This window comes from Flavobacterium sp. J372 (assembly GCF_024699965.1).
Lineage (GTDB): Bacteria > Bacteroidota > Bacteroidia > Flavobacteriales > Flavobacteriaceae > Flavobacterium.
Map to the genome: position 1 here is coordinate 3,163,701 of NZ_JAJOMZ010000004.1, position 57,671 is coordinate 3,221,371.

Annotated in this window: 48 protein-coding genes, 1 tRNA gene and 2 pseudogenes (1 of these 51 only partly in view); 27 read left to right on the plus strand and 24 right to left on the minus strand. The window is 43.2% G+C overall.

Going from position 1 to position 57,671, the window contains the following annotated elements; all coding sequences use genetic code 11:
- From LRS05_RS15590 to LRS05_RS15600, 3 genes are all read right to left on the minus strand, one after another.
- Positions 1-216 carry the beginning of an OmpA family protein gene (locus LRS05_RS15590; RefSeq protein WP_257866478.1) on the minus strand. It extends 1,656 nt beyond the left edge of the window, so the window shows 216 of its 1,872 coding nt (coding positions 1-216); the start codon lies at positions 214-216; its stop codon lies beyond the left edge, outside the window.
- Positions 217-236: 20 nt separating this feature from the next.
- Complete coding sequence (locus tag LRS05_RS15595; protein ID WP_257866479.1) at positions 237-1,172, minus strand: type IX secretion system membrane protein PorP/SprF; 936 nt, start codon at positions 1,170-1,172, stop codon at positions 237-239.
- A 208-nt stretch (positions 1,173-1,380) separates the two neighbouring features.
- Positions 1,381-9,210: a choice-of-anchor L domain-containing protein gene (locus LRS05_RS15600; RefSeq protein ID WP_257869155.1), complete on the minus strand. Its 7,830-nt coding sequence runs from the start codon at positions 9,208-9,210 to the stop codon at positions 1,381-1,383.
- Positions 9,211-9,421: 211 nt separating this feature from the next.
- Here LRS05_RS15600 and LRS05_RS15605 point away from each other — a divergent pair.
- Positions 9,422-10,185 (plus strand): annotated as a pseudogene (locus LRS05_RS15605) (UDP-2,3-diacylglucosamine diphosphatase).
- A 60-nt stretch (positions 10,186-10,245) separates the two neighbouring features.
- Here LRS05_RS15605 and recJ read toward each other — a convergent pair.
- The 5 genes from recJ to LRS05_RS15630 are packed head-to-tail and all read right to left on the minus strand — an operon-like array spanning position 10,246 to position 15,606.
- Positions 10,246-11,946 (minus strand): single-stranded-DNA-specific exonuclease RecJ, encoded by a 1,701-nt coding sequence (gene recJ, locus LRS05_RS15610; RefSeq protein WP_257869156.1) that lies wholly within the window; start codon positions 11,944-11,946, stop codon positions 10,246-10,248.
- A 17-nt stretch (positions 11,947-11,963) separates the two neighbouring features.
- Positions 11,964-13,037 (minus strand): DUF262 domain-containing protein, encoded by a 1,074-nt coding sequence (locus tag LRS05_RS15615; RefSeq protein ID WP_257869157.1) that lies wholly within the window; start codon positions 13,035-13,037, stop codon positions 11,964-11,966.
- Positions 13,024-13,614, minus strand: a complete 591-nt coding sequence (locus LRS05_RS15620; protein WP_257869158.1) for a hypothetical protein — start codon at positions 13,612-13,614, stop codon at positions 13,024-13,026. The genes LRS05_RS15615 and LRS05_RS15620 overlap by 14 nt, the downstream gene beginning before the upstream one ends.
- Positions 13,615-13,627: 13 nt before the next feature.
- On the minus strand, positions 13,628-14,335 hold the full coding sequence (gene rsmI / locus LRS05_RS15625) for a 16S rRNA (cytidine(1402)-2'-O)-methyltransferase (RefSeq protein ID WP_257869159.1): 708 nt from the start codon (positions 14,333-14,335) through the stop codon (positions 13,628-13,630).
- Complete coding sequence (locus LRS05_RS15630) at positions 14,335-15,606, minus strand: hypothetical protein (RefSeq protein ID WP_257869160.1); 1,272 nt, start codon at positions 15,604-15,606, stop codon at positions 14,335-14,337. The genes rsmI and LRS05_RS15630 overlap by 1 nt, the downstream gene beginning before the upstream one ends.
- Before the next feature lie 101 nt (positions 15,607-15,707).
- Here LRS05_RS15630 and LRS05_RS15635 point away from each other — a divergent pair, with 101 nt between their 5' ends.
- Positions 15,708-16,409, plus strand: coding sequence for a thymidine kinase (locus LRS05_RS15635; RefSeq protein ID WP_257869161.1), 702 nt, complete (start codon positions 15,708-15,710; stop codon positions 16,407-16,409).
- Here LRS05_RS15635 and LRS05_RS15640 read toward each other — a convergent pair.
- A complete protein-coding gene (locus LRS05_RS15640; RefSeq protein WP_257869162.1) occupies positions 16,344-16,673 on the minus strand; it encodes a hypothetical protein in 330 nt (109 codons plus the stop codon). The genes LRS05_RS15635 and LRS05_RS15640 overlap by 66 nt on opposite strands.
- An 84-nt stretch (positions 16,674-16,757) precedes the next feature.
- Between LRS05_RS15640 and LRS05_RS15645 the strand changes: the two genes are divergently transcribed.
- The 11 genes and pseudogenes from LRS05_RS15645 to LRS05_RS15690 all read left to right on the plus strand — a co-directional run bounded on the left by LRS05_RS15645 (position 16,758) and on the right by LRS05_RS15690 (position 28,201).
- The gene (locus LRS05_RS15645) at positions 16,758-17,003 is read left to right on the plus strand and encodes a hypothetical protein (RefSeq protein ID WP_257869163.1); all 246 of its coding nucleotides are present in this window, start codon (positions 16,758-16,760) and stop codon (positions 17,001-17,003) included.
- Positions 17,000-17,221, plus strand: a complete 222-nt coding sequence (locus LRS05_RS17710; RefSeq protein WP_374707778.1) for a type II toxin-antitoxin system RelE/ParE family toxin — start codon at positions 17,000-17,002, stop codon at positions 17,219-17,221. The genes LRS05_RS15645 and LRS05_RS17710 overlap by 4 nt, the downstream gene beginning before the upstream one ends.
- Before the next feature lie 64 nt (positions 17,222-17,285).
- The gene (locus LRS05_RS15650) at positions 17,286-19,727 is read left to right on the plus strand and encodes a bifunctional UDP-N-acetylmuramoyl-tripeptide:D-alanyl-D-alanine ligase/alanine racemase (RefSeq protein WP_257869164.1); all 2,442 of its coding nucleotides are present in this window, start codon (positions 17,286-17,288) and stop codon (positions 19,725-19,727) included.
- Positions 19,728-19,775: 48 nt separating this feature from the next.
- The gene (gene mscL, locus LRS05_RS15655; protein WP_257869165.1) at positions 19,776-20,168 is read left to right on the plus strand and encodes a large-conductance mechanosensitive channel protein MscL; all 393 of its coding nucleotides are present in this window, start codon (positions 19,776-19,778) and stop codon (positions 20,166-20,168) included.
- A 333-nt stretch (positions 20,169-20,501) separates the two neighbouring features.
- A pseudogene (locus LRS05_RS15660) lies at positions 20,502-21,492 on the plus strand (aspartate-semialdehyde dehydrogenase).
- A 75-nt stretch (positions 21,493-21,567) separates the two neighbouring features.
- Positions 21,568-21,993 (plus strand): hypothetical protein, encoded by a 426-nt coding sequence (locus LRS05_RS15665; RefSeq protein WP_257869166.1) that lies wholly within the window; start codon positions 21,568-21,570, stop codon positions 21,991-21,993.
- 69 nt (positions 21,994-22,062) lie between these two features.
- Positions 22,063-22,401: a hypothetical protein gene (locus LRS05_RS15670; RefSeq protein ID WP_257869167.1), complete on the plus strand. Its 339-nt coding sequence runs from the start codon at positions 22,063-22,065 to the stop codon at positions 22,399-22,401.
- Positions 22,402-22,516: 115 nt separating this feature from the next.
- Positions 22,517-24,892, plus strand: a complete 2,376-nt coding sequence (locus tag LRS05_RS15675) for a TonB-dependent receptor (RefSeq protein WP_257869168.1) — start codon at positions 22,517-22,519, stop codon at positions 24,890-24,892.
- A 17-nt stretch (positions 24,893-24,909) separates the two neighbouring features.
- A complete protein-coding gene (locus LRS05_RS15680; protein ID WP_257869169.1) occupies positions 24,910-25,488 on the plus strand; it encodes a type 1 periplasmic binding fold superfamily protein in 579 nt (192 codons plus the stop codon).
- Between the two features lie 169 nt (positions 25,489-25,657).
- Complete coding sequence (locus LRS05_RS15685; RefSeq protein ID WP_257869170.1) at positions 25,658-26,032, plus strand: DoxX family membrane protein; 375 nt, start codon at positions 25,658-25,660, stop codon at positions 26,030-26,032.
- Positions 26,033-26,074: 42 nt separating this feature from the next.
- Positions 26,075-28,201 carry a prolyl oligopeptidase family protein gene (locus LRS05_RS15690; protein WP_257869171.1) on the plus strand — a complete coding sequence of 709 codons (2,127 nt, stop codon included), beginning with the start codon at positions 26,075-26,077 and terminating at the stop codon, positions 28,199-28,201.
- Positions 28,202-28,350: 149 nt separating this feature from the next.
- Here LRS05_RS15690 and LRS05_RS15695 read toward each other — a convergent pair whose 3' ends face one another.
- Both LRS05_RS15695 and LRS05_RS15700 read right to left on the minus strand, forming a co-directional pair.
- On the minus strand, positions 28,351-29,778 hold the full coding sequence (locus LRS05_RS15695; protein WP_257869172.1) for a T9SS type A sorting domain-containing protein: 1,428 nt from the start codon (positions 29,776-29,778) through the stop codon (positions 28,351-28,353).
- Positions 29,747-31,912 (minus strand): VCBS repeat-containing protein, encoded by a 2,166-nt coding sequence (locus tag LRS05_RS15700; RefSeq protein ID WP_257869173.1) that lies wholly within the window; start codon positions 31,910-31,912, stop codon positions 29,747-29,749. Before LRS05_RS15700 ends, LRS05_RS15695 begins: the two co-directional genes overlap by 32 nt.
- Positions 31,913-32,396: 484 nt before the next feature.
- On the opposite strand from LRS05_RS15700, the gene LRS05_RS15705 reads away from it, so the two are divergent.
- Both LRS05_RS15705 and LRS05_RS15710 read left to right on the plus strand, forming a co-directional pair.
- Positions 32,397-34,166, plus strand: a complete 1,770-nt coding sequence (locus LRS05_RS15705) for a 1-deoxy-D-xylulose-5-phosphate synthase (protein ID WP_257866516.1) — start codon at positions 32,397-32,399, stop codon at positions 34,164-34,166.
- Positions 34,167-34,204: 38 nt separating this feature from the next.
- Positions 34,205-35,155, plus strand: a complete 951-nt coding sequence (locus LRS05_RS15710; RefSeq protein ID WP_257869174.1) for a DUF3078 domain-containing protein — start codon at positions 34,205-34,207, stop codon at positions 35,153-35,155.
- A gap of 163 nt (positions 35,156-35,318) precedes the next feature.
- Here LRS05_RS15710 and LRS05_RS15715 read toward each other — a convergent pair whose 3' ends face one another.
- The 6 genes from LRS05_RS15715 to LRS05_RS15740 all read right to left on the minus strand — a co-directional run bounded on the left by LRS05_RS15715 (position 35,319) and on the right by LRS05_RS15740 (position 41,832).
- Positions 35,319-36,659, minus strand: coding sequence for a deoxyguanosinetriphosphate triphosphohydrolase (locus tag LRS05_RS15715; protein ID WP_257866512.1), 1,341 nt, complete (start codon positions 36,657-36,659; stop codon positions 35,319-35,321).
- Between the two features lie 80 nt (positions 36,660-36,739).
- The gene (locus LRS05_RS15720; RefSeq protein ID WP_257866496.1) at positions 36,740-36,988 is read right to left on the minus strand and encodes a hypothetical protein; all 249 of its coding nucleotides are present in this window, start codon (positions 36,986-36,988) and stop codon (positions 36,740-36,742) included.
- A 3-nt stretch (positions 36,989-36,991) separates the two neighbouring features.
- Entirely contained in the window at positions 36,992-37,465 is a 474-nt protein-coding gene (locus tag LRS05_RS15725) for an RDD family protein (RefSeq protein ID WP_257866497.1), read from the minus strand.
- 67 nt (positions 37,466-37,532) lie between these two features.
- On the minus strand, positions 37,533-39,953 hold the full coding sequence (locus LRS05_RS15730) for a ribonucleoside-diphosphate reductase subunit alpha (RefSeq protein WP_257866518.1): 2,421 nt from the start codon (positions 39,951-39,953) through the stop codon (positions 37,533-37,535).
- Between the two features lie 63 nt (positions 39,954-40,016).
- Positions 40,017-40,997, minus strand: a complete 981-nt coding sequence (locus LRS05_RS15735; protein ID WP_257869175.1) for a ribonucleotide-diphosphate reductase subunit beta — start codon at positions 40,995-40,997, stop codon at positions 40,017-40,019.
- Positions 40,998-41,244: 247 nt separating this feature from the next.
- On the minus strand, positions 41,245-41,832 hold the full coding sequence (locus LRS05_RS15740) for a DUF3109 family protein (protein WP_257866501.1): 588 nt from the start codon (positions 41,830-41,832) through the stop codon (positions 41,245-41,247).
- A 128-nt stretch (positions 41,833-41,960) separates the two neighbouring features.
- On the opposite strand from LRS05_RS15740, the gene LRS05_RS15745 reads away from it, so the two are divergent.
- Genes LRS05_RS15745 through LRS05_RS15755 form a run of 3 tightly spaced genes read left to right on the plus strand, consistent with a single transcriptional unit; the run spans position 41,961 to position 43,401 of the window.
- A complete protein-coding gene (locus tag LRS05_RS15745; RefSeq protein WP_257866502.1) occupies positions 41,961-42,536 on the plus strand; it encodes a MarC family protein in 576 nt (191 codons plus the stop codon).
- Between the two features lie 45 nt (positions 42,537-42,581).
- A complete protein-coding gene (locus tag LRS05_RS15750) occupies positions 42,582-42,782 on the plus strand; it encodes a hypothetical protein (protein WP_257866503.1) in 201 nt (66 codons plus the stop codon).
- Between the two features lie 10 nt (positions 42,783-42,792).
- Entirely contained in the window at positions 42,793-43,401 is a 609-nt protein-coding gene (locus LRS05_RS15755) for an NAD(P)/FAD-dependent oxidoreductase (protein WP_257866519.1), read from the plus strand.
- A 27-nt stretch (positions 43,402-43,428) separates the two neighbouring features.
- On the opposite strand, the gene LRS05_RS15760 is transcribed toward LRS05_RS15755, so the two are convergent.
- On the minus strand, positions 43,429-43,908 hold the full coding sequence (locus tag LRS05_RS15760; protein WP_257866504.1) for a hypothetical protein: 480 nt from the start codon (positions 43,906-43,908) through the stop codon (positions 43,429-43,431).
- 84 nt (positions 43,909-43,992) lie between these two features.
- Positions 43,993-44,433: a retropepsin-like aspartic protease gene (locus LRS05_RS15765; RefSeq protein ID WP_257866505.1), complete on the minus strand. Its 441-nt coding sequence runs from the start codon at positions 44,431-44,433 to the stop codon at positions 43,993-43,995.
- A 93-nt stretch (positions 44,434-44,526) separates the two neighbouring features.
- Here LRS05_RS15765 and LRS05_RS15770 point away from each other — a divergent pair, with 93 nt between their 5' ends.
- The 5 genes from LRS05_RS15770 to LRS05_RS15790 all read left to right on the plus strand — a co-directional run bounded on the left by LRS05_RS15770 (position 44,527) and on the right by LRS05_RS15790 (position 49,235).
- A complete protein-coding gene (locus LRS05_RS15770; RefSeq protein WP_257869288.1) occupies positions 44,527-45,294 on the plus strand; it encodes a TatD family hydrolase in 768 nt (255 codons plus the stop codon).
- Positions 45,295-45,363: 69 nt separating this feature from the next.
- The gene (locus LRS05_RS15775; RefSeq protein WP_257869176.1) at positions 45,364-46,500 is read left to right on the plus strand and encodes a 1-acyl-sn-glycerol-3-phosphate acyltransferase; all 1,137 of its coding nucleotides are present in this window, start codon (positions 45,364-45,366) and stop codon (positions 46,498-46,500) included.
- The gene (locus LRS05_RS15780; RefSeq protein WP_257869177.1) at positions 46,490-47,518 is read left to right on the plus strand and encodes an asparaginase; all 1,029 of its coding nucleotides are present in this window, start codon (positions 46,490-46,492) and stop codon (positions 47,516-47,518) included. The genes LRS05_RS15775 and LRS05_RS15780 overlap by 11 nt, the downstream gene beginning before the upstream one ends.
- A 43-nt stretch (positions 47,519-47,561) precedes the next feature.
- Positions 47,562-47,649: transfer RNA gene (locus LRS05_RS15785), tRNA-Ser, on the plus strand.
- 272 nt (positions 47,650-47,921) lie between these two features.
- Positions 47,922-49,235: a site-specific integrase gene (locus LRS05_RS15790; protein WP_223053855.1), complete on the plus strand. Its 1,314-nt coding sequence runs from the start codon at positions 47,922-47,924 to the stop codon at positions 49,233-49,235.
- Between the two features lie 47 nt (positions 49,236-49,282).
- On the opposite strand, the gene LRS05_RS15795 is transcribed toward LRS05_RS15790, so the two are convergent.
- The 5 genes from LRS05_RS15795 to LRS05_RS15815 form a co-directional block, all read right to left on the minus strand.
- Positions 49,283-50,209 carry a UvrD-helicase domain-containing protein gene (locus tag LRS05_RS15795; protein ID WP_374707779.1) on the minus strand — a complete coding sequence of 309 codons (927 nt, stop codon included), beginning with the start codon at positions 50,207-50,209 and terminating at the stop codon, positions 49,283-49,285.
- Between the two features lie 236 nt (positions 50,210-50,445).
- Entirely contained in the window at positions 50,446-51,651 is a 1,206-nt protein-coding gene (locus LRS05_RS15800) for an ATP-dependent endonuclease (RefSeq protein ID WP_257869178.1), read from the minus strand.
- A gap of 65 nt (positions 51,652-51,716) precedes the next feature.
- Positions 51,717-52,070: an ATP-binding protein gene (locus LRS05_RS15805; RefSeq protein WP_257869179.1), complete on the minus strand. Its 354-nt coding sequence runs from the start codon at positions 52,068-52,070 to the stop codon at positions 51,717-51,719.
- Between the two features lie 464 nt (positions 52,071-52,534).
- Positions 52,535-52,822, minus strand: coding sequence for a hypothetical protein (locus tag LRS05_RS15810; protein WP_223053851.1), 288 nt, complete (start codon positions 52,820-52,822; stop codon positions 52,535-52,537).
- Positions 52,823-52,824: 2 nt separating this feature from the next.
- A complete protein-coding gene (locus LRS05_RS15815) occupies positions 52,825-53,094 on the minus strand; it encodes a helix-turn-helix domain-containing protein (RefSeq protein WP_223053850.1) in 270 nt (89 codons plus the stop codon).
- A 141-nt stretch (positions 53,095-53,235) separates the two neighbouring features.
- On the opposite strand from LRS05_RS15815, the gene LRS05_RS15820 reads away from it, so the two are divergent.
- The 4 genes from LRS05_RS15820 to LRS05_RS15835 all read left to right on the plus strand — a co-directional run bounded on the left by LRS05_RS15820 (position 53,236) and on the right by LRS05_RS15835 (position 57,074).
- Positions 53,236-53,406: a hypothetical protein gene (locus tag LRS05_RS15820; RefSeq protein ID WP_223053849.1), complete on the plus strand. Its 171-nt coding sequence runs from the start codon at positions 53,236-53,238 to the stop codon at positions 53,404-53,406.
- 480 nt (positions 53,407-53,886) lie between these two features.
- Positions 53,887-54,450, plus strand: coding sequence for an AraC family transcriptional regulator (locus LRS05_RS15825; protein ID WP_223053847.1), 564 nt, complete (start codon positions 53,887-53,889; stop codon positions 54,448-54,450).
- Positions 54,451-54,534: 84 nt separating this feature from the next.
- Positions 54,535-56,754, plus strand: coding sequence for a cation-translocating P-type ATPase (locus tag LRS05_RS15830; RefSeq protein WP_257869180.1), 2,220 nt, complete (start codon positions 54,535-54,537; stop codon positions 56,752-56,754).
- 98 nt (positions 56,755-56,852) lie between these two features.
- Positions 56,853-57,074: a heavy-metal-associated domain-containing protein gene (locus LRS05_RS15835; protein ID WP_223053845.1), complete on the plus strand. Its 222-nt coding sequence runs from the start codon at positions 56,853-56,855 to the stop codon at positions 57,072-57,074.
- Positions 57,075-57,671 lie beyond the last annotated feature (597 nt).

The window sequence follows — 57,671 nt, forward strand, 5'->3', positions numbered from 1 at the left end:
GGCTTCTTTTGAGTTGAATACGTTGTAGTAGCTGTCGGCAAGCCTTCTGTATACATACGGGTCTTCGCTCTTTTCGGCTAGCTTCAGGTAGGCGTCTGCAGCCTCTACATATTCCAGCCTCTCATATAGCTTGTCAGCTTGTTCGGTATCCTTGTTCTGGGCGCTTACTGCCATCACCGATAGCAGCATCCCAAGGCTTATATAGATATTTTTCATGTCTTTCTCTGGCGTTTAGGTTAGAAATAACGTGGTGAACGGGATACTTTCTTCGGGAAGTTCAGGTCGAACAGCAGCATCACCTCGTGTGACGATGGCGTGGTCACGTTCAGGTCTGACACAATGTGGTCATACGCATAACCTATCCTCAGGTTCGGGGTGATGGCGTAGTTTACCATCGCGCCGAAGCTGTCATCTATCCTGTAGGTGGCCCCTATCTCAAAACGCTCATAGAACAAAAAGTTGGCCGATACGTCAAAGCTCGGCGAAACGCCAAAGGCTGACTTGAGCAATCCTGATGGCTTGAACTTGATGTTGTCATTCAACTGGAATACATAACCCGCCGTTAAGAAGTAGTGCTGGGTCTCTGAGCCGAACTGCCTCTCCTGCCCGTTGTCGGTTATGTCAAGGTGCTTGCTCTTGAGCATGTTCGGCACCGAGAAGGCTACATAGTAATTCTCTGTATAATAGAAAAAGCCTGCCCCTACGTTGAAATAGGTATTGTTGGTGTTCTCGCTGAAAGCCGGGTCATTGGCATCGGGTACGTTGTTCTGCCCGATATCGGTATACAGGCCTACATCATGAAGCGTTAAGCCTGCCTTGATCCCCAGGGCCAGGCGGTGCTCACCTCCAAGGTTCAGCGTGTAGCTGAAATCGCCGTAAAAATTGGTCTCCTCCACCGGGCCTATCTTATCGTTTACTACCGATAAGCCTAAGCCTACATTCTTGCCTACCGGGCTGTGGCCCGAAAAGGTCATAGTGGTGGGTGAGTCTTCTATGTCTACCCACTGCTTGCGGTATAACAGGCCAAAGGCTAAATTCTCCTTCGAGCCCGCATAGGCCGGGTTGATGACGTTCATGTTGTACATGTACTGCGTGTAGTGCGGGTCCTGCTGCGAATATCCCTCAGCAAAAAAACCCAACGCAGCCAACGCTGCAAAATATAGTTTCTTCATGTGCATGTAATTTTCTTTGTATATAGTTTCAGTTTATTAATGCTATAATTGGCTGTTGTTTAACGGAGAATGAAATTACATCCAAAAAAAACAACAGGCGTCAAGTTTAACAAAACTTTCAAACAAATACTACAAAAACTGGATTTTATTTATGTTAGGCTTTTGTTATGTAAAAACACCCTGCCCGGGGGCAGGGTGCCTACTTATATTATTCTTCACGGTTGATGTAAACCCATCCTGTGGCTTTCTCTCCGTTGGCACGCTCAAAGCTGTAGAAATAAGTTCCCGTAGGAAGCTCATCACCACCTTTGCCCTGGCCATGCCACTGGTCTGTATACGCACCGTAACTAAACACTTCCTGGCCGTAGCGGTTAAAGATGCTTATCTTGGTAACATCAAGCGCTGAAAGGTTAAATGTGTCATTCTTACCGTCATTGTTTGGCGATATACCGCGCTGTACCATACAGGTTGTATTATCTACCTGTACAGGTACTGTTACAGCACAAGCGCCCGCAGCATTAGGGGTAACAATTACATTATAAGTGCCGGTTGCAGTAACAATAACCTCACGGCCTGTTTGGGTAAGCGGGTTGCCTGAAGGGTCAATCCAAGAGAAGGTTACCGTATCTTCATTATACACTTCATCATTGTCAAAGTTAACTTCAAGCACATAATTGTTACCGTCACAACCCTGCTCTACAAATACATTTGGCACTGCGCCAATTGTTACTGTAAATGTTTCAGAGAAAGATGCACATCCACCATTAGCTGCTACGGTATTCCTTATTTCATAAGTACCCGGTGTACTTTGCGCAATATTAATTTCTCCCGTAGTTGGGTTAATTACAAGTCCTGCTGTTGAAGAGAATGTACCACCAACACCGTCAAGCTGCGGAAGCGGATTAGTATCATCCTGGCAATAAGAAGTATTATAACTAAATGTACCTACAAGCGGTGTAGTTATGGTTACATTAAAGCTTTCTTCATCTGTACAGTTGTTTGGTGCATTACCTGTTTGCGCATAAATGTAAATTGTCTGGTCTGCAGTAATTACATCACCGGCATTAAGCATAGTGCCGCTGCCTCCGGGGCCTGTAAAGTAATCACCTACGGCAAGCGCCGGCAATGTGTATGGCCCGCATGAAGGAATGTTACCCGGGTTAACAACATTTGGCTGGATATTTATAGTTACAAGGAAATCCTGCTCTGCATCGCATATAGGGCTTCCTCCCGGCTCAAATACATAGATAGTCTGGGTTGTTGTAATCACGTCACCCGCATTTAGCATGGTACCTGTACCGTTAGGGCCTGTATAATAATTACCAATTGTAAGCGCCGGAAGGGTATATGAAGCACAACGCTCTACATCAGCCGGGTCAACAATAACAGGTGCCGATGTTAGCGTTACATTAAAGCTGTCTTCATCAGTACAATTTGGCGTGGTCCCTGTTTGTGCATAGATGTAGATGGTCTGGTCTGTACTTATAACATCTCCTGCATTAAGCATTGTACCCGTACCGGCAGGGCCTGTAAAGTAGTTACCTACTGTGATGGCAGGAAGCGTATAAGTATTACAAGCCTGGACATCATCCATATCTGCAACTTGCGGAACTGTATATATTGTAACAAGGAAATCCTGCTGTGCATCACATATAGGGGTGCTTCCCGGTTCAAATACATAAATTGTCTGCGTTGTGGTAATCACGTCACCTGCATTTAGCATTGTGCCTGTACCATTAGGGCCTGTGTAATAATTACCAATAGTTAGCGCCGGAAGCGTATATGATGTACAACTTTCTACATCTGCCGGGTCCGGAATTACTACTGCATTAGTAATTGTGAGATTAAAACTGTCTTCATCGGTACAGTTCGGCGTAGTGCCCGACTGTGCATAGATATAGATAGTCTGGTCTGTACTTAACACATCTCCGGCATTTAGCATAGTGCCTGTACCGGCAGGGCCTGTAAAGTAGTTACCTACTGTTATGGCAGGAAGCGTATAAGTATTACAAGCCTGCACATCATCCATATCTGCAACCTCAGGCTGCGGATTTATGGTCACAGTAAACATATGTTCATCAAAACACTGGTTGGCTGTACCTGCAGCAGCATACACATATATTGGCTGCGTTTGTGTGATAACTGTATTAGCCGCAAGCATAGTACCGCCACCGTTTGGCTCTGTATAATAGTTACCTGATGTAAGCGCAGGCAGTGTATAGCTTCCGCAGTAAGTACCATCAGCAGGTTCATCAACTACCGGTACGGTTACTTGCGTAACAGTAACAGTTTTTGTTTCAGAACAAACTCCATTTGTAACTTTTACAGTATAAACGCCGCCGGCAGAGACCGTGATTGAAGGCCCCGTTTCTGCAGGAATAACCGGCCCATTGAATGTCCACTCATAAGTTACCGGATCAGTTCCCCAGTTACCGCCAGTTACGTTAATAGTACCCGTACTGCCCACACATATATCAAAATCAGACTCTATGGTAAACTGTGGTTTAGGCTGTACAATAATCTTAAATGACTTAATTGCAGGCGGACATCCGGTAAGGATATTTGCCACCCTTACATATATTGTCTGCTCATTTTGCACTGTGTTAAGATATGATGTTGGCAGCGCATTTGCCACAACATTATTATCTGCATCCTCTTGTGTAGCATAGTACTTAACATCGTAGTTAGCCACTGTAAGCCCTGAAAGCATAGTTGCAGTGTTCAGCGAAAGATCAAACGTTGCAAACCCGCTGTTATCACACAACACAAGGTCATTAGGATTACCTACAGTTTCAGCAATATCAGGGTAGAATTCAACCAGGATTGAGTCTGTTCCTGAACATGTAGAACCAATATAAGATGCCTTAAGGGTGTAAGTACCAGGCTGCGTTACTGTAAGTGTAGGGCCTGTTTCAGGTAATAGGGTTGTACCCAGAAGCCATTGGAATTCATAGTCAAGCGGGCTCAGGCCACTATCTAGTATTTGTTGCTGGCCGTCACATAGTGCAGTACCATTTGATACAAGGAAGTCATCCGGAAGCTGAACCTCACCAAGGTCAAAGCTGCCGCCTCGTAAAAATACTGCAGAATTGAATGACTGGTCACGATAGTCTGCAATTACAAGCTTGATGTGGTATACTGCACCCTGAATAACCGTTGCCTGTGCGGTAAGCATAGTAGTATTACCTATATAACCTATAGGTGAAGCATCAGGATTAGTTGCGTTGTAAGAACCGAAAAATTCAACATTTGCAGAGCCACAGCTGCTATTATACTGCCCATCTCTTATATTGGTCACAGATACCGGTATTGTAGTATTTGGTATAACTGCAAGGTTTTGTGACGTTGTTGATGGCAGAGGCCCCGTTAGGATAAATGCAAAGGCATCTGAATAACCACACTGGAACGTACCATATTCTGCTGATGCAAAAAGGAAGTCGAAACTCATATCTTCCTTAAGCGGAACGAAATCAAACTCAAGAACTGATGCGTTATACATTGTATCAGGATTACCATTTGCTGCATTGATAGCGCTCAAATCAGGGTCTCCAACCCATGCTGCAGTCTGGTTTCCGGCTGTATTGCCCGGATATGGCCCCTGAGCTTCAAAAATATTTCCTGTTGCCAGTACTATACCATCATCAAACGGGAAGTTTGAGCCATTTCGCGTAAAATAACCTATACCGTTAGTTTGTCCGTAATTTGTACCTGTACGGCCTTGTACGTTTGTGATGATTGCACATCCGCTGTTTACAAGAACTTCTTTTACCAGCTGCTCATAGGTGTATAGAGTACCATTAACCTTAATAGGTGGTTCAGGCGATGTTATACAAACCGTAAAGGTTGTTGTTTGGTTTGGCGTAGCAACGCTTGTATATACCCTTATTTTATATACAGCCCCAATCTCATAATCGTCATAACGGTTTACATCCGGGTCACTACATATTATCTGGGTCATAGTACCACACTGGCTGCCTTTGTACACTACAAAATTAAGGTTGGTGCTTGAACCTGCAATGTTAAGCAGAGATATAGTATGTGATGTTGATGTAGCTGTAAACTGGAACCATACGTCATCATCTGCTGTTCCGGCACATGTTTTAGGCTCGGCTGATGCTGTTGCACCCGTAACCGTACCGGTAGCAGTAAGAAGGCATTGTGTATCTGAATTCACAGGAACAACTTTTGCATTAGCGCATTCATCATTCGCTATTTTAGTAATGAATGTAAATGGCCCCGCCCAGCTGCTTGAACCATTTGTACCACCACAATTTGCACGTACATAGAACACATAGAATGTTGCAGGCTGAAGGTCTTGCGCTGTAAATGTTGGTAATGTGCCCGGTACAGGAGTACCAACCGTTGCTGCTGTAGGCGGCGCCAGGTTTGGCAGCTGTACTACAACATCCCAGCTTGTTTCACCATTCATAGGTGTCCAGCCAAGTATAGCCGTAGTTTGTGTAATATCAGCAACCGGCGCTGCAAGGTTTTGCGGCTTGCGGCAGGTAACTACTTTTACATTAATATTATCTATGGCAGCCGGTGGTTGTATACCGCCTGCGTTATTATTTCTCCATTCAAAAACAAGCCTGCGTGTAGTACCTTCATAGGCTTCTACGTTAGCTGTGTATGTGATGGTGGTCCAGTTGCTGCTTCCCAAGAAGTCTGTTCCCAGCCTCTGCCTGTTTGCAGCGTTACCTATTTGCGTACCCGGATTAGGATTAAAATCTACCGGAACCATCCATACCCTGAAATAGTCATTAGCATCGCCTACGCTTTTCCAGTCAAATGTAACATCCACTTCATCTGCGCCCATTGGTATTTCAAGGTCACGGTATGCCTGTACTACAGACTGGCTGGTCACACTATAAGTATTAGTAGCGCCATTATCGCTGGTTATATATAGTGAATTTGTCCCGCCATTATTTACAGCATTACCTATAACCCATTTATTTACCTGGGTACCGTTGTTCAATGTCCATTTAGCAGGGAGTGTTTCAAAATTCTCATCCCATGTAAGTGGTGCAGGAATTTGTGGTGTAATAATAACTAATGGCCCAACCCAGAAACTGGCTCCGCTATCGCCACAGTTGCTTCTTACCCAAAGGTAATATGTAGTTGAAGGCTCAAGAGTAGTGATATTTGCATTAGTAGTAGTAATACCTGTTTCTGTAGGCTCTGTACTTTCTTGCGGTACCGTGTTTGATGTACTTAAATAATAATCATATGTAGGCGTGCCAGAATTTGTTGGCGCAACCCATGTAACACTTGCCGATGTAGTTGTTACACTACCGACTGTAAGTGCAAGTGCGGTTGGTACCCGGCACGTGATTACCTGTACATTAATATTATCAATAGCTGCAGGTGGCTGCTGCCCTACAGTAGCATTATTCCTCCACTCAAACACAAGCCTTCTGGCCTGGCCGGCATAAGCTGTTGAGTTTATTGTAAAGCTTGATGTTGTCCAGGCCCCATTCTGGTTAAGTACACTTGCAACCTGCTGGCCGCCGTTTGCAGCAGTAATTTGTGTGCCTGGTGTCGGGGTAAATGTTGCAGGTACCATCCATACGCGCAAGTAGTCATTTGTACCACCTTCGCCCATTGCTCTCCAGTCAAATGTAATACCAATTTCCTGAGCTGTGGCAGTGCCTAATGCTGGTATTTGTAAATCACGGTATATGTGGGTTACAGAAGCAGCATCAACAGTATATGCATTAGATGCTCCACCGTCGTTGCTTATATACATACCTGTAGTTCCGCCATTGCTTGCAGCTGTACCCACCACCCATTTGTTAGGCTGAGATGCATTATTACGTGCAAAACCATTTGCCGGAAGTTCAAAATCCTGGTTGTACTCAAGTGCAGCAGGTATCTGCCCGCTATTAAAGTATATCGGGCCGGCTATAGGGCTGGTTTCATTAGTAGCAGCACATACAAGCCTTAGGTAAGCCACATAGCTTGAGTTGGGCTCTATTGTAATTCCTGTTGTAGGATTCACGCCAGTTGCTACCCATCCTGTTGTATCGCCAGTTGGTGCAGGGCTGCCTTCAGGAAGCAGTATATACTCCCATGTGCCGGTAGCAGGGCCGTCCCATCTTAGGCCGACAGATGTTGTTGTTATACTGTTTGTTACAATAGCCAAACCTGTAGGCGCAAGACACTTAGGATTTAAACAGTCAGTCACATCACTGTACAAAGAGCCTACGCTACCAGGCGTATTAATTGCTTTAGTAAATATTGTCTGTGCAAATGGGTTTATGATTGAAATTCCCACTTCGTTCGGGAAATTACCTGCTGTGTCCCAGCGCAGCTCAAAAGGCACACCGTGGCATAGCGGCACGTTTACGTTTACCGGCCCTGTGCCTGTCGGCAGGTTTAAGGTAGCAACTACTACACCGTTTTGCCTCACTGTTATAACAGCGCCTTCCCAGCCGGCAAAAGAATCTCTTAATACAAATGTATAGTTACACTGATCGGTTATCGGGCAGAAGCTAGTCTGGAACGTATATGGGCCTGCCCATGCACTGAACGTGCCATTACCGCAATTTGCCCTTACCCAATACTGGTATTGTGTACCAGGTGAAAGATCCGGTGCATTAACCGTTGGCGTAGCTGTTACTTCTGTACCCGCACCTGAAGGTATCGGGCCTCCTGCAACATCAACATAATATTCCCATGAAGTAGCGCCTGCAGCCGTCCATGTAAGCTGTGCAGAAGCATCTGAAGGTACTATTGAAACATTTGTCGGCGCCTGGCAATTTACCCGCTGTACCGTAAGTGTATAAGGAGTTGTTTGTGATGATGCATTAGTAGCTATCACTATATAATATGTTTGCCCGGCTGTTACCGGAAACAATGGAATATTTACAGGAGTTGTGGCACTTCCAGTACCACCCGCAGCACATTGAGTACCGATATTGGTACAACTGGTATAAATAAACATACCTGAATTAGGTCCATTGTTTGTCATGCTTACGCTTATGTTGCCTGTAAAATCTGCAGTATAAGCATATACAACATCATTACCCGCAAGATAATTCCCTGTAGCATTACAGCCCGTTCCGGCTGTACCACTATAGTCGTTGCCAAACTGGGCTGTGTTGCTCGTTTCACTAAATGGCAATGTGGTAATAGCGCGCGGCGCAGCACAGGTAGCCCCATAAGCTACTGTACAAAAAGATACCGGGTTGCTCCACGCACTTGGGTTATCAGGGCCGCAAACAGCCCGTACATAATACTTATAGCACTTACCAGGCTCAAGCACCGGCTGGTAAGGCAGCGGGCCGCTGTATAATACACCTGAACCTACCGGCGCTGCAGCCTGCTCAATAATCTCAATTTCCCATTGGGTAGAGCCATTAGGGTTCCAGCTAAGGTTTGCAGTAGTAAGTGTTGGCGCTGTAGCAGTAGGGTTTAAAACCGGAAGACATTTTGACAACGCCCTTACATCATCAATCAGCCACCTGTCACTATTTGTGGTTGGGGCTTTCATCCAAAAGGCAATATAAACCTCCTGCCCGGCAAAACCACTTAGTGATAGTACCTTTTCTTTGTAGAGCAATTGTTGCGCACCTACACCTGCCAGTTCAGTCTCTGTCCAACCGTCGCTGTCTATCAGTGAGGTGTATGCTGCAAGATTTGATCCGTCAGGGTTTACGTTTGCATTTGATATCCTTACATCAAAAATACTCCCGTTTTCAGTCGCCTGCACAAGCCTTGTCCAGAAACGAAGTTCGGCATTTGCCGGCACGGTAAACTTTTTGGTCACCAACCAGTCTTCCGGGTTGCCACTCTCTACGTTGCCTCTGTTAAGGTAGGCAGCCTGGTCATCGGCAATAGCAGGGTATTCCCTGCCCGGAGTTGCATTACTGGCCTGCGGACTAAGGCCCCATGTGACATCTGTGCCAACATCATTCTGGTATGCCATCCAGCCTGTCGGCAAAGCATCGCCATCATAGCGGAAATTTTCAAGGGGAAGCTGTGCATAAGCTGCCAGTGAAAATACCATCATGAAAAGCATAAGGGTAATTTTTTTCATAGACTTATGTTTAGTTGATTTAGATTAAGTTCCCGAAAATAATGAAAATATTTATCCTTACCTCTTTAAAAGTGAACAGAATGTAATTTTTTACCAAAAAAAACAAAATTAATTACAAATGTTATGAATGTAAAGTTTGTAGGTATGCATAGTAAAAGTCTGCCTGAAAAAGGATAGTTGTAGTACAATCTCTATATTTGAAAAAATTTAAATCAATGCAGGCCGGAAAAAAATATATTTCGCATCAGACCAACATTTCGGGGCGCCGACACATGAACTTAGTTTCCCGCGTGAAAAAAGTTTGTTGCCTGGCTTGATAGCATTAAAGCTGATGCAGGTGTGCTTTTTCTTCTGGGCGATCTTTTTGACTTTTGGTTTGAATACAAAACTGTGGTGCCTAAAGGTTTTATAAGGTTATTGGGTAAACTTGCCGAACTGCGCGACAGCGGTATTGAAATATATTTTTTTACCGGTAACCATGACCTTTGGATGCATGATTATTTTGAAAAAGAGCTTAACATACCCGTGTACCACCGCCCTATGGAATTTTCGTTTTACGGAAAAGATTTCCTCATTGGGCATGGTGATGGCCTCGGCCCTGGAGATAAGGGCTACAAACGCATGAAAAAGGTGTTTACCAACCCATTCTCTAAATGGCTGTTCCGCTGGCTGCACCCCGATTTGGGCGTGAAGCTGGCACAATACCTTTCCGTAAAAAACAAGCTGATTTCAGGCGATAGTGATGTAAAGTTTCTAGGCGAAGATAAGGAGTGGCTGGTGCTTTATTCTAAGCGGAAGCTGGAAAGCAAACACTATGATTTCTTCATCTTCGGGCACAGGCATTTACCTATGGATATTACCGTGGGGCCGGACTCACGCTACATAAACCTTGGCGACTGGATAGGCTATTTTACCTATGGTGTTTTTGATGGGGAAACGTTTGAATTGAAAGAATTTGGAAATGGGGGAACTTGAAAATTTGGAAATGTCTCATATCCACAAAGTCATTTTCAAATTAACGAATTTCCAAATTGTCTAATTTTCTTCACAGCGTATATCCCTCAACCTCAGCTGCAGGCTGGCCTGCCCGTTCCATACGTTTTCCTCAACAGAATATACTGCACTAAATTCCTCTCCGTTACAGGCGAGTTCTTTCTTACGTGCAAGGCCAAAGCCTACGGCTCCAAATCCTTCCGAATCATTTTGCCGTACAAAAAGTTTAAGGTGGGTGTTGTCTCCCCCGATAGGTTTACCGTAACCTGAATCACGCAAACCTTTCGTAAGGAAAACAGGTGTCATATTGCTAGGTCCGAACGGTTCGAATTGTTTGAGTATTCGGTAGAATTTCGGGGTGATGTCAGTTAAACTGATTTCAGCATCAACGGAAATTTCCGGAGTTAGAAGTTCTGGGTCAATAGTTGATGCCACTACCTCTTCAAACTTGCTTTTGAACAGCGGAAACTGCTCTGCATGCAGCGTTAATCCTGCCGCATACATATGCCCGCCAAATTGCTCGAGATGTTCTGCGCAGGCTTCAAGTGCATTGTAAATATCAAAATCTTTGACCGAGCGTGCTGATGCCGCCAGCTTATCACCGCTTTTTGTAAATACCAGCGTCGGACGGTAATACGTTTCCGTAAGCCGTGAAGCCACAATGCCTATTACACCTTTGTGCCACGTATCCTGATAGACCACCGTGGTAAACCTATCCTGCTCGCTGTTATCTTCAATCTGCTGTAACGCTTCAACAGTCATCTGCTTGTCGAGGCCTTTACGGTCGGCATTAAGCGATTCGATATTGGCTGCGAATTCCTCTGCCTGCTCAAGGCTTGCTTCGGTAAGCAGTTCTACTGCAAACCTGCCGTGCTTGATGCGTCCTGCGGCGTTGATGCGCGGGGCGATAACGAACACAACATCACTTATGCACAATTCTTTTTGCTTAAGATTTTGCGTAAGCGCTTTTATGCCCGGTCGCGGATTGCTGTTTATAACCCCCAGCCCGAACTTAGCCAGCACACGGTTTTCTCCTGTGATGGGAACAATATCTGCCGCAATAGCAGTTGCAACAAGGTCGAGGTATGGCACGAGGTCGGCGACAGACTGTCCGCAGTTTTGCGCAAGTGCCTGTATGAGCTTAAAGCCCACACCGCATCCACAGAGTTCGTCATACGGGTAGGTGCAATCATCACGCTTTGGGTCGAGTACAGCCACAGCGTCCGGCAGTTCATCTCCCGGACGGTGATGGTCGCAGATGATAAAGTCAATGCCTTTTGATCTGGCGTATTCGACTTTGTCTATAGATTTAATACCACAGTCGAGCGCAATGATGAGCGTACAGCCGTTGTCATCGGCATAGTCAATTCCTGCTGTAGAAACACCGTAACCTTCAGCATAACGGTCGGGTATGTAGGTATCGACATTAGGGTAATAGGTCTTAAGGTACGATGAAACCAACGCTACCGATGTGGTACCATCTACATCATAATCACCAAAAACGAGAATGTTCTCGCCATTAGCAATAGCCTGCTCAATGCGTGCCACGGCTTTGTTCATATCCTTCATAAGATATGGGTCATGCAAATCACTAAGCGATGGCCGGAAGAACTGCTTTGCCTGCTCATAGGTTTCCACACCGCGCTGCACCAACAGCCCGGCCGTAACCGCATCAACATTGAGCGCTTCGGCAAGGTGGTTTACTTTATAGGAATCGGGTTGTGGTTTGAGGTTCCAGCGCATTATGTATTAAACATCGTTTAAAGATTATAGTTTACAATTTTCTTTAAACTTTTGTATCTCTCAAATCGATTAGTTTTTTGTCTTGTCCCCTCTTTAGCCATAGATTGATATTTATAGATATCCGATATAATTAAAGGGAAATATTCTGCTAACAAAACCTCATTATTATAATTATCGATAAATTTTCGATAATTATTGATTTGTGCTTCGCTCAATGACTGGACAGAATTTGTAATATCATAAACTACAGTAAACAGTGAATAAAAATGAACCTGCCGCTTTAAAATTTTTACACGTTCATTATTATCGTCGATAATTAAATCAATTTGCTCAAGAATACTAATGAAACGTTGTTTATCAACTTCTTTATCTGGATATTCATCATTATATAAATTATAAATTTGATTTAGGTTAGAATTATCTATATCTTCCTCAATCCCTTTTTTCAGGAACACCAACAATGTGCTAATTGAAGAAATGTCTCTCATTCTTCTCCTATCCCCAATACTAAACAGTTTATTATCATCCCAAAAATCTAATTCACTTAACTCAGAAGCTAAATTCATAAATTCTCCTTCAAACCTAGCGTTCCTAAGTTCTTGCGGATTTAATGTCATATTATTACTATTCAATCGAAGAAACATCTTTACAATTGAAGCCCTCTCCACCTGATTTCTTACTATCCTGATTGAAAATACATAAGACCAAATAGCTCTTTTGTCATCGGCATCAAGATCTTTAAAAAATCTATCTTTAATTCTTTCTCTTTTAGGACCATCTGGATCAATTATTGAGTCCTTTAATTTGAAAATATTAGATATGTATTGAAATATTGCTCCACATCTTTGTTGACCATCGATTATTGAATATTTGGTATCACCAGTATGTTCATCTGTTCCAGTATTCCATATGTAAATCTCTGGAATTGGATATCCCATTAAAATAGATTCAACTAATTGAATTTGATTTTTTAATGTCCAAACGTAATTCCGCTGGAAGGAATCGTCAACTTCTAACATACCTTTTTGGTCTAAGTCATATAGCCACTTTACAGTTTGTGGTTGGATATCTATTTGCTCAATTAGTTTCATTTAGTATACTTTTTAATTTCGATATTCCTTTTAAATGATAATCTTCAACTGCCTGCCAATCCGTATAAATCCTATAATTAATTTCGTGCTGGATATTAAAAGTCAATTGTAATTCTGCTTTAAATTTTAAAATTGTTTTCTGCCAGTCAAGTAAAATTTTGTTACCGTAATTTCTATCTTCATCTTTTAAACTGACAAAGCCATTAAATATGTTTGAAGCGATAGCGGTGTAGTTGTGCAAATATTGATTATAAGAAATGCTTTTGTATGCTTCCCAAATACTATTATAAATTTTATTTGAAACAATTATAAGATCAAAGTCGGAATCTTCATTAAATTCTGAGAAATTTTTGTCCGGCGAAAAACTATATCGAGTTTTAGCACTTCCAATTATTGAAATACTATTAAATGGTACAGACAGTTCTTTAGAGATAAATCTTTTGAACAAATCATAATCAGAACTAAAATCTTCTCCATTATTTTGAAAATACCATACTTTTTGACCGAGAAGATATTCATAATATATCTCTTTTTCGGTGTTCTCTTTAATGTAGTTTACAATATCTTCTTTAGTCATAATCCGTACGAAATTATGAATTTGTATCCGATTCTCTCCTCCTCTTCTCCTCAACCTTACCCCCCACAATCACAACTATTTCCCCTCTCGGTTCTTTCTTTGTGAAATGTTCCAGCACCTCGGTCGCGGTGCCGCGAACGGTTTCTTCATGCAGTTTTGAGAGTTCCCGCGACACCGATACCGGGCGGGTGTCTCCAAAATACTGTATAAATTCAGTTAAGGTCTTTACCAGCTTATGCGGCGATACATAAAATATCATGGTGCGGGTTTCTTCAGCAAGTGCCAAGAAGCGCGTCTGCCTCCCTTTTTTGTCGGGAAGGAAACCTTCAAACACAAACTTGTCGTTAGGTAACCCGCTGTTTACCAAGGCAGGCACAAACGCTGTGGGTCCGGGAAGGCATTCTACATCAATGCCGTTCTCCACACAGGCACGTGTTAACAGAAACCCGGGGTCGGAAATGGCAGGTGTACCCGCATCGCTTATCAGGGCAATAGTCTCGCCACCCTTCAATCGCCCGATGATGTTCTCCACCGTCTTGTGCTCGTTGTGCATGTGGTGGCTCTGCATGTGGGTGGCAATCTCAAAATGCTTCATGAGCTTGCCGCTGGTGCGGGTGTCCTCGGCCAGGATAAGGTCAGCTTCCTTAAGCACCTTTATAGCACGGAAGGTCATGTCTTCGAGGTTGCCTATAGGCGTGGGCACAATGTAGAGCTTACCCATCAGTCAAACTTTTTCTCCACCAGCGCCAGGAAACGCTCTTCATACTCCTCTTTGCCCTGCCAGTTGTTGTAGTCGGGCTTCACCATATCGGCAATAAACTCTTTAGCCTCATCAAAAGTGTCAAAGGTATTCAGCTGTGAGATAACACGGTTAAGGTCTTCGCCACTGCCGCCAAAGAGATTTTTCTCGAAAGCTATACGGTCGTTAAGGCCGAGAGCAAGTGTACGGCTGTTGCCTGCCTGTTGTTTATTGTTTATTGTTTGTTGTTCCTCTCGCTGTTGGCTTGTGGCTTGTGGCTTCTCTTCAGCTTTCGGCTCATCTTTTGCCGGTTCCCAGTCACGCCAGTCGCGGGCATTTTCTTCCTGCTGCTGAATCACTTCAGGCTCTTTAGGCAGCCATTCTTTCTGCACGTTTGCCGGCTCGGGGACACTTTCTTCAACTTTTGGCTCCTGCCCTTTCTTTACAAATTCAGGCTCTTTATAATCACGGTAATCCTCAAAAGTTATTTCCTTTTGCTTTGGCTCATCTTCCTTTTTTGGCTCAAAGTCAAAGCTGAAACCGGTTGAGCTTTCAGGGTTATGGGCCTTAGGTGCCGCGGCCTGAGCTTCCTTTTCAGGTTGCTCATTGCGGGTTTCCTCTGCCGACTGCGACTGCGACTCTGAACTTTCAGTTTCCTCTTCCTCTTTTTCCTCCGTAATTTCTTTCTCCTCTTCCGATGCCTGGTATTCCTCTACAGGCTGTTCAGGGTCAGCATCGCCTTGAGGGTCTTGGGTATTAGGTTCCGGGTCTTGAGATTCCTCTTCAGTTTCTTGGGTATCGGGTTTTGGGTCTTGAGCTTCTTGCTCTTCCTCAGTCTCTTCAGTAGCCTCTTTTTCCTCTTCAGATACAACCTCTTCAGCATTATTACCTGCGGTTACGCCTTCGCCTTTATCATTTTCTTTGTCTTGTTCCGCATCCTGGGTATTGGGTTTTGGGTCTTGAGTTTCTGCTTGTGGCTCATTCTCTTCTTTTAGCTTGTGGCTTGTGCCTAGTGGCTCTTCAGCTTGTGGTTCTTCAGCCAATCCATAAATATCCTCAAGTTTCTCTTCTGCGGAAGCATACCCTATTGTAGGCTTTACATCATTAAAGTTATCTTCAACAAACCGCAGCACCGATATTTTTTCATACAGCTTCAGGGTTTCCTGCTGTAGCTGGTCAAGCTCGGCCCTGTTCTTCAGTTTCAGTATGCGGTGTGCTATGCTAATCAGTTCGGCTTCTAACTTTTTCTTCATAACTTTTAGGATTCTATAGGGTAACGGAATGGTTTTTTAATAAATTTGTTTCCATACAAAGTAACAGAAAATGTTTCTGTTTTACTGCTGAAAAATACAAAATGTTTCTCGAAAATACAGTTAACCATAAAGAGCAGTTCGGGTGGATTGAAGTCATCTGCGGGTCAATGTTTTCAGGCAAAACGGAAGAACTTATCCGCCGCCTGAAACGCGCGCAGTTTGCCAGGCAGAAGGTCGAAATCTTCAAGCCCAGCATTGATACCCGCTACCATGAAGAAATGGTGGTGAGCCACGATGCCAACGAGATACGCTCGACCCCCGTAACGTCTGCAGCCATGATGCGCCTGCTTGCGCAGGGGTGTGATGTAATTGGTATTGACGAGGCCCAGTTTTTTGACGATGAAATTGTAGCCGTATGCAACGACCTTGCCAATAGCGGTATACGCGTTATTGTAGCAGGGCTTGATATGGACTTTAAAGGTAACCCGTTCGGGCCTATGCCGGCGCTAATGGCCACTGCAGAATATGTTACCAAGGTACATGCTGTATGCACCCGGACGGGGAACCTGGCGAACTACAGTTTCCGCAAGGCGAATAATGACAACCTTGTATTACTGGGAGAAACCGAAGAATATGAGCCACTGAGCAGAGCCGCTTACTTTGAAGCGATGAAGGCTCAAAGCCACAACCCCCTGCCCCCCAAGGGGAAACTTCGCAAAACGCGGAAACTTTGTAATTTAAGACAGCGAGATGTAGTGCCCAACAAGCATGCCTTCCGCAAGGAAAGCTTCTGCCCTGTATAATGGCTTTTTGTTATAATCATTCCAAACCAGGCTGTAGTTAAAGGCTTTCCCAGTATTTTTAATCCCGATTATAAGTTCTGCAAGGCAGGGCAGCCCGCCTTCTATCCACATTGAACTGTAGCGGCCTTCATATGCTTTAGCCCCGGCTTCTTTACGGCATGCGCTCTCAACGGTAACTGAAAAGCGAATGTTATTGGTGAACTCACCCATCAGGTTACCGGTTTCGTTCTGTATAAGGTAAAAGGAGCCGATAATATTGCTCATGCCACTGGTTTTCAACACTTCAAAAATAGGAAAATTTTAAACCGTTTACATAAGTATTCATTATATTTGAAAAAATTGACAGAAATGAAGTCTGAAAAACTCAAAATAAATATAGCGCAACGTATTCTTGACTTATCTAATGATAAACTGCTTAAAAAAATATCTGCGATTTTAGACGCAGAAAATGTTGTTGGTTATAATGCCGACGGCAAACCAATATTTGAAAAAGACTATGTCAATGATGTCAATTCAGCAATTCAAGAATTCAATGAAGGAAAAATGGAAACATATTCTTCTGAAGAAGTAAAGCGCAGGATTTTAGGTGAATGAAAATTATATGGCGCAAAAAAGCTTCGGATGAATTAGAAGCAATATATAATTTCATTAAGTTGGAAAGCTCGCAAAATGCTGTTATGGTCTTTAATGAAATTTTCAATTTAATTAATTCATTACTATTGTTTCCTGAGCGCAATCCAGTTGACAGGACAATCAACAAATCTAATGTGAGATTTGCATCGCTGTGGAATTTTAAAATAATTATTCAATAGAAAAAGACGCGATTGTAATACTTCGAATTTTTGGCACTAAACAAAATCCGAAAAAACTAATTCCTTGAGCCTAGCAATAAAAAACATCATCTCTGCAACATCTTCCCGGTTTGAAGGGATACATCCTGACTGCGAAATTGATAATGTCGCCATTGACAGCCGGTCACTGCAGAATAATTCGGGCACACTATTTTTTGCATTGCCGGGGCAAAACCGAGACGGGCATGACTATATAACGCAGCTTATTGAAAAAGGCGTCCTGAATTTTGTTGTTACGAATATTCCTGAGAATGCCTTTGGCAAGGCTAACTTTTTCGTTGTTGAAAATACCCTTAAAGCATTGCAGGATTTTGCCCGGTGGTACAGGCAGCATTACACATTTCCTGTGATTGCAATAACCGGAAGTTGCGGAAAAACCATTGTAAAAGAATGGCTTAATTACCTGCTTAGCCCTGACTACAATATTATCCGGTCACCTAAAAGCTACAACAGCCAGGTGGGCGTACCACTGTCAATCATCGGCATTAATGAGAAACATAATCTTGGGATTTTTGAGGCAGGCATTTCTACCGTGAATGAAATGCAGAAGCTGGAAGAAATCATTCGTCCTGAAATTGGCATTTTAACCAATATCGGTTCAGCCCACGATGAAGGATTCACAGACAGGCAGGAGAAAATTCAGGAAAAACTGAAGCTTTTTGAAAACTGCAAAACCATTATCCTTAAAAAGGATACTGAAGTTTTGAAACTTTTAAACCCCGGTTTAAAAACATTTACATGGAGCTTTGATGATGGTGCTGATGTAAAAATCAGCCCGACGCCTATGGGCAATGCTACAGCGCTTGATATAAGTTTCGGCTTAAATAAATTTACTGCATCTGTACCCTTTATTGATGAAGCTTCCATAGAAAACGCAATAACCAGTTTAATGGTTTTGCTGCACATGGGCTACAGCAATGAAATCATTATTGAAAGGCTGGCAGGGCTCTACCCTATGGAACTTCGCCTGCAGGTGAAAAATGGCATTAATGGCTGTACAATCATTGACGATACGTACAGCAGTGATTACCAGTCACTGAAAATAGCGCTTGACTTCCTTGAACAGCACAAAACGCATGAAAAGAAAACTGTTATTTTATCTGATGTTTTCCAAAGCGGGTTTGAAGCCGGCATATTGTACAGCAAAGTAGCAAGCCTGTTGCAAAGCCACAACATAAGCCAGGTTATTGGCATTGGAGAGACTATAAGCCGCGAGCTGGCAGATTTCCCGAATTTTTATCCTTATGCTACAACGCAGGAATTTCTGGCACACTATCGGGCTAACGCATTTGATAATGAAACAGTACTGGTGAAAGGCGCCCGCAGTTTCCGCTTTGATGAGATTGTTGTTTTTCTTGAAGAGAAAACCCATGAAACGGTGCTTGAAATCAACCTCAATGCCATTGTACACAACCTCAACTTTTATAAAAGCAGGCTGAAACCCCAAACCAAAATAATGGTAATGGTAAAAGCTTTTGGGTATGGCAGCGGCAGCTATGAAATTGCCAAACTGCTTTCTCACCAGAAAGTAGATTACCTGGGTGTGGCCTTCGCCGATGAAGGTATCGCCTTGCGCAATGCGGGAATCAATACGCCTATCATAGTGATGAATCCTGAGACAAGCGCTTTTGCTGCTATGGCAGCTTATAACCTTGAACCGGAAATATATTCCGCTAAAGAGCTACGGGCATTTGTCGCGCTGGCTCAGCAGAAGAACCTTTCAGACTACCCCATACACGTAAAGCTGGATACCGGCATGCACCGTCTCGGCTTTATGGAAAACCAGCTGGAGGAGCTTATTGACCTGTTACGGAACAACAACTTTGTGTCCGTAAAAAGCATCTTCTCGCATCTCTCAAGCAGCGATGTGCCGGAGTTCAGAGATTTTACGCTTCAGCAGATTGAAAGTTTTGACAGGTGGTCGCAAAGGATTATAGATGCGTTGGAAATAAACCCCATCCGCCATATACTTAATACTTCGGGAATCTATAACTATCCGCAGGCACAGTATGATATGGTTCGCCTGGGCATTGGATTGTACGGTGTTGGGAATGATGAGCAGGAACGTTCTCAACTGGAGACTGTAGGTACGCTTAAAACTGTCATCCTCCAGATAAAAGATATTGTTTCAGGCGAGAGCATTGGTTACAGCCGCAGGTTTATCACAAACAAGCCAATGCGAATTGCAACACTTCCCATAGGTTATGCCGATGGCATACGCCGAGCATGGGGCAACGAAAAAGGCTATGTGCTGATAAACGGCAAACGCGCCACAATAACCGGGACAATATCAATGGACATGATGATGGTTGATGTAACCGATATTGAATGCCGGGAAGGAGACACGGCGATAATTTTCGGCAAATCACCATCGGTTGTTGAAATGGCACAGGCCTTACAAACTATTCCATATGAAATTTTAACAGGAATTTCTCAACGAGTAAAGAGGGTTTTCTATAAAGAGTAGATTGTTTTTAGTAACTTAGCTTTAAACGAACCAAAAACTTGAATGCGTATGGCTTTTTTAAAAGAATTTAAGGAATTTGCCCTTAAGGGAAATGTTGTTGATCTTGCTATTGGTGTTATCATTGGTGCGGCTTTTGGCGCTATCGTAAAATCGCTGGTAGAAGACATAATCACTCCACTAATACTCACGCCGCTCTTAGAGCGTGCCGGGCTTGAAGACATAAAAGAACTTACCTGGGGAGCAGGCGTGAAATACGGAATGTTCCTTTCAAATGTAATATCATTCTTAATCGTGGCATTTGCTTTGTTTATGATTGTAAAAGGAATAAATGCCATGCGTAAAAAAGAAGAGTCTGCTCCTGCGGCACCGCCTGCACCAAGCAACGAGGAAAAACTCCTTATGGAGATACGCGATGCCTTGAAAAACAGGCCGCTTAACTAAAGACGTTTCCGTTACACTATATATTCTTAATGTTCCACTAAACCGCCAAATCAAAGGCGGTTTTTTTTGCAAAATTTTGCCATGAAACCTTTAGTTCAGAGAAACTAATTGCACTAATTACAAATCCTTATTTCAAATAGAACACCTACAAGGTCTCAAAAGACCTTGCAGGAGGTGTACCCCGCCAACCTTCAAGGTTTCCAAAACCTTGTAGGTTTAAACATAATCTGTGCAAATCTGAAAAAATCTGCGTCATCCCCGCCTGCACCATTTCGGGCAGGCACGTTTCAATAAATTCATTACTTTTGACACTCATTTAATTCTATCAAAACTATGAAAGTTGCTGTTGTAGGCGCTACCGGAATGGTAGGCGAAGTAATGCTTAAGGTGCTGGCTGAACGTAATTTCCCTGTAACCGAACTGATTCCTGTGGCATCGGAGAAATCTGTGGGTAAGGAAATTGAATTCAGGGGAAACAAATACAAAGTTGTAAGCCTTGACACTGCCGTAAGCATGAAGCCGCAGATAGCGCTTTTCTCTGCCGGTGGCGATACTTCAAAAGAATGGGCACCAAAGTTTGCTGAAGCAGGCACAACAGTTATCGACAACAGCAGCGCATGGCGTATGGACCCGACCAAAAAACTGGTGGTGCCCGAAATCAATGCGCAGGAACTGACGCCATCAGACAAAATCATAGCCAACCCCAACTGCTCTACCATACAGATGGTGCTGGCACTGAACCCACTCCACAAAAAATATAACATTGAGCGCGTGGTGGTAAGCACCTACCAGTCGGTTACCGGTACCGGCGTTAAGGCCGTAAAGCAGCTGGAGAACGAGTATGCCGGCATTGAAGGCGAGATGGCCTACAAGTACCCGATACACCGCAATGCCATACCGCAGATTGATGTGTTTGAAGACAATGGCTATACCAAGGAAGAAATGAAAATGACCCGCGAGACCAAGAAGATCATGGGTGATGATTCTATAAAAGTGACGGCTACCACCGTACGCATACCTACCGTGGGGGGGACATAGCGAGTCGGTTAACGTGGAGTTCACCAATGACTTTGACCTGGCGGAAGTACGCAATATTTTAAGCGAAACCCCGGGCATTACGCTACAGGATAACATAAGCGCGTTTGAATACCCAATGCCGCTGTATGCCGAGGGCAAAGATGATGTTTTTGTGGGCCGCATACGCCGTGATGAAACCCAGCCAAACACGCTCAACATGTGGATAGTGGCCGATAACCTGCGTAAAGGCGCGGCTACCAATGCCGTACAAATTGCGGAGTATCTGGTTGAGCATAAGCTGGTTTAAAAGAAATTTCAATTATATTTATAACCTGCAATGCCTGATGGTATTGCGGGTTTTTTAATTATTAAACTCTATCGAATGGATGTAATTTTCGATTCAAATGTTTTTGACAATTTAATATCAGGGGAATTAGAAATTGATATTATAAAAAATAAAGATCATAAGATTATTGTAACACATATCCAAATTGATGAGTTGAATGAATGTAAAGATACTGAAAAGAGAGCTCAACTATTTAATAGGGTTGTTGAACTAAAACCTGAAAAAATTTCCACAGAAACATTTGTAATCGGAGTCTCCCGTATCGGCAGTGCTAAAATTGGCGGCAGCAAAATTTATGACAGTATCATGCGAGGCAATCCAAAACATATTAATGACGCCTTAATTGGAGAAACCGCTGTGAAAAATAACCTGATGTTAATTACAAATGACATAAAGCTTAAGAAGAAAATATTAGAATTAGGAGGAAAATGTATGTCTGTTCAAGAATTCAAAAATTTATAACTTCCCAATCTTTTCTTAAATGCAATTAAATTGCAATAGTGTAAATTAGTTTCATTACATTTGCACTACATGAAAAGAAAGTTCGCCATATTCAACCTGGCTTTAATGGTGCTGGTGCTGCTCGCAACGGCCTACCAGTCTTTTCATGCGTTTAGTCACGAGCATATCGGGCACCTCCACGAACACCACGAGAAAAAAGCAAAGCACTTCAGCGGGCATGATAGCCATGACGATGAGGACTGCAGCGTATGTGATTTCCACTTTGACTTTTTTACCGCGCCGCCGCAATTCTGCCTCAGGCTCGATTTCCCTTTTAAGGCTATACCTTACACCTTCAATGTTGTTGAGGGTGAAGCCAACTTCTGCGGAAGTCTTTTTGATTTAAGGGGGCCGCCTTCACAGGTATAATATCCGTCACAACAGTCATGCTGAGCTTGTCGAAGCACCGTACTGTTGCGCTTCGACAGGCTCAGCGTGACTGACTCGTCGCTGCAAACACGTATATTCATACTAATTCATCATCATGAACTTTTACCGATTTCTCCTGCTGTTGGTTTTGGCGGGGGGCTGGTGTTCACAGGCGCAGCATACATTGCGCGGCAGTGTAACATCAGCACAACATACACCGCTTGACGGGGCGCACATTCATATAGAAAGTCTGCATGCCGTAGCTTCGCCTGACGGCAGCTATGAACTGCATGGCATCAGCACGGGCAATCACCGCGTTATTGTTTCCTATCTTGGCTATAAGAGCCTTGACACTATAATTGATTTTGACAGCGACAGGATTCTTAATGCCTTTTTGCAGCCCGAAAGCCTGAAGCTTGAGGAAGTGCAGGTGGCTGTTCGCAACCCCGAAAAAGAAACCCGGCATGACCAACGCATTAAACAGGAAGTGCTGGAACGCTATAGCAATGCTACCGTGGGCGATGCCCTGCGCGAAGTGGCGGGAACCTACACATTGCGCACAGGCAGCAGTATTGTAAAGCCTGTCATAAATGGTATGCACAGCAGCAGGGTTCCTGTTTTTAACGGCGGAGTACGATTAGAAGACCAGCAATGGGGCGTGGAGCATGCCCCTAACCTCGACATTAATTCAGCACAACGGTTATCAGTTATCAAAGGGGCTGCAGCGTTGCAATACAGCGGTGACGCGGTTGGCGGGGTGGTGCTGGCCGAGCCGTTCAGGGTATTGCAGGACACGCTATTCGGGCGGACGATACTTACGGGCGACAGCAACGGGCGCGGCGGGAGCATAACGTCATCTATTCACAAAGGCGCAGTGAAAGGCTGGGCATGGAATGCTGCAGGCACGTTTAAATATATGGGCGACAGGCAGGGGCCTGATTATGTGTTGAGCAACACCGGCAACCGCGAGGCTAACTTTGCAGGAGATGTTGCTTACCGCCGTGAAAGTAATGAATTTACTTTTGGCTATAGCCTTTATAATACAACAATAGGCATAGCTAAAGCAACCCATATAGGAAGCACCGGAGATTTGGTTCGGGCCATCAACAGCCGTGAGCCATCAGTTATTGAGCCGTTTACATATAACATTGGCGCACCACGCCAGGAAGTGATGCATCACACAGTAAAAGCAGGTTATACCCGTAAAAGCGATGATACTGAAACCGCGCTGGAATATGCCTTGCAGCTGAATGACCGTAAGGAATATGACCTGCGCCGCGGCCAGTATGAAAACAAACCGGCGCTTGATTTGACCCTGGCTACTCACAGCCTTACAGGGCATTGGAAAAAAGAATTGGAAACAGGCTCTGTGATGTTGGGCGCAAACGGGATGATGCAGCGTAACGAGGCAAGTCCTGATACAGGCATACGTCCGCTCATACCCAACTACAGCCGGTATGATGCCGGCGCATTTGGCATGTACACGCACAAGTTTAGTGAAACGCTTCTGGCAGAAGCAGGGCTACGATATGACTTCAGCCATGTAAATGCTACCAAGTTTTACCAAAAGAGCCGGTGGGATGCACTTGGGTATAACGACGGAAGTTTAGACCATATCATAACCGGCGATTTTGGGACGCAGTGGCGCACAAATCCCACCTATGACTATCACAACCTTTCGGCGAGCCTGGGCATCCGCAAAACGCTTGAAAGTGGCTTACAGCTTTTGGCAAATGCAGGTTTGGCCGTGCGTAACCCTAACCCTTCAGAACTTTTTAGCGACGGACTGCACCACAGCACGGGTACGATAGAGCTGGGAGACCTCCGCATCGGTAAAGAAAAGGCGGTGAAGCTGTCGGCAACGGTTTTAGATAATGAAGGCGATTTTACGTTCAGCGCTATGCCATACATCAATATCATCAATAACTATATCTATTTACAGCCGACGGGTGCAGAATATACTATACGAGGTTCGTTTCCGGTTTACTCTTATCGGCAGACAGATGCATTGCTTTCGGGGCTCGACGTACAGGCAGGATGGCAGGTAACGGATGCTTTCAAATATACTTTCACAGGGGCGTACATTTATGGCCAGGACACAAGGAACGACTTTCCAGTAGTCGACATGCCGCCGCTCAACATAACAAACGCCATCCGCTACACTTCATCTTGGAAAAACTTGTATGCCGAGTTACGAAGTGAAGCCGTGTTCCGCCAAAGCCGTTATCAGGATAATAACTTTTTTACTGATGTGGCCGTAGGTGATGAGCTTGTCCCGATACTTACGGATGTGAGCACTCCCCCGCCCGGCTATCACCTGCTGCATTTTACATCAGGATTACAGTTCAGGATAGCAGGCGTGCAGAGCGCTTTGTCACTGTCAGTACATAATATTTTCAATACATCGTACAGAGATTATCTCAACCGCCAGCGGCTTTACCTTGACGAAGCCGGGCGCAATTTTCAATTACAATTAAAACTGAATTATTAAACACTAATTTTTATACTATGAAGCATTTTAAAATTTTCGCAATCGCACTTACAGCACTATTCGCAGCATCATGCAGTGATGACGATGCAACAACGGCAGTACCTGTAAACGAAGAAGAAGTGATAACAACCGTAACGGCCACATTTGTACCGCAGGGCGGCGGCGATACAGTAACGCTTACCTATCGTGACCTTGACGGAGACGGGCCAAACCTTCCTGTACCTACGATTTCCGGGCCGTTTATCTCGGGTAAAACATATGCAGGTTCAGTTACGTTTCTGAATGAACTGGTGAATCCGGCAGAGAACATCACTGAAGAGATTGAGGAAGAAGGCGATGAGCACCAGATTTTCTTTGTACAGACAGGAGGTAATTTAGGCACATTCACGTATACTGATACTGATGTAAATGGTAAGCCTGTTGGACTTAATGTTAACTTCAACACATCAAACACTGCCGCAACGGGACAACTGCGCATTGTTCTGGTTCACGAGCCTAATAAAAATGCAGAAGGTGTGGCACAGGGCATAATCACAAACGCGGGCGGGGCTACAGATGCAGAAGCGGTATTTAATATACAGGTGGTACAGCCGTAGCAGCTTGGCAGTCGCAGTTTTCAGTCGCAGTTACAGTATACCGTTACCGAAAACTGCGACTGCGACTGTTGACTGTAACCACTATTAATTTTTTGTTAAATCTGCAATGATTATTTGTTTACATTAGTGTTGATTTTAAGTGTGTTACCAACCTTTAAAACTAATGCTTATGAATTCACAGTTTACAAAAATCGTACGGATACTGCTCGGCATCATCCTTATTCTCTTTGGCGCAAACAAGCTTTATGCTTTCATTCCGCTACCCGAGCCTTCGCCTGAAGCGGCAGAATTTATATCGTCACTTGCGGCTACGGGCTATGTGCTTACCATCATTGCCATCTTCGAAATTTTCATCGGGTTGCTGCTGCTTTTCAAAAAATGGGTGCCTTTTGCATTGGTGCTGCTGGTTCCGTTGTCATTGAATATTTTATTGTTTCACCTTTTTTTAGATGTACCTTCGGTTGGTACGGCAATACTGGTAGCAGCGCTCAACGGCATACTGCTTTACAAACACCGCCAGAAATACAAGCCCCTTTTCGCCTGATGTTATATTGATTGCCTATATTTGCTTATAACCTATCCATCAATGAAAAAACTAATATTAACCATGGCTGCCGTAAGCAGCCTGACCGCTACTGCCCAAACCACTATGGACGCTACGCCAAAGCGCAAATACCCTACAACCAAAAAAGACAATACTAAAGATGTTTACTTCGGGACAGAAATTGCCGACCCTTACCGATGGCTGGAAGATGACCGCTCCGCACAAACTGCTGCATGGGTAGCCGAACAAAATGAGGTAACATTTGAGTATCTTGATAAAATACCTTTCCGTGATGCGATACGCGAGCGTATGAAGCAGCTTTGGAATTACGAGCGGGTGTCGGCACCGTCTGTTGAAGGTGAATATACCTACTATTACAAGAATGACGGCCTTCAGGACCAAAGCGTGATGTACAGACGCGACAGAGCAGGAAAAGAGGAGGTTTTTCTCGATCCCAACACTTTTTCTAAAGACGGGACAACATCGCTGGGTGGTGTAAACTTTACAACAAAGGGCGATCTTGCAGCCTATTCTATTTCCGAAGGCGGTAGTGACTGGCGTACCGTTCTTGTAATAGATGCCAAAACAAAGAAACAGATTGGCACACCGCTTACCAATGTAAAGTTCAGCGGGATGGCATGGAAAGGCAATGACGGCTTTTATTACTCCAGCTATGACAAACCAAAGGGAAGTGAACTATCTGCAAAGACAGATCAGCATAAACTGTACTACCATAAGCTGGGTACGCCTCAAAGCCAGGACAAAGTAATATTTGGCGATAAAGTAAAGCGCCGTTATGTAGGCGGCTATGTAACTGAAGACAACCGCTATCTTGTGATTTCGGCTGCCAACAGCACATCAGGCAATGAATTGTACATACAAGACCTCAGCAAGCCTAACAGCCCGATTATAAAGGTTACCGATAATTTTGACAGCGACAGCAGCGTGATTGACAATGTTGGCACTAAACTATATATACATACTAATTACAAAGCACCAAATGGCAGAATAGTTACTGTTGATGCTGCAACACCGCAGCAGAAGAACTGGAAAGACCTGATACCGGAAACAGAGAACGTACTGACACCTTCAACAGGCGGGGGCTATATTTTTGCTGAATACATGAAAGACGCTTTATCGGTTATCAGCCAGTATGATTACAACGGTAAATTTGTCAGGGATATCACCCTTCCCGGACCGGGTTATGCAGGCGGCTTTGGCGGTAAAAAGACAGACAAAACCCTTTACTATGCTTTTACTAACTATATCACTCCGGGGACAATATTTTCTTTTGACCCGATGACAGGAGAAAGTGAGGTATATGCCAGGCCAAAAGTAGATTTTAATCCTGATGATTACGTGTCTAAACAAGTGTTTTACACATCAAAAGACGGTACAACAATACCTATGATGATCACTCACAGGAAAGACCTTAAGGTTACCCGCAAGACACCTACAATACTGTATGGCTATGGCGGCTTTAACGTAAGCCTTACACCATCATTCAGCATTGCCAACGCAGTATGGATGGAAAACGGCGGTATTTATGCTGTACCTAACATTCGCGGTGGCGGAGAATATGGTAAGAAGTGGCATGATGCAGGCACAAAAATGCAGAAGCAGAGTGTGTTTGATGATTTTATTGCTGCGGCAGATTACCTAATTACCAATGGCTACACATCACCCGACTACCTTGCTGTTTTCGGCGGGAGCAACGGCGGGCTGCTTGTAGGGGCCACCATGACGCAGCGGCCAGACCTTATGAAGGTAGCCATCCCGGCAGTAGGCGTGCTGGACATGTTGCGCTATCATACTTTTACCGCAGGCGCGGGCTGGGCATATGATTATGGCACGGCTGCCGACAGTAAAGAAATGTTTGAGTACCTTAAAGGCTACTCACCCCTTCACAATATAAAGAAAGGCACACAATACCCTGCCACGCTTATAACTACCGGTGACCATGACGACCGCGTGGTACCGGCACACAGCTTCAAATTTGCCGCTACACTACAGGAAGCACAGGCAGGCCAAAATCCTGTACTGATACGTATTGGTGTAAAGGCCGGGCATGGTGCAGGAAAATCAGTAACGCAGGTTATCGATGAGTATAGCGATGTACAGGCATTTACGCTTTATAACATGGGTGTTAAACCTGATATGAAGAAATAGTTTATTAATTGAACACCTGGCTGGCTAAGCAGGGTGCAATAAATAATAAAACCGCCTCAAGTAAGGCGGTTTTATTATTTATTTAGATTTCTCCACTCCGCTGCACTTCGGTCGAAATGGAACCTAATCCCGATTCGCTATGCTTAAATCTAATTCTTAACAACCTTCTTTGTCACGCTACTGCCATTTACATCTTCAATCTTCGCGAAATAAATGCCCTGGCTAAGCGCCGAAATATCGATGCTGTTTTGTAAGACATTGCTAAGCACACGCTGCCCTGCCTGGTTGTATATCTCAATTCTAGCAATGCCTGTATTGGCTTTTATGTTGAGGATGTTTTTAGACGGCACAGGATAAACCGTGACCGTTTCGGCGGTGAACTGCGGCAGTCCGGCGGCGGCGTCAACAACTGTTGTGGTAACAATGTTGGTGTCAATAGCCGGGTTAAAGTCAAAGAAAATATGTGCCTGCTCTGTAAAAGTATCACCCAACTGAACATTAGCTTTTGGCTTTATCTTGTAAGCAATATACCCGTGTGATGCAGGCTCATTTACAGTAACAGCCGGTAAATAAATGGCATCAAACGTAAATGTGGCCTCGGCACCATTTATTATTTCAACACGGCCGTTATGGCTCATGCTTTCAATCTGCATGGTTGTCCAGTCCAGCTTGCTGTCAATAGGGTTCTTTACCACTACCCTTTCAGCATAATAGTTACCCGTGTTTTGGAAACGGATAAGGTAGTGAAGGTACTCATCAGCATCTTCAAGCAGTATCTGGCTGCCTTCAAGCACCGTGATATCATTAGGGTCGTATGAGCCTACTACCGTTGCAGTGTCCGTTGCTGAGTTGTCGTCAGGCGTCGCGTCACCTGCTACTGTAGCATTTGCGGTTAGCACCACTTCATCACCAAGATTTATCGTTGGTATTGTTTTAGCTATGAAGTTAACTATGAATTCTTTTGACTGAAATACCGAAACTGTACCAATATTGTAATTGAGGTTATCTCCTGTAACAGTTGCTTGCGACGATGAATCAGGATCATAATTTAGTTTTGCACTATCAAAATTCACCACAAGACTGCCTCCCGCAGGTACTGTCCCTGTGTTTTTAACGACAACTTTGTATCGAACCGGGAATCCAGGCCTTACTTCAGTTATATTGTAAATTGAAACGTCAAGATCGGTAATTTGCGTTGTTGTCTGCAGGCAGAAATTAAGCGTACTGTTGCCTCCGCTGTTATTTGTGAAAGCAGATTGCTGTGACTGCGGCGTAGCCGTGAAATTTGCCAGTGGCGAAGTGATTGTTGTATTATATGTGCCCTGATTTGTATTTGTCGTGAAAACACCAAAAACATTTGTAAAAGATGACCATGTATTACTACCATTAGTTGATGTTACCAAAACCTGCTGTGCCGTTGTATCTGTTGGTGTACAACCATTGGCATCAACATCAAAACGTACAGTGCCGGTAATTGTATTATAATATTCACCAACATTTTTAAACCAGCTTACAGAATCATCAAGCACCGAGCAGGCAGCGATATCATTTTTGCCATCGCCATTTATATCTGTCACGGCTATACTGCTCGCAGGGTCCGCTTCCCGGTGTTAAGTATATAATTGGAGTGGAAGAAAATGTGCCTGTATTAACATTGTTACGATACCATACAAGTGCTTGCCCATTGTGTGATGTTGAAACGATGTCTTTGTTGCCATCACCATCAATATCACCCACCTTTATCATCTCAAAGTTAAGAAACGTAGTCGCAATAAATTTTTTCTGACTGAAAGCACCAGACCCCATACCCTGAAACCATGCAATTTCAGTGGGCTCTTGCAATAAACTTACCAAATCATTCTTGCCATCGGCATTCATATCGGTTATTATAAATTCTCCAAAAGGTATATTTTGCAAATCTGTTGCAGGGCTAAAAGTGCCGGTACCCAAATTTTTATACCATTTAACAGCTACAACTTGACTACCGATGTTGTTTGTAGAAGTAAGCATATCAGGCTTACCGTCATTATCAATATCGCCAAAGAAAATTTTATTAGGATATGGCCATGTAGTCCATGGTGTAATAGCATAAGGATTGGCAAATGTGCCATTGCCATTGTTTTTATACACTTTAACAGCAGGAGCTATATAAGCAATTATATCTTTATCTCCGTCACTGTCTACGTCAACATAATTATAGCTGTAAGCAGGGTTGCCAAACTCTTCAGGTATTATAAGCTGTTGTGTAAATATTCCCTGCCCGTTATTCTTATAACAAAATAGAGAAGTATAGCTGCCTTGCATAAAATATGTGCTGTTCGCCATAATGTCGAGGTCGCCGTCATTATCTATATCAACAAGCGTGGCATTACATGCGCCATTCAGAGAAGAGGTCACAATATTCTGGTTTCCTGTAAAGCCTTGCCCGTTATTATTTTTGTACCAAGTAATCTTCTTGTCGGTTCCAGATGATACCACAATATCTATATAGCCATCACCATCAATATCGCCTGTGTCCGCTTTATTAGGGTCAAACACTGCGCTGGTGATGTTCACTTCGCTATTAAAGCCATCCGGCGTGTTTTTATACCACGACAATTTGTAGCCCGCATTACTTGCAACAACATCAATACTTTCGTTGGTATTTATATGGCCAACCGCAAAATTGATGATGCCGGCCATATTTTGGGCGATAACCTGCTCAGCCGCCACAATACCATTTCCCATGTTTTTGTACCAGGCCAATTTACCTGTTTCCCTTCTCGACAAGCCAATGTCGTGTTTACCATCATTGTCAAAGTCGGCGGTTTCCAGCCAGAACCAATCATAGCTATTATTTGCCGTTAGTGGTGTAACCAGGGTTTGCCTCGCACCAAACTGACCATTATTATTGTTTTTGTACCACACCAAACTTTTCAAGGAAAAGCTTGAATCCTGTTCCCATCTTATAAATACAATATCTTCATTACCATCACTATCCATATCAGCAGCTGCGATATTAAAACCTATAGATGCTGTATCTATAGGTTGCATTGCTGCAAAATTCCCGTCCCCGATATTTTTAATTAAACCCATTGTATTTACATGGTTATACACAATATCCGGAAGACCGTCATTAGTGAAATCTGAGCATGTAAACACTATAGTTGCATCACTAAGTTGGGCAATTACAGTGGGCGAAGCGAAATTCTGCCCGTTAGTATTTTTAGACCAGCAAACAGCATTATTTTTTATAAACACAAGATCAGGTTTTCCATCAGCATCTATATCAGATAAATAAAGGTTTACATCTGCAATGGTATTGCCAAGACTAGCTATCATCACTACAGGAGCAAAATTACCTGCTCCGTCATTCTTGATAAAACCTATGTGTGCTGACTGACTTTGTTCACTATATCTATGGAAAATAATGTCCTTGTCTCCGTCACCATCAATATCACCTGTAATAAATCCGCGCATTGACTCACCTGTAAGTATAGTTTTACCCCGGCCAAATGTACCATGTCCATCAATATTTTTATGCCATAGGATTTTTGTTGACCCCTTACTTACAACATCATTTTTACCATCACCGTCAATATCTGCAATTGCAGTATACATCAAATGAAAGTCGCCGGATGTCTCGTCTGTTATTATTTCCCGTGCAAAACCCGTTTGGGCTTGAGCTGCCCCGCAAATCGCTAAAAACACAAGCGTAAAAATTTTCTTCATAAAGTGATTTATTCTGCCGCGAATATAGCATATTGTTTTGATTTACAGCAAACAAAATACAAGCGACCGATATGTGGACTGTTTTACAAGCACACTAAATAAAGACTAAGCTGGAAAATTTCAGAATTTCAAAGAACGTTTGCAAGACTTGAAAAACTTTGAAAACTGAAGACTTTGAAACTTGAAGACTTGAAAAATGAAACCTTAACTTTCTACACTGCAAAATTACGGCGGCTATTTTGAACCGGCGTTACAAAACCCTTTCAAAAAGTTACCGTTCATCGATTATTTTATAAGGAAGAATTTTCTTGCATTTTTTTAATTGAAAAACATATTGAACAGCACCTGTTAAAGAAGTGTTAATCGCTGCTCTGCAAAAATTCAAAAGTGAAGGCAAATAAGGCAATTTATTGTTCAGGTGTTAAATTCTGTTAAAACGAGGCGCGAAAATTAATTATCGTAACTTTGTTTTTTATACCACAAAATGCCGGGCAAAATTTTATCAAACATCAACTCCCCAAAAGACATTAAACAGCTTTCAATTAGCGAATTACATCAGTTGTCGCATGAGTTGAGGGAGTTTATAATTGATGTGGTTTCGGTTAAAGAGGGGCATTTGGGTGCGAGCCTGGGCGTTGTAGAGCTTACTGTTGCCCTGCACTATGTTTTTGACACCCCTAATGACCTGTTAATCTGGGATGTAGGCCACCAGGCGTACGGCCATAAGATACTCACTGGCCGCCGAGACAGCTTTGACACCAACCGTCAGCTTGGCGGTATCAGCGGCTTCCCAAAACGCGATGAGAGCGAATACGATGCTTTTGGCACAGGCCACTCAAGCACTTCAATTTCAGCAGCTCTGGGCATGGCGCTGGCCTCAAAATTAAAAGGTGATTCTGAAAAAGTACACATTGCTGTGATTGGTGATGCCTCGATAGCATCAGGAATGGCTTTTGAGGCCCTGAACCACGCCGGGATGACCGATGCCAACCTGCTGGTGATACTCAACGATAATTCCATTGGCATTGACCCGAGCGTTGGCGCACTCAAGCATTATCTCACAGAGGTAAAAGCAGGCCGTAATCCGCGCCAAAACAACATGATACGCTCGCTGAATTTCAATTATAGCGGACCTATTGATGGCCATAATCTTGAAGTTCTGGTTGCCGAACTTAATCGGCAGAAATCACTGAAAGGCCCACGTTTCCTGCACATTGTTACAACCAAAGGCAAAGGCATGAAACTGGCTGAGGAAGACCAGGTGAAGTACCACGCCCCGGGTAAATTTAACCGCGAGACTGGTGAAGTTTTGCCGGTTAAAAACGAAGGGCTTCCGCCCAAATACCAAGATGTTTTCGGGTTAACCCTGGTTGAGTTGGCGCAGCAAAATGATAAAATCATCGGGATTACGCCGGCCATGCCATCGGGCTCGTCTATGAAATTTATGATGGAGGCTTTCCCGGATCGTGCCATTGACGTTGGCATTGCCGAGCAGCACGCCGTAACCCTCTCCGCAGGCCTTGCCAGCCAAGGAATGACGGTGTTTTGCAACATCTACTCAACCTTCCTGCAACGGGCATATGACCAGGTTATTCACGATGTGGCTTTGCAAAATTTGCCTGTTATTTTCTGCCTTGACCGCGCCGGGCTGGTTGGCGAAGACGGCGCTACACATCACGGTGTTTTTGATATTGCCTACCTCAGCTGTATACCTAACCTTATCATTTATGCACCGCGAAATGAGTCTGATTTACGAAACATTTTATATACCGCCCAGCTTGGGCTGCCCCACCCCATTGCTATTCGCTACCCGCGTGGCCGTGCAGAAAACGCCGACTGGCTGAAGCCGTTTGAACGCATTGAAATAGGTAAGGCACAACAGCTGAAGTCCGGTAGTGAAGCTGCGATTTTAAGCACGGGTACAATCGGCAACAATGTTACCAAAGCGCTTGCAAATAGTAGTAGCGCTGATAAGTTTTCGCATTATGATTTTGGGTTTATAAAGCCGCTTGATGAAGAGCTCTTACATAAGATTTTTGCAGAATTCAAATCCATCATTACTATTGAAGACGGTACCGTTATCGGCGGTTTCGGCAGCAGCATTACGGCCTTTGCTGCAAAGCATAACTACAGAGCTGCTATCAGGGTTTTAGGGATTCCGGACAACTTCATTGAACACGGAACAGTAACCGAACTGCAACAAATTTGCGGTATAGACGTTAAATCACTTACCGATATTTTTTCGGCTTACTAAAATTACCGACTTTTGCACCGAATTAAAACCGTTTCCCGATGAAGTTCAGGGTATACCTCACTACAGTAGTGTTTTTGGCGTTTTTTTCTCAATTGAAAGCACAGGTGCTTATTACTACAACCCTGCCTGATACCATTACTTACTGGACGAAAACCAATACCGTGGGCCTTGACATAAACCAGGTAGCTTTTGTTAACTGGAGCGTAGGTGGTAATAATTCGGTTGCCGGGCTTGCCAAAGGCGCTTTCATCAGGAAATACACCAAAGGCAACCTCAACTGGAATAATGAGCTAATACTGAAATATGGGCTTAACAGTCAGGAAGGGCGTGAGATGCGAAAGACAGACGACCAGATACAAATGAACTCGACCTTCGGCTACCGCACAGACACGATATCTAACTGGTACTACAGTTCAAAATTTACTTTTAATACCCAGTTTGCCAACGGTTATGCCTACCCTAATACCGATATTGAAATCTCTGCCCCATTTGCACCTGCTTATATTTTCCTGGGTGTTGGTACAGAGTACATCCGCAAAGACCTTGGGCTTACTGCTTATTTCTCGCCTCTTACTGAAAAGACTACTTTAGTCCTGAACCAGATGCTTGCAGATAAAGGTGCATTTGGGGTTGATGGTGCCATTTATGACAGTGAGAGCAATAAATTACGAGACGGCAAAAAGTCGCGTACTGAAGTTGGTATACTTGTAACCAACCAGATAAAGCGCCCAGTAGCTAAAAACATAAAAATGGATCACCGTATAAGTTTCTACAGCGATTACCTGAACAATTTCGGGAATATTGATGTAGACTGGCAGCTGTCGCTTGATATGACCGTAAATGAATATGTGAAGGCCAACATAGGCACCCATATTATTTATGATGATGATATAAAAGCTACCGAAGAGCGTGATGGCGGAGTAGTGACCGTAGGCCCGAAACTTCAGCTGAAGCAAATACTAGGGCTTGGGCTGAGCTATACTTTTTAGTCAGATTTTTCGATTATTAGATCTTTCGACAGCATGACTATTTCAACAATTGACCTCTTCGATTACTCGACAGCATGACTGTCTGAATGCTTATTCTTCATATACTTGGTAATTCGAACAGTCGAAATCGAATATCCAACTTTCGAAGATGTCGAACAGTCGATTATTTGTTCCCTGTTATCATATTGTACAACAGCACTGCCTTACCATCGGTAAGGGTTGATACAAAGTGGCAGATATGCAGCAGCCTGTCATATAAGTTCATTTTTTCGGTGATGAACTTTTCGGGAAGCATTTTCAGCAGCAGGTTGTCATAATTTCCCGCGGTGCCGTCATACTTTTTGTTGTAAGCGGTACAGAAGCTATCCAGAAGTACATTAATCATCCTGTAACCCATTATCTCCTTTTCTACTACTTCACGGCTTTGGTAGATATTCTTCACGCTCAGATTGATGATATCACGCATTTGTGCAGTATATCTGCCCTGATTTGTGAGCGCGTGGGGATATTTACCTTCCAGTATCAATTCTTCGTTCTCAAGGAAGGTGCTTACCGCATCGCTGATAAGGCTGCCTATTGCCAGTGCACGCAGGTAGCTCAGGCGGTCTTCCTTAGTTGTCAGCGTATTATATTTGGCTGCGTCTATAGAATCTTTTACCAGTTTTATGAGGTATTCCAGGGCAAATTCTTCAGGAATTAGGCCCAGGTTGATACCGTCTTCAAAATCGATAATGGTGTAACAGATATCATCGGCCGCTTCAACCAGATACGCCAGCGGGTGACGCTCATAACCTATATCTCCACTTGTTTTATTCGGAATCATTCCCAGCTCTTTCGCCACGTCCTGAACAAACTCTTTATCGCATTGGAAGAACCCGTACTTCTTATCAGATATATTGGCAGTCGGCTTTTTAGGAAGCGATTCTTTGGGGTATTTCATGAAAGTGCCAAGCGTGGCATATGTGAGGCGTAGGCCGCCCTCAACGCCGGGGCGTGATGATGTAAGCAGTGTGAAACCGTTGGCATTGCCTTCAAAATCAATCAGGTCCTGCCACTCTTTATCAGTAAGCTTATCACGGTACTGCTGCCCGTTGCCGGTTTTAAAATACTCGCCAATAGCTTTCTCACCCGAATGCCCGAAGGGTGGGTTGCCAATATCATGTGCCAGCGCCGCCGCTGCCACAATAGCCCCAAAATCGTTCATATGGAAACCATGCACTTCGCTTAAGTATGGATGCTTCTCTATGATTTTCTTGCCTACCAAACGCCCAAGTGAACGCCCAACTACACTCACTTCAAGGCTGTGCGTGAGGCGGGTGTGCACAAAGTCGGTTTTAGAGAGCGGTATCACCTGCGTCTTGTCCTGCAGGCTGCGGAACGCCGACGAGAATATAATACGGTCATAGTCCACCTCAAAGCCGAGGCGGGTATCATCCTGTTCTTTACGTAAACGCTTGCTTGTATCGCCCTGCCTTTTAAGAGACAGCAGCTGTTCCCATTGCATCATGGAGTTTTTGTTTCAGGTTTAAGGTTTCAAGTTACTCACTCTTGCAGCAAAACTTGTGGCTTGTGCCTTTTGGCTAGTTACTCTTCTTTACGTGGTGTTTTTACGAACTTCTTATCAGCCAGTACAAAATCCTTTGACTTCATTGGGTAGTCGTGATAGCTGATATCGCTTGGGTTTTCAATCACCGAGCGTATCGTTATCTTATCGCCTTCCTTAAAGCTATTCACCACTATTTTATAATCCAGCAGGTACTCGCCACAGTGGTAGTTGCCTTTCTCATCTTTTCCGATAATGCCGGTGTATATATCCTTTTTATCTTTTGACATGATTTATTCTGATTTGCCTATATCATCGAAAGAATTTTTCCGACTCATTGCTTCATTATACAATTTAATATCAACTACATAGGTGTTAGAGAAGTTGTCGTGCCAGCCATACGCGTCATCACCAATAAAAGATAATGCCTCAAAAGGTATCAGCCTGCACAATGTACGCAGCACAATTGTCCCAAAAGATGGTTTTGAACCGTCGGCCATTACAACCATTGTCCCGGTGATTAACTTCCCTACCGTCCTCTGGAAAATTGATTCCGTTACAATGAAGTAAATCATTAATAGCAGCAGGCTGTACATGATATCTTCGAGCGTAGTCACAGTCTCAATCCAGGCCGTAAATCCTTCGGGATCTATTACAATCGCGATAAAACTCAACACGAACACAATCACATACCGGAAAATTAGGTCTATCACAAAATTCCCGAATCGCTTGCTTTTTACAGCAAGCACATCATCTGTTATTTCCATAAGGTGTTTTCAATCAAATAAGGAGCAGTTGCCTGCCCCTCATTTTCTGTTTGTGTTTGTTTTAAGGTTAAGATCCGCACATTTCGCAGTCTTCAGGGTCAGCATTGCGTGAACGCTCAAGCATCGCCCTGAACTCTGCCGCACTCATGCCTTCTGCTTCCGCCTCAACGGTTACAACTTCAGGCATTGCGGCTGCAACCGGTGCAGGCTCAGCTTTTTTATCGTTATTCAGCGTAAATTTAATAGCATCAACCGCGCTCTTCGTCCTCAGGTAATACATGCCTGTTTTCAGGCCGCTCTGCCATGCATAGAAGTGCATCGACGTAAGCTTGGCAAACGTAGCGCCCTCCATAAACAGGTTAAGTGACTGGCTCTGGTCAATGAAGTATCCGCGCTGGCGAGACATATCAATGATGTCTTTCATACTCATTTCCCATACGGTTTTATACAGCTCTTTTATATCAGCCGGGATGCCTTCAATATTCTGGATTGAACCATTTGCCCTCATGATCTCCTGTTTCAGGGTCTCGTTCCACAAGCCAAGGCGCACCAGGTCTTCAAGCAGGTGCTTGTTCACCACAATGAACTCGCCCGAAAGTACGCGGCGCGTGTATATGTTTGATGTATAAGGCTCAAATGCCTCATTGTTGCCCAGTATCTGTGATGTAGAAGCTGTAGGCATTGGCGCCATAAGCAGTGAGTTGCGCACGCCATGCTCCATAACTTCTTTACGAAGCGAAGCCCAGTCCCAACGCCCGCTAAGGTCGCTGTCATTAAGCCCCCAGAGGTTATACTGGAACTCGCCCTGAGATATTGGCGAACCTGCAAATGTAGAGTATGGCCCTTCTTCTTTCGCCATTTCCATAGATGCGGTAACGGCGGCAAAGTACATGGTTTCAAATATTTCCTGGTTTAGCTTTTTAGCCTCATCACTGGTGAATGGCAGGCGCATAAGTATAAATGCATCCGCAAGGCCCTGCACACCCAAACCAACCGGACGGTGGCGCATGTTACTGTTCTCGGCCTCTTTCACCGGATAGTAGTTCCTGTCAATAACCTTGTTAAGGTTACGGGTTACGCGCTTAGTAACCTGGTATAGGTAATCGTGGTTGAATTTGCCATCTTCAACAAACATTGGCAGTGAAATTGAAGCCAGGTTACATACGGCAACCTCATCAGGCGCAGTATATTCCATAATTTCCGTACACAGGTTTGATGAACGTATAGTACCAAGGTTCTTTTGGTTTGACTTGCGGTTAGCGGCGTCTTTGTAAAGCATGTATGGCGTACCGGTCTCGATTTGAGACTCCAGTATTTTTTCCCAAAGCTCACGTGCCTTAATGGTCTTACGGCCACGGCCCTGTGCTTCGTAAGATGTATACAGCGCTTCAAACTCATCGCCATAAACATCATATAGTCCCGGGCACTCGTTAGGGCACATCAGCGTCCAGTGTGCATCTTCCTGCACGCGCTTCATAAACAGGTCACTTGTCCACATTGCGTAAAACAAGTCACGTGCACGCATTTCTTCTTTACCGTGGTTTTTCTTCAGGTCAAGGAAATCCATGATATCAGCATGCCATGTCTCAATGTACACAGCAAAGCTTCCCTTGCGCTTACCGCCGCCCTGATCAACATAACGTGCAGTGTCGTTAAACACACGCAACATCGGCACAATACCGTTTGATGTACCGTTTGTACCGCGGATGTAAGAGCCTGTAGCCCTCACGTTGTGTATAGAAAGGCCTATACCACCCGCCGACTGCGATATCATGGCTGTTTGCTTCAGCGTGTCATAAATACCTTCAATACTGTCATCGCGCATGGTCAAAAGGAAGCAAGACGACATCTGCGGCTTTGGCGTACCCGCGTTGAAAAGCGTTGGCGTAGCATGGGTAAAATATTTTTTAGACATCAGCTCATACGTTTCTATAGCTGAGTCTATATCGTTCAGGTGGATACCTACAGATACACGCATAAGCATGTGCTGCGGGCGCTCAGCAATCTGGCCGTTCACCTTAAGCAGGTATGAGCGCTCAAGTGTTTTGAACCCGAAATAATCATAGTTGAAGTCGCGGTTGTAGATGATGGTTGAGTCCAGCTTTTCAGCATTGGCCATAATCACTTCATACACTTCGTCAGAAATAAGCGGAGCCTCCTGGTTGGTGCGGGGGTTCACGTACTTATACATGTCGTGCATGGTTTCAGAGAACGACTTCTTGGTATTCTTATGCAGGTTGCTCACAGCTATACGTGCAGCAAGCTGGGCATAGTCAGGGTGCGTAACCGTCATAGATGCCGCCGTTTCAGCTGCAAGATTATCCAGCTCACTTGTAGTAACGCCGTCATACAGGCCTTCAATCACGCGCATGGCTACCTTTACCGGGTCTACCAGCTCGTTAAGCTCATAACATAATTTCCTTACCCTGTCGGTAATCTTATCAAACATTACCGGCTCTCTTTTACCGTCTCTCTTTACTACATACATATGGCGACATTTTTTAGGTTAGAACTGGCAGCATAGCTGCATATATAATGGTTTGTTATCTTATTAAAAATCAGCATCAAAGCTTATTTTCTGCGAGTCTCCGCTTTCTTTGTTGAGCACGCCCGCCTTCTGGTATTCGCTTACGCGCTTCTCGAAGAAGTTGGTTTTCCCCTGAAGCGAGATCATATCCATGAAATCAAACGGGTTGCCGGTGTTGAACTGCCTTTCACAGCCAAGCTCTACAAGAAGCCTGTCGGTTACAAACTCAAGGTACTGTGTCATCAGCACGGCATTCATCCCGATAAGGCTCACCGGAAGCGACTCGGTAATAAATTCACGCTCAATGTTAAGCGCATCTATCAATATTTCTTTTATCCTGTCTTTCGATACTTTATTTACAAGATGGTGGTTGTGCAGGTGCACGGCAAAATCACAGTGAACACCTTCGTCTCGCGAAATCAACTCATTTGAAAAGGTTAGGCCCGGCATCAACCCGCGTTTCTTCAACCAGAATATAGAGCAAAATGCACCTGAGAAGAAAATACCCTCAACGGCCGCGAACGCAATAAGCCTTTCGGCGAAAGAGTCGCTTTTAATCCATTTCAGCGCCCATTCCGCTTTTTTCTTGATGGCGGGAAACACTTCAATAGCATGGAACAGTTTGTCTTTTTCAGCCTCATCTTTCACATAAGTATCAATAAGGAGCGAGTATGTTTCGCTGTGTATGTTCTCCATCATGATCTGGAAACCGTAGAAAAACTTAGCTTCCGGATACTGCACCTCGTTTACGAAATTTTCTGCGAGGTTCTCATTCACAATACCGTCTGACGCCGCAAAGAACGCCAGGATATGCTTGATGAAATACTTTTCGTCAGGGCTGAGTTTAGTGTTCCAGTCTGTAATATCCTGGTGCAGGTCAATTTCTTCAGCAGTCCAGAAACTAGCCTCCATTTTCTTGTACCAGTCCCATATATCATGGTGCTTGATAGGGAAAATTACGAAGCGGTTTTTGTTTTCCTGTAAAATTGGCTCTATTGCAGACATATTATTTTGACTTTAATTTTATTATTTGTATGGCGATTTTACCGCCGGAGTAGATTACAAAGATTGGCATTTGAAAAAGAAAATGAAAGCCAAACTTATCCACAATCAGGCATAGTTTTTAACAACGCTTAACATTAAGGCAATCAAATATTAAATTTATAAATACCTGAAAAGCAAAATGTTACGAAACTAAAATAGCAAGATGAGATAGATGTAACGCCCTGTAAAATCAGGGCTTAAGAAGCGATTAACGCCTGCGTTGCGCAGGTTGTTCTTTCAGTTCGGCAGCCACTTTTTCAAGTTCAGCATACCAATCTTCCCTAAAGCGGCGTATCAGCGCCTCGCGTACAAATTTATACACCGGTACTTCAAGTTCTTTACCAAGGGCGCAGGCTGGGTTGCAAATGTCCCACCTGTCATAATTTACCGCCGCAAATTCGGTGAAGTCCTTTACCCTGATTGGGTACAAGTGGCATGAAACGGGTTTTTTCCAGCTTACGATGCCCTGGTTGTAGGCCTGTTCTATTCCGCACAGGGCGGTTTTTCCGTCAAATATTACGTACGCACAGTCTTTATTATCAATGAGCGGTGTTTCAAGGTCGCCGTCAGTCCCGGTAACCCATGTGCCCTGGGCCTCAATAGCAGCAATCCCTTCCGGGCGCAGGAATGGTTTTACCAGTGGATAGATCTCTTCAAGAATGCGGGTTTCCTCTTCATTAAGGGGTGCTCCTGCATCGCCGTCAACACAGCAGCCGCCATGGCATGCCGAAAGGTTGCACACAAAATCTTTCTCCAGTATGTCTTCAGACACTATTGTTTTACCCAGTTGAAACATGCGGCAAAGATAACCATTACATTTTGTATAAATATGTGCTAAAATCCTGCCAAAAAATTAACGGTGTGTTAGCTTCGGGTTCATAAATATTACGGTACTTTTGCGCTTGCAAATAATTTCGCACAAAGATGAATTTCGACTGGAGAGAAATGTTTACCGTGAGCATGGTGCTTTTTGCCGTGATAGATATTGTGGGCAGCGTACCTATTATAGTTGACCTACGCAACAAACTTGGCCATATACAAAGCGAAAAGGCTTCAATAGTTGCTTTAATCATTATGGTGGCGTTCCTGTTTGTTGGTGAAGAGATACTGAAGCTTATCGGGATTGATGCCAACTCGTTTGCCGTGGCGGGTTCGTTTGTACTTTTCTTCCTGGCGCTCGAGATGATACTCGGTATACGCCTTTACAAAGAAGATAATCCAAGCACAGCATCAATCGTACCTATTGCTTTCCCAATCATCGCGGGTGCCGGCACAATGACGACAATATTATCTTTAAGAGCTGAATACGAAAAGATTAACATTATAATTGCCATAGCGCTTAATGTGATTATTGTGTTCGCAGTACTTAAGTCTTCAGCAAAAATTGAGAAAGCATTAGGTGTAAACGGCCTTGGCGTAATCCGCAAAGTATTTGGGGTTGTGCTGTTAGCTATTGCTGTTAAATTATTCGCATCTAATGTTAAACAATTGTTTCTTTAGTTATAATCTGCATAACTTTACCACAGAATCATTACGATTTATATAATGAAATTTTTTATCTACACTCTTATCGCGATTGCAATTGCCCTGATCGCATTTAACGTCACTCTTCTTGATTTTGATAACCTGCTTGCCGGTAACAGCCTTGTAGCCCTTATTGGCATCATTGCCTCTATGTGTGCGGTTTGCATATTGCTTATCTTCAGGATGGCGAAAACTATTGAGGAGAAAACCAGGAACCTGTAGTTTCTCTGATATGTTTGACGTTTTAATTATAGGCGGTGGTGCAGCAGGAGTATCCTGTGCCCTTGTGCTCGGCTCATCTCTTAAAAAGCCTTATGCTGAAGGCAAGAAGGTAGGCATATTCACCCACCAGAAAGCTTCAGCCCTGCAAGACGGGCTTTACAACAATGTTTACGGCATCGCTCCCGGCACATTAGGTAAAGACATAATGGCCCAAAGCCTTGCCCACCTTTCAGGCACTTATCCTGATGTAGTACAGCTACCCGGAGAAAAAGTGATGAAAGTGGAAGGTACTGCCGGCAATTTTACCATTATAACTAACAAAGGCGACTATAAGGCGCGGATTATTGTAGTGGCAGTAGGTTCGGCAGCAACTTTTGATATTGCGGGACTTACAGAATATATTATTCCGCACAAAAAAGCTTTACCTGAAAAAAACCGCATACAATTAAAGAATGAAGACCACCTGGTTGCTGATGGCATTTATGTTGCCGGGACACTTGCCGGTGAAAGAAGCCAGCTTAGTATTGCAGCCGGAAGCGGCGCTGCGGTAGCAACTGATATTATGACGTTGTGGAATAGCGGCACACAGAGCCAGCACCACGATAGCACAAGAAAATAAAAAAACCGCTGCATAGCGGTTTTTTTATTATTCAGGCAGGTTGTAATTATATGTAAACTCCCCTGCTTCTATTGTTACAACTATGTTGCTGTACTCATTATACAGCTGCCCGCTAAAAGTCCCCCTCAGCCTGTTATCACTGTTAAGCAGTGTATTTGAATCAATATCATATTCTTCTCCGTCAACCTGCTTGCGTATGGCAAGGTTACTGTCTTGTGAATATGCCCATCGTGTGGCACGGTTAGCCCCTGTTTCGTATTTATTTATCCTGAAAGCAATGTATTCTCCCGGCACACCATTATTAGACCCTACTACATTAAGATATCTTTGGCCTGTAGAACCCACTTTTTCTGTAACCTGTACATTATTATAAACTTTCTGTACATCATTCACAATAAATGTCATTTCGCCATAGGGCGTGTTAAGCAGTTCAGTGGTTTCATCTGAACATGACGAAGCCGTAAGCCCTATAATTATAGCAAATACCAGGAAGTATATTTTTTTCATATTGTTAACCTTTGAAAAAGTACTGCAATATAATAACTTTTAGCACTCACTATTTAGATTTTGACTTTAATTTAATCATTACGCTTATTGCTTCAGGTAGAGGCAATGGTTGTAATAGTCTATGATCGCTTTGCCCTGAAGCAGCACATCAGCCCCAATTATACCATGTACAGGCCTTGCTTTGTAAAGCCGAAGCGCTTCATTTACATGCGACATATCGAAAATAACAAGGCTCAGCGCGTCGGTTTTCCAGCGCCCCATCTGCAGCATATTTTCAAACGAAGATTTTGTGAGCATCCCTACACCGCCTGCTCCGGCAGCTTTGGTTTCAGAGTCGAGCGCGTTTAGCTTAAAATGTTCAATACCCTCAAAATCAACGCAACTGTTTGATGCCCCGGTATCAAGAATAAAATCGCCTTCTATCCCGTTAATCTTAGCCTTTATTCGCAGGTGCTGGGTCTTAGAAATTTTAAAGCTGATTTTTTTGTAGCCTTTATCTTTAAGGGTATCGTACAGGTTTTTCATTTATGACATTATGATTGACAAATTTGGTTTAAATTAAAGTATTGTTATACTGAAACACAAACCCAAATCGTAATTTTGGCACAAATTTACAACATGACTTTTACCGATACACATACACACCTTTACAGCGAAGAGTTTGAGCAAGACCGCGAGGCAATGATAATGCGAGCTTTTGACGCAGGCGTAACAAGGCTTTTTGTGCCGTCTATTGACTCATCATATACACAACAGATGTATGAGCTGGAAGCTAAATATCCTGAAAATGTTTTTCTGATGATGGGCCTGCACCCTACCTATGTGAAAGAAAACTATAAAGACGAGCTTGACCATGTGGAACGTGAACTGGCCGGGCGAAAATTTGCCGCGGTAGGCGAAATTGGGATTGACCTGTATTGGGATAAATCTACACTAGGGTGGCAGCAGGAAGCCTTTAGCAGGCAGATTGAACTTGCAAAGCAATATTCGCTGCCAATTAATATACATTGCCGTGACGCTTTTAATGAAGTTTTTGAAGTATTGGAGTCACATAAAGATGATAACCTGTATGGCATCTTCCATTGCTTTACCGGTGATTTCGCTCAGGCGAAGCAGGCCATCAGTTATAACATGAAACTGGGAATAGGTGGTGTTGCCACTTTCAAGAATGGTAAAATTGACCAGTTTTTGAATGAGATACCCCTTGAAAACATTGTTCTTGAAACCGACGCTCCCTATCTTGCACCTAAGCCCTATCGCGGTAAGCGGAATGAAAGCAGCTATACTGTTATTATAGCACAGAAACTGGCTGAAATATACAGTATGCCTTTAGAAGAAATTGCCGACATAACTACTAAAAATTCAGTTGAAGTTTACGGCATTTAACAAAGATTTTCTAATAAAATCCATTAATTTTTTGTTCATTTGCAGGATTGTTTAACCCGCAGCAAGCACATGTCTAAATTTGACCATATAAGGCCTTTTTACGATACAGAAGTAAACGGGGCTATAAGGAGCGTGATACATCACCCAATGATGAAAGCGCTCATGAGCTTTACATTTCCCGGAACACCTGAAGAAGTCTGGACCGAATGGCTGGAGAAAACGCATTCAAAACGTGATTTTCAGATCAATTTCATTTACCAGGCCATACAAAGGGTTCTTGAAAAAACATCTGACGGGCTTACCACTTCGGGTTTTGAAAAGCTTGAAACACACACACCCTACCTTTATATATCAAACCACAGGGACATCATACTTGATACATCATTGCTTAATGTGTGCCTGTATGACCATAAGCTTACCATGACAGCCAGTGCCATTGGCGATAACCTGGTGCAAAAACAGTTTTTGCAGGTACTGTCAAAACTTAATCGTAACTTTTTGGTACAACGCGGGCTTTCGCCAAGAGAACTGCTGCAAAGCTCTAAACTAATGAGCGAATACATTTACCAATTATTGATGAGGGAGTGCAGATCTGTATGGATTGCACAGCGTGAGGGACGGACTAAAGATGGTAACGACGCTACCCATCAGGGTGTACTGAAGATGCTTGCCATGGCCAGCGATGAGGAGAACCTTATGGATTATTTCAAAAAGGTTAAGATTGTGCCGGTTTCAATTTCTTATGAATATGACCCTACAGATATGCTTAAAATGCCACAGCTGTTGGCAGAGGCTAACGATGAAGTTTACATAAAAGAAAAGAATGAAGACTTCATGACACTGATAAGCGGAATCATGGGCCAGAAAAAGCGAATACACCTGCATGTATGCGAGCCCCTGGACAAAGAACTTGATGCGATTGCTGCCACTGAAAGTAACCCAAATAAACAGATACAGGCACTTGCGCAGGTTATTGACGATGCCATATTAAGCACCTATAAGCTGTGGCCCACCAATTATATAGCCTATGACATGCTCAATGGATCTGACAGGTTTGCTGCACACTATTCTGAAAAGGAAAAAGATCTTTTTGAACGCCGGCTTGAACTTCGCATAGATGCAGATGACAAAATTGTGCGTGAAGGTTTCCTGGCTATGTATGCCAACCCGGTTGTTAACCAGATGAAATACCAGAATGCACTATAGGCCAAACATCCTGCTTATTTATACCGGCGGCACCATTGGCATGGTGAAAGATTTCACTACAGGAGCTCTTAAGGCCTTCAATTTTAAAAAACTGCTGAACCGCATACCCGAACTACGCCACCTGGACTGTAATATTGAAACGGTTTCTTTTGACCACCCTATAGATTCATCAAACATGGATCCGGATAAATGGACAAAGATTGCAGCTATAATAAATGACAATTACGACATTTTTGACGGTTTTGTGGTATTGCATGGCTCAGACACTATGTCGTATTCAGCATCAGCGCTAAGCTTTATGCTTTCTGGGCTTACCAAGCCAGTGATTTTTACAGGCTCTCAGCTGCCAATCGGGGATTTGCGTACTGATGCCAAAGAAAACCTTATCACTGCCATACAGGTTGCGGCCCTACAAAAAAATGGCAAACCCGTAATCAAAGAAGTTTGCCTGTATTTTGAATATAAGCTGTACCGGGGCAACCGCACAACAAAGATTAGCGCTGAGCACTTTAATGCATTTACATCGCCCAACTACCCTGCCCTTGCAGAATCTGGCGTGTATTTGAAGGTAAATGAAGATTTGCTGCACAGCAATAACAATGAACAATTTAGCGTAAAAGATAAGCTGGATGCAGGTACTGTAATTATCAAAATATTTCCTGGTATAAACAAAGCAGTACTAACATCAATAATGGCAACTCCGGGCCTTAAAGGCGCTGTTATTGAAACTTATGGCTCGGGCAATGCGCCTACAGATGAATGGTTTGTAGATATTTTAAAGGAGGCAATAGCAAAAGGCATCCACATCATTAATGTTACCCAATGTTCCGGCGGAAGTGTGAATATGGGGCATTATGAAACCAGTACCCAATTAAAAGAAATAGGGGTTATTTCAGGCAAAGATATTACAACCGAAGCTGCCATTACAAAGCTTATGTGGCTGTTAGGGCAGGAGACTCCGGCAAATCAATTCATGTATGCTTTTGAAAGCAGCATCTGCGGCGAATTGACACAATAGCCTTTTTTTAATGGTTATTAAATAGTATTTTTGGCGCCAGCTTAGAGAGGTGGCCGAGTGGTCGAAGGCGCACGCCTGGAAAGTGTGTATGCTCCAAAAGGGCATCGAGGGTTCGAATCCCTTCCTCTCTGCGAAAAAGGACTCAATTATGAGTCAAAAATATCTTAAATAGCTAAAAACCTGCAAGTTAACAATTTGCGGGTTTTTTATTTTTAGCCTGCAAATACACAAAATTTGCAAAAATGCACAAAATTTTTGTGGTGCATTCGTGGCGCAGAGGCCCGAAAAAAAAAGTGCGCCACAAAATCCTTGTAACTCATTGATTAGCAAGATGTAAAGCACGTTAACGACTTGATTTTTAAGTACAACAGTTCGACCTTTATTAACTTTAAATGTTTGAATTATGTTGGAAAGCAGTTTTGGATTAACCTTCTTTTTGAGGACTCCGCGAAGAAAGACCAATATCAGGTCTATTTATTTGAGAATTACCGTTGACGGTATTCCTAAAGAAACATCTATTAAATGTACCTGGGATTTAACCAGGTGGGATCAAAAAACAGAACGTGCAACCGGGAGCAAGGAAGATGCACGCGTCTTAAACAATGTGCTTGATGCAATAACCGTCAAAGTAAATAAGAGAAAAGCTGATCTTATCTATGCCGAGGAAACAATCACTGCACAAAAGCTTATCGATTATGTCAAGGGAAAGGTTGCTTCCAGGGCAAAGGTTCTGGAAGAATTCCAACTTCATAACGACGAAGTCAAAGCCCTTGTACCAAAAGAGTATTCAGCAGGAACACTTGAACGTTTTGTTACCGCTAAATCTCACGTCAGGGATTTTATAAAGTTTAAGTACAGGGTAGATGATCTGGAGTTTAGGGAACTGAATTTCCAGTTTGTTAAAGATTATGAATTCTACCTTAAAACGGTCAAAGGATGCTGTAATAATACTACGTTGAAATATATATCGAATTTTAAAAAGATAGTATTGCGGGCAATTGCAAAGGAAATTATAACGGTTGACCCTTTTAAACTTTTCAAGGGGAAAAAGACGAAGACCAATAAAAAGCCTTTAAGTAGGGAAGAACTCCTAAAAATCGAGAGGCATAGTTTTTCTACACCAAGACTTGAATTAGTACGCGATATTTTTGTATTCCAATGTTATACGGGCTTAGCTTATATTGATGTATTTAACCTAAAAGCATCAGACATTAAAACTGGCATTGATGGTGAGCCATGGATTATGACTGAAAGGCAGAAAACCGGTTCAGAAACCAATGTCCCACTGCTGCCACAAGCTTTGGAAATCATGTCGCGTTACAAAGGTCATCCACTCAGTGAAAAGCGCGGTGCTGTGCTACCAGTCAAATCAAATCAAAAGATGAACGCCTATCTGAAAGAAATCGCAGACTTATGCGGCATCAACTGCGAATTGAACACGCACAAAGCGCGTAGAACGTTTGCAAGTACAGTAACCCTCGGCAACAATGTTCCGATACATGTTGTGAAGGAAATGCTCGGCCATCATTCCATTCAGCAAACGGAAGAGTATGCTATCACTGAGAAACAGAGTATATCACGAGAGATGCAGGGACTAAGGCATAAATTTGCCGTTGAAAAAGCAAGCAAGCCTGAAGTAACGTGGGAGGCCATTCATAAATTAGAGAATGAACTTCAGGAAATGAAAATGAAATTCCTCACCATTCAAAGTGCATAATAATTAAGCCTTAAGATAAATCTTAAGGCTTAATTATTTAATAGAGATTATAGCTTAGGTTTGGAAGTGTAAGTTTTAGTACCAGGAATAGCTGTCTTGAAAGCTCCAACAATTCCAACGCTGAAACGGGCTCGCGTTATTCCAACATATAATTTTGCCCTCGCTTCATCTTTTAAGGCAGAACTGTTATTCTCTATCCATTTTTTCATATCAGAGGTAGGATAAATTAAAACACGATCGAATGTCTTGCCTTTTGAAGTCCCAAAGTTTGCAACTGCAAAATCCAGATCCGCTTTTACAGTAATACTCCACCGTAATTGCACAGGATCAAATTCCTCTAAATATGATCTTGCGTCAGCTTCGTTTATTAAATAAATGCCAGTATGGTCACTCTCACCGCTGCGGCAGGACTGACAGTCGCAAGCTGATGTTGCAGCGTATTGTGGATAAAGTTTTGATGAGTAGTCGCAAATAAGCTGGTTGTTCCGGTGTGATGCGGCAAGTGTTGTTTCATCAATGTTCCCATTAATTAACTTTTTGCATTCAGTCTGCAAAAATTCTTTTATTTTCCCGTCAGCATACTTTTTGTATTTTGCTTCGTGGTGTGTCAAGTAAGTTACCTGTCGCGGATCGCCTACAAGCGTGATAGTACTCGCGGATTTAAAAAGAAGTTTTATAATTTCCAGATCGTAACCTGCCAGATCTTGTACCTCATCTATAAAAATATGGGGGTAAATCCTCCTTATGCGGTCTATGATTTCGCCTTTCAAAGCTGCATCAGCGTTTACGACGAATTTGGCAAGTTTATCGGAGTAGATTCTCCCGCCACCCGTGAAGTAATGCTTTATAAAATTTTCGTGCTCACCCCAGAATAACGGATGTCCGTTTGAGACTACACGCTTTCCCTGCTTATCGAATTTTGCTCCAGATCTTTGATTTACCAGATCTAATCCTCTGACCGATTGCGTGAACATTACTTCATTAAAGGTTCCCTGATAGGGCTTTACGCCATGCTGAATTAGAAACGAAAACCACGTTTGTATTTTTATATTGCTGGGAACATACTTGTTCAGTTGAATAATTTTGCTGCGAATTTCTTCCTCGTTGTATTCCGTATACGTCGTGATCAGGGACCTGTTTGTCTTTGATCTTTAAAGCCTCCTTTACGATTGCGGTTGTCTTTCCCGATCCTGCTGCTGCAATGACAAGCTTATTGTTCATTACACCAGGCTATTGCATCCAAAATGTACTTCGGATAGGTGATTGATTTTGCCGAGTTGAATATTTTCATCGCGCATTCGGTTTTATTGTCCTGCATATATTCACTGATTGCCTCCTCAGTCTTATATATAGTCGCACTGATGCCCAATATGTCGCAGAGGTTTGACAAATTGCCTGCATTGGCCCTGACGATTTGCGGTTCCAATGTGTTAAGGCTATTATCAGAATCGGCAAAGATTTTAATGGTCATTGATCCCGCATAATCTTTGTACTTTTTCGTGATTTTTGTTGCGTAATCTTTGTCATTGTCGGTCAAAACCGCGACAGGCTTTTGAACCAGTTCCGCTATTTCCAGAAATCTTTTAAAAGAAGTGCCTACTGAAATAATGTCTATTTCGTTTTCTATTGGCAATGTATTGGCATGGCTGTCTTTGTATGCACGCTGAAATACAAGTTCGTCAGACGGGCCTTCAACCAATAGCGCTTTCTTTGAGAGTATCATGCGTAAAGTTTCGTAGCCAGGCAATTTTTCGAAAAAATCGTATGTGTCAGACTTCAACGCCGTCAAGCGGATTTCCTTTCTATTATGAAGCAATATCAGATTTTTTAAACTCAACTTGTTTGCAACAAAGCTACTATGCGTACTGACAATAATCTGCTTGCCCTCACATTTTTGCTGGATACTTTTAATGAACTGATTCAGTTTTGTATGAGATAGGTGGTTTTCCGGTTCCTCTATTAAAATGAGGTTTGACTCTTTCGCTTTTTTGTGGGCAAGAGCCAAGTTGGTTTTGATCAGGCATTGCTCGCCCTTTCCTATCTGATGGAATGGTATGCCTTCGAGATAAGTCATTAGCGATGTTTCCCATGAATTTTTTGCTGACAAATCAACTGAAATATGAACGGTCTTTGTCGATATATCGGCTTTGCCGGTAATTTTTGTATTGATTGCCGCAACAGATTTGTCCGACATAAACGTCTCCTTCATTTTCCGATAGGCTTGGGATAAGTCTACGATTTCCTTTTCAATCAGGTCGTCCTTGATAATTTTGGAAATATAAACATCCGACCCATTTTGAAATCTTGTTCCGGAGGAATCTATCATTACTGACTTTACAGGAAGCGTCCTGATCGATACTGTATCCCGCGCAAAAGTCGTCCACGTCATCTTATAGAATTCAATCGGAATAGTCATGACATCGCCGAGAATTAACTCGTTATAATCATCAATATAATCGTGGTCGAACTCTATTTTAAAACTTATTCCGCATCCCTTTTTTCGCTGAATGTTAGCATCACCTTCGAAGAGGGGGAGTGGGTCACCACAAAAAAAATCTCAATCACGATCTCGGGCGGCTTCTGTGGGGCAGCAGTTTTAAGACTGGCAAGGTAATCGATTTCGACGTCCTTATTAAATAAGTATTGTGAAAGTTCGTTCTTAAGATAACGTCCGCAAAGCAATCCTGATAATGCCAAATGAATAGCTTCAAGAATTGTAGATTTTCCGGCTTCATTGTTCCCGACAATGATATTTATACCGTTTGATAATTCCAACGGAAAAAGTCCTTTAAAGCATTTATAATTTACAATATTAATTCTCTCGATAAAGTTCATTAAGCGATTTCGTTTTAAATTTGATTTGAGGCGCGCTATATTAACAAAAGTTTAGCTAATATAGCAAAAAAGAAAGGCATGTTGTCGAAAGCAATTCCTACTACCGGCAAGTATTCAAACAAATAGCAGTGCATTTGGAGAGTTGCTTGTAAATTGCGGACGGCGCGAATGAACCTTACGGTAAAATTAGTAGAATGGAAGATTATTTTGTTTCGGCAGCGAGTATAGTTTATACAAAAAAAGATTGCTGCCTGGCAATGGTTACGATGAACGTTGCTTGCAGCAACGCCGGCAGGCAGGCTTGGGATTGCTCCCCGAACTTACAGAGGAACTGGAAAATTTTGCAACATTTTTCATCCTCATTAATCAGCCAATGACAAACCGGCAAATAAGATTGCTTGCCTCTATTAATAACGAGCTGATAAGTTCCTTTATTTCCGCGATATAAAGCGGAAACAAGTCGATTATTGGGCTATTTTCAGTATTACTTCACTTCGATACCCTGGATGATATGAAGGACGATAGTCGATATATCCCATAACTTGAAGTTCCTTAAAGTATTTATGGTAAGTGGGAATTGTGTGGATGTGTGACAGGCTCATCAATTTACTCCGGCTCACTTTAATTATACCGCTCTCGCCCTGCCTGTAACCTAAATACAATATGGCGGTAAGCAATGCAAAATGCCAAACATTAAGCCTGTTGTCCTTTTCAAATATTGAAAGATATTTTAGAAGATTTGCCAGTTCCATATTTAATTTTCCCCGAAAAGTTTCAGAAGGTCAGACTTATTGTAGTAGTAGGAACCCAAGACTTTTTTGTAGCGAATCTTTCCACTGATACGCAAGTTTTGCAAGGAGCCGGCAGAAATGTCCAAAAGCTTTCGCACTACCCTTCCCTTTAACCATTCAAAGTCTGTTCCGGCATTTTCTGTTCTTTCACCTTGCGCTAATAGCTGCCCGATCTGTTCAAGGAGCAGTAGCCCAAATTGGCGCAGGTCGTCTTTAGTTACATTATTGTCCATCGTTCACCAATCGTTTTCATATGTAAAAATGAAATTACGTAGTGTTTCAATACCTTTTGCAGATGTGGAATTGGATGGCGTTAATTGACCTTTAGTGTTATTACGTCGTAACTGACATGAAAACTGTTTTTACTTTGCGGCATGAATCCAGATGAGATAAAAAAATATTTTGAGAAAAACCCGCCGCCGGTTGCTGTTGACTGGAAGCCTTGGGCTAAAATCAGTGACACCCAGAAATTCCTTAATAGCTGTTATACTTCAATTGCCAGCTTTAAAGACCCTATGACAAGTGCCCTTCGTATTGGCATTTAAAGGAATTTTATGATGATATGCGCTCAAAGGAATAGTAAAGCATCAGTGATTGTAGTGAAAATCCTCCCTTGAAGATTGTAACGGAAAGCGCAGCGGTGTCGGATGCCCCAAAAAAACCAGCCCTAAAAGAACTGGTTTCCAACGTGGATAACGAAAATCATTGCGCTCCCATAATTTTTTTGGATTTGCAGCATTTGCCCTCCGGCATATTCTAATTCATATGTGTATTCTTTTCCTTTCAGTGGAGTAAACAATTTTCTATACTTCTTTTTAGTGGTATTGTAGATTTTTAAAACTATAAAAGTTTGAAACCAATTCTTGTCCATTGGTATTTCATAATTGTATATTTTATGACTGCCATCTGAGTAATCATAATAATCAAATGCAAATTAGAAATGCGTCAACAAACTGGCGCTGGCATCTTAACTACGTAAATTAAAACCTTAAAATCGTAATTTTGCAGGTAAATTAGGAGTGCCAATGACAACATTATATATAAAAAATATGGTTTGCAACCGCTGTATCATGGTGGTAGAAAACGAACTCGGTAAACTTGGCCTGAAGACAAAATATGTACGATTGGGCGAAGCTGCATTGGAAAATGAGCTTTCAGTCACGGAAAGGGAAAAGCTGAAAGATATCCTGATCTCCCTAGGATTTGCCCTTATAGATGACAAAAAGGGCAAGATTATTGAAAAAATAAAAAACACAATAATCCATTTGGTGCACTACCACCAGGGTGAATTGAAGACCAATTTGTCAGATGTGCTTAAGGATGAGCTGAATCACGACTACAATTACTTATCCAGTCTTTTTTCAGAAGTGGAGGGCACTACAATCGAGAAGTACTACATTGCGCAGAGAATAGAAAAGGTAAAGGAACTCCTGGTGTACGACGAATTGTCATTGAGTGAGATTGCCTTCCGCCTGAATTACTCCAGCGTTGGATACCTGAGCAACCAGTTTAAAAAAGTGACCGGACTCACGCCGAGCCATTTCAAACAGGTAAAGGAAGAGAAAAGAAGGCCCCTGGATAGTTTATAAAAGTTACAAATCAATTAAAGAATTCCACAATAAACGACAAGGATGCCGTAGCCAAATTTGCAGGGTAATTAAACCAAGCAAAATATGGCAGCAAATGACCTTTATACTATAAAACAGGTGTTCCCTGTTCTGGGTATGACTTGCGCTTCCTGCGCGGCAAGCGCTGAAAGTATCGTTAACTTTCAACCGGGTGTCAAGAGCGCTTCAGTGAACTATGCTACGGGAAATTTGACAGTCGAATTTGAACCCGGCAGAACAGATGTCATCCAACTGCAAAAGGCGGTGCAGTCTGTGGGTTACGACCTATTGCTGGAAGATGAGGAACAAAGGCAGGAGGCATTAGAAGCGATTTATGCCCAAAAGTATACACAACTTAAGAAAAAAGCTTTCTGGGCTGTCCTTTTCTCGTTACCCGTAGTAGTACTAGGGATGTTCGCTATGGATATGCCCTATGCGAATGAGATGATGTGGGTATTTTCTACTCCTGTCGTAATTTGGCTGGGTAGGGACTTTTTCATCAATGCATGGAAGCAGGCAAAATACCGCTCTGCCAATATGGATACATTGGTAGCGCTCAGCACCGGCATTGCTTACCTGTTCAGTGTTTTCAATATGTTATTTCCGGCCTTTTGGCACAAGAGAGGCTTGCATGCGCACGTCTATTTTGAAGCAGCAGCGGTTGTCATCGCATTTATCCTGCTTGGTAAGCTTTTGGAAGAAAGGGCTAAAGGAAGCACCTCCTCGGCCATCAGGAAGCTGATGGGCCTACAGCCAAAAACTGTTACGGTAGTGCTCGCAGATGGATCGCTTCGGCAGACTCCTCTTGACCAGGTAATCCCTGGCGATGTCATACAGGTGAAACCGGGCGAAAAGATAGCGGTGGATGGTATAGTGACCTCGGGAACGTCGTATGTGGACGAAAGTATGTTAAGCGGAGAGCCTATACCGGTAGCCAAAAAGATAGCCGAAAAGGTATTCGCAGGTACGATTAACCAACGGGGCGCTTTTGAGTTCAAGGCGATAAACGTAGGGAAAGAAACCATGCTTGCACACATAATAAAAATGGTGCAGGATGCCCAAGGCAGCAAAGCACCCGTGCAGAAACTGGTGGATAAAATTGCAGGCATTTTTGTTCCCGCGGTGATGGGTATTGCAACCGTTACCTTTATGCTATGGTGGGTGTTAGGTGGTGAAAACGGCATAGTACAGGGGTTACAGGCAGCTATTACCGTTCTTATAATAGCCTGCCCCTGCGCATTGGGGTTGGCGACTCCCACTGCCATTATGGTTGGTGTTGGTAAAGGCGCAGAGAATGGGATACTTATAAAAGATGCCGAAAGCCTTGAGTTGGCGAAACGAGTTACTGCCGTGGTACTTGACAAAACGGGGACTATTACAGAAGGAAAGCCACTTGTTATGAACATTGTGTGGCTGGATAATGATGATACATCAAAAAATGTCCTTTTGAGCATGGAAAAGCGCTCCGAGCATCCTTTGGCAGGAGCAGTGGTTAACCACTTTGGTGATCTTCCAACGATTCCTTTATCCAACTTTGAAAGCATAACAGGTAAGGGGCTAAATGCCCGGCACAATAACGAAAACTACTTTGCAGGCAGTAAAAGGCTGTTAGAAGAAAATAATATCCGTATTGATGTGAGCCTGCAAAAGCAAGCTGAGGAATGGGATAAACTATCGGTTACGGTTATATGGTTTGCCGATAGCAGACAAGCCTTATGTGTAATCGGCATATCGGATAAGGTTAAAGAAACTTCTGCCATGGCCGTCCGACAGATGCAGGGAATGGGAATTGAGCTTTACATGTTGACGGGCGATAACCACGCTACGGCCAGGTCAATCTCAGAACAAACCGGCCTACGGTATTACAAGGCCGAGGTATTGCCACAGCAGAAAGCCGATTTTATCAAAGAACTGCAAGGTAAAGGAAAGGTAGTGGCAATGGTGGGCGATGGTATCAATGACAGCGCTGCACTTGCGACAGCCGATATAAGTATCGCGATGGGCAAAGGTGCAGACATCGCAATGGACGTAGCCAAGATGACCATCATTTCGTCAGACCTCACAAGGATACCACAGGCCATACGTTTGTCAGAAAAGATCGTAGCTACAATTAGGCAAAACCTGTTTTGGGCATTTATATACAACTTGATCGGCATCCCTATAGCAGCTGGGATTTTATACCCGGTGAACGGTTTCCTGCTGGATCCTATGGTCGCAGGAGCTGCGATGGCGCTCAGCAGCGTAAGCGTGGTGTCTAACAGCTTACGCCTAAAGCTGAAAAAATAAAACATTAAATGTCACAAATCAAAGAAGAATTTTCACAATGATGAGGCGTGATTAAGTGCTGAAATTTGTGGGACAAGATAATCTATAAATTATAACCGATGGACAACAAGGAATTTCTATTTAAGACAAATATCAACTGCGGGGGATGTGTGGCGAAGGTAACTCCATTTTTGAATGATGCTGAAGGTGTCTGCCACTGGGAAGTTGATACGCAAAATAAAGACAAGGTGCTGACAGTTAAATCCGAGGGTATATCTCAGGAGCAGGTGATGCAGACGGTTCAAAGGGCCGGCTTTAAAATAGAACCTTTGCCTCAGTAGACCTTACTAAAACCTGTATATAGCAGGAAGAATGAAGCTTAATTGAATTTTTTACATCGAATATCAAAAAAAGATAAAGAAATCTATCAGAAAGATTAACTTATTTGTAAATTTGTTGTATTGAAGTACTTTAGAACACATATAGGCATAACTCTCTTGTTTTGTTTGGGGCTTTTCCTTGTTCCCACACAAGGGCTTGCCTGTTCCAAAGGGTCAGTTAAGACGGAACACTCGTCCAAAACGACACATTCATCATCCTGCTCCAAGAAACAATCGGCAAAACCTGATCATAAGGCCTGCTGCAATGGGAAGCCTTGCGCGAAATGCAAGCACGGTAAAGATTGTGGGGGGCAAATGCAAGCACAGTTCCTGCCGGTGCGTTTCACCGCAAACTTCGCCTAATCTTGTAGGCATTATGGAGGTAGTGGCAAACACTCAATTAGCCATAATAAAAAAACGGGAGTTTTCTTTTGAACAAGCCTATTATTCTTCTGGCTTTTACGCTCTCTGGCTACCGCCTAAAATAAGCTAAAACTATGGCTTGACAGCCATAGGTGTGCCTTGTCAAAAGCTGTTCCGGCTTTTGCAAATCCCCTA

Bases quoted from the DNA above. Each gene is read 5' to 3' on its own strand.
- LRS05_RS15595 (WP_257866479.1), bottom strand. From the start codon at position 1,172: ATGAAGAAACTATATTTTGCAGCGTTGGCTGCGTTGGGTTTTTTTGCT.
- LRS05_RS15600 (WP_257869155.1), bottom strand. From the start codon at position 9,210: ATGAAAAAAATTACCCTTATGCTTTTCATGATGGTATTTTCACTGGCA.
- recJ (WP_257869156.1), bottom strand. From the start codon at position 11,946: ATGCGCTGGAACCTCAAACCACAACCCGATTCCTATAAAGTAAACCAC.
- LRS05_RS15615 (WP_257869157.1), bottom strand. From the start codon at position 13,037: ATGAAACTAATTGAGCAAATAGATATCCAACCACAAACTGTAAAGTGG.
- LRS05_RS15620 (WP_257869158.1), bottom strand. From the start codon at position 13,614: ATGACTAAAGAAGATATTGTAAACTACATTAAAGAGAACACCGAAAAA.
- rsmI (WP_257869159.1), bottom strand. From the start codon at position 14,335: ATGGGTAAGCTCTACATTGTGCCCACGCCTATAGGCAACCTCGAAGAC.
- LRS05_RS15630 (WP_257869160.1), bottom strand. From the start codon at position 15,606: ATGAAGAAAAAGTTAGAAGCCGAACTGATTAGCATAGCACACCGCATA.
- LRS05_RS15635 (WP_257869161.1), top strand. From the start codon at position 15,708: ATGTTTCTCGAAAATACAGTTAACCATAAAGAGCAGTTCGGGTGGATT.
- LRS05_RS15640 (WP_257869162.1), bottom strand. From the start codon at position 16,673: ATGAGCAATATTATCGGCTCCTTTTACCTTATACAGAACGAAACCGGT.
- LRS05_RS15645 (WP_257869163.1), top strand. From the start codon at position 16,758: ATGAAGTCTGAAAAACTCAAAATAAATATAGCGCAACGTATTCTTGAC.
- LRS05_RS17710 (WP_374707778.1), top strand. From the start codon at position 17,000: ATGAAAATTATATGGCGCAAAAAAGCTTCGGATGAATTAGAAGCAATA.
- mscL (WP_257869165.1), top strand. From the start codon at position 19,776: ATGGCTTTTTTAAAAGAATTTAAGGAATTTGCCCTTAAGGGAAATGTT.
- LRS05_RS15665 (WP_257869166.1), top strand. From the start codon at position 21,568: ATGGATGTAATTTTCGATTCAAATGTTTTTGACAATTTAATATCAGGG.
- LRS05_RS15670 (WP_257869167.1), top strand. From the start codon at position 22,063: ATGAAAAGAAAGTTCGCCATATTCAACCTGGCTTTAATGGTGCTGGTG.
- LRS05_RS15675 (WP_257869168.1), top strand. From the start codon at position 22,517: ATGAACTTTTACCGATTTCTCCTGCTGTTGGTTTTGGCGGGGGGCTGG.
- LRS05_RS15680 (WP_257869169.1), top strand. From the start codon at position 24,910: ATGAAGCATTTTAAAATTTTCGCAATCGCACTTACAGCACTATTCGCA.
- LRS05_RS15685 (WP_257869170.1), top strand. From the start codon at position 25,658: ATGAATTCACAGTTTACAAAAATCGTACGGATACTGCTCGGCATCATC.
- LRS05_RS15690 (WP_257869171.1), top strand. From the start codon at position 26,075: ATGAAAAAACTAATATTAACCATGGCTGCCGTAAGCAGCCTGACCGCT.
- LRS05_RS15700 (WP_257869173.1), bottom strand. From the start codon at position 31,912: ATGAAGAAAATTTTTACGCTTGTGTTTTTAGCGATTTGCGGGGCAGCT.
- LRS05_RS15705 (WP_257866516.1), top strand. From the start codon at position 32,397: ATGCCGGGCAAAATTTTATCAAACATCAACTCCCCAAAAGACATTAAA.
- LRS05_RS15710 (WP_257869174.1), top strand. From the start codon at position 34,205: ATGAAGTTCAGGGTATACCTCACTACAGTAGTGTTTTTGGCGTTTTTT.
- LRS05_RS15715 (WP_257866512.1), bottom strand. From the start codon at position 36,659: ATGCAATGGGAACAGCTGCTGTCTCTTAAAAGGCAGGGCGATACAAGC.
- LRS05_RS15720 (WP_257866496.1), bottom strand. From the start codon at position 36,988: ATGTCAAAAGATAAAAAGGATATATACACCGGCATTATCGGAAAAGAT.
- LRS05_RS15725 (WP_257866497.1), bottom strand. From the start codon at position 37,465: ATGGAAATAACAGATGATGTGCTTGCTGTAAAAAGCAAGCGATTCGGG.
- LRS05_RS15730 (WP_257866518.1), bottom strand. From the start codon at position 39,953: ATGTATGTAGTAAAGAGAGACGGTAAAAGAGAGCCGGTAATGTTTGAT.
- LRS05_RS15735 (WP_257869175.1), bottom strand. From the start codon at position 40,997: ATGTCTGCAATAGAGCCAATTTTACAGGAAAACAAAAACCGCTTCGTA.
- LRS05_RS15740 (WP_257866501.1), bottom strand. From the start codon at position 41,832: ATGTTTCAACTGGGTAAAACAATAGTGTCTGAAGACATACTGGAGAAA.
- LRS05_RS15745 (WP_257866502.1), top strand. From the start codon at position 41,961: ATGAATTTCGACTGGAGAGAAATGTTTACCGTGAGCATGGTGCTTTTT.
- LRS05_RS15750 (WP_257866503.1), top strand. From the start codon at position 42,582: ATGAAATTTTTTATCTACACTCTTATCGCGATTGCAATTGCCCTGATC.
- LRS05_RS15755 (WP_257866519.1), top strand. From the start codon at position 42,793: ATGTTTGACGTTTTAATTATAGGCGGTGGTGCAGCAGGAGTATCCTGT.
- LRS05_RS15760 (WP_257866504.1), bottom strand. From the start codon at position 43,908: ATGAAAAAAATATACTTCCTGGTATTTGCTATAATTATAGGGCTTACG.
- LRS05_RS15765 (WP_257866505.1), bottom strand. From the start codon at position 44,433: ATGAAAAACCTGTACGATACCCTTAAAGATAAAGGCTACAAAAAAATC.
- LRS05_RS15770 (WP_257869288.1), top strand. From the start codon at position 44,527: ATGACTTTTACCGATACACATACACACCTTTACAGCGAAGAGTTTGAG.
- LRS05_RS15775 (WP_257869176.1), top strand. From the start codon at position 45,364: ATGTCTAAATTTGACCATATAAGGCCTTTTTACGATACAGAAGTAAAC.
- LRS05_RS15780 (WP_257869177.1), top strand. From the start codon at position 46,490: ATGCACTATAGGCCAAACATCCTGCTTATTTATACCGGCGGCACCATT.
- LRS05_RS15790 (WP_223053855.1), top strand. From the start codon at position 47,922: ATGTTGGAAAGCAGTTTTGGATTAACCTTCTTTTTGAGGACTCCGCGA.
- LRS05_RS15795 (WP_374707779.1), bottom strand. From the start codon at position 50,209: ATGTTCACGCAATCGGTCAGAGGATTAGATCTGGTAAATCAAAGATCT.
- LRS05_RS15800 (WP_257869178.1), bottom strand. From the start codon at position 51,651: ATGACTATTCCGATTGAATTCTATAAGATGACGTGGACGACTTTTGCG.
- LRS05_RS15805 (WP_257869179.1), bottom strand. From the start codon at position 52,070: ATGAACTTTATCGAGAGAATTAATATTGTAAATTATAAATGCTTTAAA.
- LRS05_RS15810 (WP_223053851.1), bottom strand. From the start codon at position 52,822: ATGGAACTGGCAAATCTTCTAAAATATCTTTCAATATTTGAAAAGGAC.
- LRS05_RS15815 (WP_223053850.1), bottom strand. From the start codon at position 53,094: ATGGACAATAATGTAACTAAAGACGACCTGCGCCAATTTGGGCTACTG.
- LRS05_RS15820 (WP_223053849.1), top strand. From the start codon at position 53,236: ATGAATCCAGATGAGATAAAAAAATATTTTGAGAAAAACCCGCCGCCG.
- LRS05_RS15825 (WP_223053847.1), top strand. From the start codon at position 53,887: ATGACAACATTATATATAAAAAATATGGTTTGCAACCGCTGTATCATG.
- LRS05_RS15830 (WP_257869180.1), top strand. From the start codon at position 54,535: ATGGCAGCAAATGACCTTTATACTATAAAACAGGTGTTCCCTGTTCTG.
- LRS05_RS15835 (WP_223053845.1), top strand. From the start codon at position 56,853: ATGGACAACAAGGAATTTCTATTTAAGACAAATATCAACTGCGGGGGA.